Annotated in this window: 73 protein-coding genes and 1 other annotated feature (1 of these 74 only partly in view); of the genes, 70 read left to right on the top strand and 3 right to left on the bottom strand. The window is 44.6% G+C overall.

The features are described from left to right. From clpC to pssA, 4 genes are all read left to right on the top strand, one after another. Positions 1–542, top strand: partial view of an ATP-dependent protease ATP-binding subunit ClpC gene (clpC, locus tag GON05_RS38710; RefSeq protein ID WP_157326763.1) — the end only. The gene continues 1,900 nt to the left of window position 1, outside the view; the window shows 542 of its 2,442 coding nt (coding positions 1,901–2,442); its start codon lies beyond the left edge, outside the window; its stop codon occupies positions 540–542. A 156-nt stretch (positions 543–698) separates the two neighbouring features. Further along, entirely contained in the window at positions 699–2,066 is a 1,368-nt protein-coding gene (radA, locus tag GON05_RS38705) for a DNA repair protein RadA (RefSeq protein WP_157326762.1), read from the top strand. A 40-nt stretch (positions 2,067–2,106) separates the two neighbouring features. Then, positions 2,107–3,186 (top strand): DNA integrity scanning diadenylate cyclase DisA, encoded by a 1,080-nt coding sequence (gene disA / locus GON05_RS38700; RefSeq protein WP_127457563.1) that lies wholly within the window; start codon positions 2,107–2,109, stop codon positions 3,184–3,186. A gap of 86 nt (positions 3,187–3,272) precedes the next feature. Beyond that, on the top strand, positions 3,273–4,022 hold the full coding sequence (gene pssA / locus GON05_RS38695) for a CDP-diacylglycerol--serine O-phosphatidyltransferase (RefSeq protein WP_127457562.1): 750 nt from the start codon (positions 3,273–3,275) through the stop codon (positions 4,020–4,022). Positions 4,023–4,101: 79 nt separating this feature from the next. Here the strand turns inward: pssA and GON05_RS38690 are convergent, their stop codons facing one another. Next, a complete protein-coding gene (locus GON05_RS38690; RefSeq protein ID WP_127457569.1) occupies positions 4,102–4,497 on the bottom strand; it encodes a DUF1573 domain-containing protein in 396 nt (131 codons plus the stop codon). Between the two features lie 156 nt (positions 4,498–4,653). Here GON05_RS38690 and GON05_RS38685 point away from each other — a divergent pair, with 156 nt between their 5' ends. The 63 genes from GON05_RS38685 to GON05_RS38375 all read left to right on the top strand — a co-directional run bounded on the left by GON05_RS38685 (position 4,654) and on the right by GON05_RS38375 (position 51,739). Beyond that, a complete protein-coding gene (locus tag GON05_RS38685; protein WP_127457561.1) occupies positions 4,654–5,721 on the top strand; it encodes a PIN/TRAM domain-containing protein in 1,068 nt (355 codons plus the stop codon). Positions 5,722–5,818: 97 nt separating this feature from the next. Beyond that, complete coding sequence (ispD, locus tag GON05_RS38680; RefSeq protein ID WP_157326761.1) at positions 5,819–6,523, top strand: 2-C-methyl-D-erythritol 4-phosphate cytidylyltransferase; 705 nt, start codon at positions 5,819–5,821, stop codon at positions 6,521–6,523. After that, positions 6,520–7,005 (top strand): 2-C-methyl-D-erythritol 2,4-cyclodiphosphate synthase, encoded by a 486-nt coding sequence (gene ispF / locus GON05_RS38675; RefSeq protein ID WP_157326760.1) that lies wholly within the window; start codon positions 6,520–6,522, stop codon positions 7,003–7,005. Before ispD ends, ispF begins: the two co-directional genes overlap by 4 nt. A gap of 30 nt (positions 7,006–7,035) precedes the next feature. Beyond that, on the top strand, positions 7,036–8,490 hold the full coding sequence (gene gltX, locus GON05_RS38670; protein ID WP_157326759.1) for a glutamate--tRNA ligase: 1,455 nt from the start codon (positions 7,036–7,038) through the stop codon (positions 8,488–8,490). Positions 8,491–8,836: 346 nt separating this feature from the next. Beyond that, positions 8,837–9,508, top strand: a complete 672-nt coding sequence (gene cysE / locus GON05_RS38665; protein ID WP_157326758.1) for a serine O-acetyltransferase — start codon at positions 8,837–8,839, stop codon at positions 9,506–9,508. Further along, on the top strand, positions 9,489–10,889 hold the full coding sequence (gene cysS, locus GON05_RS38660) for a cysteine--tRNA ligase (RefSeq protein WP_157326757.1): 1,401 nt from the start codon (positions 9,489–9,491) through the stop codon (positions 10,887–10,889). The genes cysE and cysS overlap by 20 nt, the downstream gene beginning before the upstream one ends. Then, the gene (locus GON05_RS38655) at positions 10,886–11,311 is read left to right on the top strand and encodes a Mini-ribonuclease 3 (protein ID WP_157326756.1); all 426 of its coding nucleotides are present in this window, start codon (positions 10,886–10,888) and stop codon (positions 11,309–11,311) included. The genes cysS and GON05_RS38655 overlap by 4 nt, the downstream gene beginning before the upstream one ends. Positions 11,312–11,371: 60 nt before the next feature. Continuing rightward, complete coding sequence (gene rlmB / locus GON05_RS38650) at positions 11,372–12,112, top strand: 23S rRNA (guanosine(2251)-2'-O)-methyltransferase RlmB (protein ID WP_127457554.1); 741 nt, start codon at positions 11,372–11,374, stop codon at positions 12,110–12,112. A 5-nt stretch (positions 12,113–12,117) separates the two neighbouring features. Then, entirely contained in the window at positions 12,118–12,630 is a 513-nt protein-coding gene (locus tag GON05_RS38645) for an NYN domain-containing protein (protein ID WP_157326755.1), read from the top strand. Positions 12,631–12,748: 118 nt separating this feature from the next. Beyond that, positions 12,749–13,393, top strand: coding sequence for an RNA polymerase sporulation sigma factor SigH (gene sigH / locus GON05_RS38640; protein ID WP_028557511.1), 645 nt, complete (start codon positions 12,749–12,751; stop codon positions 13,391–13,393). Between the two features lie 232 nt (positions 13,394–13,625). Further along, a complete protein-coding gene (rpmG, locus tag GON05_RS38635) occupies positions 13,626–13,775 on the top strand; it encodes a 50S ribosomal protein L33 (protein WP_079418041.1) in 150 nt (49 codons plus the stop codon). Between the two features lie 19 nt (positions 13,776–13,794). Continuing rightward, complete coding sequence (gene secE, locus GON05_RS38630) at positions 13,795–14,007, top strand: preprotein translocase subunit SecE (protein WP_127457552.1); 213 nt, start codon at positions 13,795–13,797, stop codon at positions 14,005–14,007. Between the two features lie 24 nt (positions 14,008–14,031). Next, positions 14,032–14,565: a transcription termination/antitermination protein NusG gene (gene nusG / locus GON05_RS38625; RefSeq protein WP_126144113.1), complete on the top strand. Its 534-nt coding sequence runs from the start codon at positions 14,032–14,034 to the stop codon at positions 14,563–14,565. Between the two features lie 89 nt (positions 14,566–14,654). Further along, positions 14,655–15,080, top strand: coding sequence for a 50S ribosomal protein L11 (rplK, locus tag GON05_RS38620; RefSeq protein WP_029196472.1), 426 nt, complete (start codon positions 14,655–14,657; stop codon positions 15,078–15,080). Positions 15,081–15,195: 115 nt separating this feature from the next. Beyond that, the gene (gene rplA / locus GON05_RS38615) at positions 15,196–15,888 is read left to right on the top strand and encodes a 50S ribosomal protein L1 (protein WP_127457551.1); all 693 of its coding nucleotides are present in this window, start codon (positions 15,196–15,198) and stop codon (positions 15,886–15,888) included. A gap of 54 nt (positions 15,889–15,942) precedes the next feature. Beyond that, positions 15,943–16,096, top strand: a sequence feature (ribosomal protein L10 leader region). Positions 16,097–16,161: 65 nt separating this feature from the next. Next, positions 16,162–16,668, top strand: a complete 507-nt coding sequence (gene rplJ, locus GON05_RS38610) for a 50S ribosomal protein L10 (protein WP_145669473.1) — start codon at positions 16,162–16,164, stop codon at positions 16,666–16,668. Positions 16,669–16,731: 63 nt separating this feature from the next. After that, positions 16,732–17,097, top strand: a complete 366-nt coding sequence (rplL, locus tag GON05_RS38605) for a 50S ribosomal protein L7/L12 (RefSeq protein WP_145669474.1) — start codon at positions 16,732–16,734, stop codon at positions 17,095–17,097. A 134-nt stretch (positions 17,098–17,231) separates the two neighbouring features. Then, complete coding sequence (locus GON05_RS38600; protein ID WP_181646412.1) at positions 17,232–17,828, top strand: class I SAM-dependent methyltransferase; 597 nt, start codon at positions 17,232–17,234, stop codon at positions 17,826–17,828. A 379-nt stretch (positions 17,829–18,207) separates the two neighbouring features. After that, on the top strand, positions 18,208–21,747 hold the full coding sequence (gene rpoB / locus GON05_RS38595; protein ID WP_157326754.1) for a DNA-directed RNA polymerase subunit beta: 3,540 nt from the start codon (positions 18,208–18,210) through the stop codon (positions 21,745–21,747). 69 nt (positions 21,748–21,816) lie between these two features. Then, complete coding sequence (gene rpoC, locus GON05_RS38590; RefSeq protein WP_157326753.1) at positions 21,817–25,437, top strand: DNA-directed RNA polymerase subunit beta'; 3,621 nt, start codon at positions 21,817–21,819, stop codon at positions 25,435–25,437. A gap of 174 nt (positions 25,438–25,611) precedes the next feature. After that, positions 25,612–25,863, top strand: coding sequence for a ribosomal L7Ae/L30e/S12e/Gadd45 family protein (locus GON05_RS38585; RefSeq protein ID WP_145669483.1), 252 nt, complete (start codon positions 25,612–25,614; stop codon positions 25,861–25,863). Positions 25,864–26,025: 162 nt separating this feature from the next. Next, positions 26,026–26,445: a 30S ribosomal protein S12 gene (gene rpsL / locus GON05_RS38580; RefSeq protein WP_028557500.1), complete on the top strand. Its 420-nt coding sequence runs from the start codon at positions 26,026–26,028 to the stop codon at positions 26,443–26,445. A gap of 44 nt (positions 26,446–26,489) precedes the next feature. Beyond that, positions 26,490–26,960: a 30S ribosomal protein S7 gene (gene rpsG, locus GON05_RS38575; RefSeq protein ID WP_127457544.1), complete on the top strand. Its 471-nt coding sequence runs from the start codon at positions 26,490–26,492 to the stop codon at positions 26,958–26,960. Positions 26,961–26,999: 39 nt separating this feature from the next. After that, positions 27,000–29,075: an elongation factor G gene (gene fusA / locus GON05_RS38570; RefSeq protein ID WP_157326752.1), complete on the top strand. Its 2,076-nt coding sequence runs from the start codon at positions 27,000–27,002 to the stop codon at positions 29,073–29,075. Between the two features lie 39 nt (positions 29,076–29,114). After that, on the top strand, positions 29,115–30,305 hold the full coding sequence (gene tuf, locus GON05_RS38565; RefSeq protein ID WP_145669490.1) for an elongation factor Tu: 1,191 nt from the start codon (positions 29,115–29,117) through the stop codon (positions 30,303–30,305). Positions 30,306–30,544: 239 nt separating this feature from the next. Continuing rightward, positions 30,545–30,853 (top strand): 30S ribosomal protein S10, encoded by a 309-nt coding sequence (gene rpsJ, locus GON05_RS38560; protein WP_028557496.1) that lies wholly within the window; start codon positions 30,545–30,547, stop codon positions 30,851–30,853. 45 nt (positions 30,854–30,898) lie between these two features. Continuing rightward, positions 30,899–31,522: a 50S ribosomal protein L3 gene (gene rplC, locus GON05_RS38555; protein WP_029196463.1), complete on the top strand. Its 624-nt coding sequence runs from the start codon at positions 30,899–30,901 to the stop codon at positions 31,520–31,522. 16 nt (positions 31,523–31,538) lie between these two features. Then, positions 31,539–32,165, top strand: coding sequence for a 50S ribosomal protein L4 (rplD, locus tag GON05_RS38550; protein WP_127457541.1), 627 nt, complete (start codon positions 31,539–31,541; stop codon positions 32,163–32,165). After that, the gene (rplW, locus tag GON05_RS38545) at positions 32,162–32,452 is read left to right on the top strand and encodes a 50S ribosomal protein L23 (protein ID WP_127457540.1); all 291 of its coding nucleotides are present in this window, start codon (positions 32,162–32,164) and stop codon (positions 32,450–32,452) included. Before rplD ends, rplW begins: the two co-directional genes overlap by 4 nt. A 30-nt stretch (positions 32,453–32,482) precedes the next feature. Next, a complete protein-coding gene (gene rplB / locus GON05_RS38540) occupies positions 32,483–33,313 on the top strand; it encodes a 50S ribosomal protein L2 (RefSeq protein WP_181646411.1) in 831 nt (276 codons plus the stop codon). A 48-nt stretch (positions 33,314–33,361) separates the two neighbouring features. Next, positions 33,362–33,640 (top strand): 30S ribosomal protein S19, encoded by a 279-nt coding sequence (gene rpsS, locus GON05_RS38535; protein WP_029196461.1) that lies wholly within the window; start codon positions 33,362–33,364, stop codon positions 33,638–33,640. Positions 33,641–33,671: 31 nt separating this feature from the next. Then, on the top strand, positions 33,672–34,004 hold the full coding sequence (rplV, locus tag GON05_RS38530) for a 50S ribosomal protein L22 (RefSeq protein ID WP_028557490.1): 333 nt from the start codon (positions 33,672–33,674) through the stop codon (positions 34,002–34,004). 13 nt (positions 34,005–34,017) lie between these two features. Continuing rightward, positions 34,018–34,680 carry a 30S ribosomal protein S3 gene (rpsC, locus tag GON05_RS38525; RefSeq protein WP_167067701.1) on the top strand — a complete coding sequence of 221 codons (663 nt, stop codon included), beginning with the start codon at positions 34,018–34,020 and terminating at the stop codon, positions 34,678–34,680. 3 nt (positions 34,681–34,683) lie between these two features. Further along, the gene (gene rplP, locus GON05_RS38520; RefSeq protein WP_157326751.1) at positions 34,684–35,118 is read left to right on the top strand and encodes a 50S ribosomal protein L16; all 435 of its coding nucleotides are present in this window, start codon (positions 34,684–34,686) and stop codon (positions 35,116–35,118) included. After that, entirely contained in the window at positions 35,108–35,305 is a 198-nt protein-coding gene (gene rpmC / locus GON05_RS38515; RefSeq protein WP_028557487.1) for a 50S ribosomal protein L29, read from the top strand. The genes rplP and rpmC overlap by 11 nt, the downstream gene beginning before the upstream one ends. 27 nt (positions 35,306–35,332) lie before the next feature. After that, positions 35,333–35,596: a 30S ribosomal protein S17 gene (gene rpsQ / locus GON05_RS38510; RefSeq protein WP_157326750.1), complete on the top strand. Its 264-nt coding sequence runs from the start codon at positions 35,333–35,335 to the stop codon at positions 35,594–35,596. 35 nt (positions 35,597–35,631) lie between these two features. Then, positions 35,632–36,000, top strand: a complete 369-nt coding sequence (rplN, locus tag GON05_RS38505) for a 50S ribosomal protein L14 (protein WP_028557485.1) — start codon at positions 35,632–35,634, stop codon at positions 35,998–36,000. A 51-nt stretch (positions 36,001–36,051) separates the two neighbouring features. Then, complete coding sequence (gene rplX, locus GON05_RS38500; protein ID WP_209856245.1) at positions 36,052–36,405, top strand: 50S ribosomal protein L24; 354 nt, start codon at positions 36,052–36,054, stop codon at positions 36,403–36,405. 33 nt (positions 36,406–36,438) lie between these two features. Next, positions 36,439–36,981, top strand: coding sequence for a 50S ribosomal protein L5 (gene rplE, locus GON05_RS38495; RefSeq protein ID WP_157326749.1), 543 nt, complete (start codon positions 36,439–36,441; stop codon positions 36,979–36,981). Between the two features lie 36 nt (positions 36,982–37,017). After that, entirely contained in the window at positions 37,018–37,203 is a 186-nt protein-coding gene (locus GON05_RS38490) for a type Z 30S ribosomal protein S14 (RefSeq protein ID WP_029196455.1), read from the top strand. A gap of 32 nt (positions 37,204–37,235) precedes the next feature. Next, positions 37,236–37,634, top strand: coding sequence for a 30S ribosomal protein S8 (gene rpsH / locus GON05_RS38485; RefSeq protein ID WP_029196454.1), 399 nt, complete (start codon positions 37,236–37,238; stop codon positions 37,632–37,634). A gap of 29 nt (positions 37,635–37,663) precedes the next feature. Next, positions 37,664–38,206 (top strand): 50S ribosomal protein L6, encoded by a 543-nt coding sequence (gene rplF, locus GON05_RS38480; RefSeq protein ID WP_157326748.1) that lies wholly within the window; start codon positions 37,664–37,666, stop codon positions 38,204–38,206. A gap of 100 nt (positions 38,207–38,306) precedes the next feature. Then, complete coding sequence (rplR, locus tag GON05_RS38475; protein WP_157326747.1) at positions 38,307–38,675, top strand: 50S ribosomal protein L18; 369 nt, start codon at positions 38,307–38,309, stop codon at positions 38,673–38,675. A 28-nt stretch (positions 38,676–38,703) separates the two neighbouring features. Further along, positions 38,704–39,201, top strand: coding sequence for a 30S ribosomal protein S5 (gene rpsE, locus GON05_RS38470; protein WP_029196451.1), 498 nt, complete (start codon positions 38,704–38,706; stop codon positions 39,199–39,201). A gap of 11 nt (positions 39,202–39,212) precedes the next feature. Next, the gene (gene rpmD / locus GON05_RS38465; RefSeq protein WP_079417994.1) at positions 39,213–39,401 is read left to right on the top strand and encodes a 50S ribosomal protein L30; all 189 of its coding nucleotides are present in this window, start codon (positions 39,213–39,215) and stop codon (positions 39,399–39,401) included. A 36-nt stretch (positions 39,402–39,437) separates the two neighbouring features. Further along, positions 39,438–39,878 carry a 50S ribosomal protein L15 gene (gene rplO / locus GON05_RS38460; RefSeq protein ID WP_127457532.1) on the top strand — a complete coding sequence of 147 codons (441 nt, stop codon included), beginning with the start codon at positions 39,438–39,440 and terminating at the stop codon, positions 39,876–39,878. Then, positions 39,878–41,182, top strand: a complete 1,305-nt coding sequence (gene secY, locus GON05_RS38455; RefSeq protein ID WP_157326746.1) for a preprotein translocase subunit SecY — start codon at positions 39,878–39,880, stop codon at positions 41,180–41,182. Before rplO ends, secY begins: the two co-directional genes overlap by 1 nt. Before the next feature lie 85 nt (positions 41,183–41,267). After that, the gene (locus GON05_RS38450; RefSeq protein WP_127457530.1) at positions 41,268–41,918 is read left to right on the top strand and encodes an adenylate kinase; all 651 of its coding nucleotides are present in this window, start codon (positions 41,268–41,270) and stop codon (positions 41,916–41,918) included. Beyond that, positions 41,918–42,670, top strand: coding sequence for a type I methionyl aminopeptidase (gene map / locus GON05_RS38445; protein WP_157326745.1), 753 nt, complete (start codon positions 41,918–41,920; stop codon positions 42,668–42,670). Before GON05_RS38450 ends, map begins: the two co-directional genes overlap by 1 nt. Positions 42,671–42,680: 10 nt before the next feature. Beyond that, positions 42,681–42,986 carry a KOW domain-containing RNA-binding protein gene (locus GON05_RS38440; protein ID WP_157326744.1) on the top strand — a complete coding sequence of 102 codons (306 nt, stop codon included), beginning with the start codon at positions 42,681–42,683 and terminating at the stop codon, positions 42,984–42,986. Between the two features lie 2 nt (positions 42,987–42,988). Continuing rightward, positions 42,989–43,207 (top strand): translation initiation factor IF-1, encoded by a 219-nt coding sequence (infA, locus tag GON05_RS38435; RefSeq protein ID WP_009676800.1) that lies wholly within the window; start codon positions 42,989–42,991, stop codon positions 43,205–43,207. A 107-nt stretch (positions 43,208–43,314) separates the two neighbouring features. Beyond that, the gene (gene rpmJ / locus GON05_RS38430) at positions 43,315–43,428 is read left to right on the top strand and encodes a 50S ribosomal protein L36 (protein WP_029196444.1); all 114 of its coding nucleotides are present in this window, start codon (positions 43,315–43,317) and stop codon (positions 43,426–43,428) included. Positions 43,429–43,447: 19 nt separating this feature from the next. After that, the gene (gene rpsM / locus GON05_RS38425) at positions 43,448–43,816 is read left to right on the top strand and encodes a 30S ribosomal protein S13 (RefSeq protein ID WP_145669519.1); all 369 of its coding nucleotides are present in this window, start codon (positions 43,448–43,450) and stop codon (positions 43,814–43,816) included. An 18-nt stretch (positions 43,817–43,834) separates the two neighbouring features. Further along, on the top strand, positions 43,835–44,230 hold the full coding sequence (rpsK, locus tag GON05_RS38420) for a 30S ribosomal protein S11 (protein WP_028557470.1): 396 nt from the start codon (positions 43,835–43,837) through the stop codon (positions 44,228–44,230). 126 nt (positions 44,231–44,356) lie between these two features. Then, positions 44,357–45,301, top strand: a complete 945-nt coding sequence (locus tag GON05_RS38415) for a DNA-directed RNA polymerase subunit alpha (RefSeq protein ID WP_029196443.1) — start codon at positions 44,357–44,359, stop codon at positions 45,299–45,301. Between the two features lie 24 nt (positions 45,302–45,325). Then, positions 45,326–45,691 (top strand): 50S ribosomal protein L17, encoded by a 366-nt coding sequence (gene rplQ / locus GON05_RS38410; RefSeq protein WP_057304263.1) that lies wholly within the window; start codon positions 45,326–45,328, stop codon positions 45,689–45,691. Between the two features lie 108 nt (positions 45,692–45,799). Continuing rightward, a complete protein-coding gene (gene truA, locus GON05_RS38405; protein ID WP_157326743.1) occupies positions 45,800–46,561 on the top strand; it encodes a tRNA pseudouridine(38-40) synthase TruA in 762 nt (253 codons plus the stop codon). Positions 46,562–46,733: 172 nt separating this feature from the next. Next, positions 46,734–47,171, top strand: coding sequence for a 50S ribosomal protein L13 (gene rplM / locus GON05_RS38400; RefSeq protein ID WP_127457525.1), 438 nt, complete (start codon positions 46,734–46,736; stop codon positions 47,169–47,171). An 18-nt stretch (positions 47,172–47,189) separates the two neighbouring features. Beyond that, positions 47,190–47,582, top strand: coding sequence for a 30S ribosomal protein S9 (gene rpsI / locus GON05_RS38395; RefSeq protein ID WP_090826682.1), 393 nt, complete (start codon positions 47,190–47,192; stop codon positions 47,580–47,582). 264 nt (positions 47,583–47,846) lie between these two features. Then, on the top strand, positions 47,847–48,539 hold the full coding sequence (locus GON05_RS38390) for a phosphoadenylyl-sulfate reductase (RefSeq protein WP_127457524.1): 693 nt from the start codon (positions 47,847–47,849) through the stop codon (positions 48,537–48,539). A 30-nt stretch (positions 48,540–48,569) separates the two neighbouring features. Beyond that, a complete protein-coding gene (gene sat / locus GON05_RS38385) occupies positions 48,570–49,742 on the top strand; it encodes a sulfate adenylyltransferase (protein ID WP_157326742.1) in 1,173 nt (390 codons plus the stop codon). 71 nt (positions 49,743–49,813) lie between these two features. Continuing rightward, entirely contained in the window at positions 49,814–50,575 is a 762-nt protein-coding gene (gene cwlD, locus GON05_RS38380) for an N-acetylmuramoyl-L-alanine amidase CwlD (RefSeq protein ID WP_157326741.1), read from the top strand. 57 nt (positions 50,576–50,632) lie between these two features. Beyond that, positions 50,633–51,739, top strand: coding sequence for an Mrp/NBP35 family ATP-binding protein (locus GON05_RS38375; RefSeq protein WP_157326740.1), 1,107 nt, complete (start codon positions 50,633–50,635; stop codon positions 51,737–51,739). Positions 51,740–51,786: 47 nt separating this feature from the next. Here the strand turns inward: GON05_RS38375 and gerD are convergent, their stop codons facing one another. Continuing rightward, positions 51,787–52,536: a spore germination lipoprotein GerD gene (gene gerD / locus GON05_RS38370; protein WP_157326739.1), complete on the bottom strand. Its 750-nt coding sequence runs from the start codon at positions 52,534–52,536 to the stop codon at positions 51,787–51,789. Between the two features lie 159 nt (positions 52,537–52,695). Between gerD and GON05_RS38365 the strand changes: the two genes are divergently transcribed. Continuing rightward, positions 52,696–53,292: a KinB-signaling pathway activation protein gene (locus tag GON05_RS38365; protein ID WP_181646410.1), complete on the top strand. Its 597-nt coding sequence runs from the start codon at positions 52,696–52,698 to the stop codon at positions 53,290–53,292. A 26-nt stretch (positions 53,293–53,318) separates the two neighbouring features. On the opposite strand, the gene pdaB is transcribed toward GON05_RS38365, so the two are convergent. Then, on the bottom strand, positions 53,319–54,101 hold the full coding sequence (gene pdaB / locus GON05_RS38360) for a polysaccharide deacetylase family sporulation protein PdaB (RefSeq protein WP_157326738.1): 783 nt from the start codon (positions 54,099–54,101) through the stop codon (positions 53,319–53,321). A 111-nt stretch (positions 54,102–54,212) separates the two neighbouring features. Here pdaB and GON05_RS38355 point away from each other — a divergent pair, with 111 nt between their 5' ends. Together GON05_RS38355 and GON05_RS38350 are read left to right on the top strand one after the other, a co-directional pair. After that, a complete protein-coding gene (locus tag GON05_RS38355; RefSeq protein ID WP_157326737.1) occupies positions 54,213–54,824 on the top strand; it encodes a stage II sporulation protein M in 612 nt (203 codons plus the stop codon). Positions 54,825–54,980: 156 nt separating this feature from the next. Then, on the top strand, positions 54,981–55,211 hold the full coding sequence (locus GON05_RS38350; RefSeq protein ID WP_090826664.1) for a hypothetical protein: 231 nt from the start codon (positions 54,981–54,983) through the stop codon (positions 55,209–55,211). Positions 55,212–55,503: the final 292 nt, after the last annotated feature.

Genomic DNA, 55,503 nt, shown 5'->3' with positions numbered 1-55,503 from the left:
TGGAAGACGGTCGTCTGACGGATTCCAAAGGACGTACAGTAGATTTCCGCAATACACTGATCATCATGACGTCCAACGTAGGCGCAGATATGATTAAGAAAAACTCTTCACTTGGCTTTACTGCTGCTCTTGATGCTGGTAAAGATTATAGCAACATGAAAGATAAAGTGATGGGCGAGCTTAAGAAAAGTTTCCGTCCTGAGTTCCTTAACCGGATCGACGAAATCATCGTCTTCCACTCCTTGGATGAGAAACATATCGCTGAAATCGTTTCTCTGATGGCGGATGATCTTCGCAAACGCCTGAAAGAACAAGAGGTGGACTTCTTGTTGACAGACAAAGCCAAAGCCTTCCTGGCCAAAGAAGGATACGATCCGACTTACGGCGCAAGACCGCTTCGCAGAGCCATCCAGAAGCATATTGAGGACCGTCTGTCCGAGGAGCTTCTCAGAGGCAATATCGCGAAGGGCGACTCCTTAACGATTGATGAGAGTGAAGGCGAGCTGGTTGTCCGGAAGGGCGAAGGCGTAGCAGCTAAATAAAAGCAAGCAAAGAAGCATTTTGCTGCATCCGTTCCTGGGTGTGGCAAAATGCTTTTTATTTTCAGATGACCTTTCATGGACTTCGTAAAAATGGTAAACTTTATTGGTAAGGATAGCCAAATAATGAATTTAAAGATCTAAGGAGTCACTTACGTCATGAGTAAACAGAAGACGAAATTTTGCTGTCAAGAATGCGGGTATGAATCGCCAAAATGGATGGGCAAATGCCCAGGTTGTCAATCTTGGAATACGATGGTGGAAGAAGTTGAAACGGTCGTACGTACAAAGGGGATGAATTCTTCTGCCCCTCGCACGAAAGAAAAACCTACCCCCATCATACATATAGAAAGTAGCCCAGAGCCTAGGGTTGTGACCAGCAACAAGGAATTGAATCGCGTCTTAGGCGGAGGTATTGTGCCTGGATCTTTAATTCTCGTAGGTGGGGATCCGGGAATCGGGAAATCAACGTTACTGCTCCAAACTTCTTTCGAGCTGACGCAAGCACATCAGAAGGTGCTCTATATATCGGGGGAAGAGTCCGTTAAACAGACGAAGCTTCGTGCGGATCGCTTGAATGCCTCATCTCCGCTGCTGTATGTTCTTTGTGAAACGAACCTTGAGCTTATTGAAGAAGCCATTCAAGAAATTGAACCCGATTTCCTGGTGATTGACTCTATTCAGACTGTTTTCCATCCTGCCATCACATCGGCCCCGGGCACCGTTTCGCAAGTTCGGGAATGCACGGGTCACTTTATGAGAATAGCTAAGGGGAAAGGGATTGCAACGGTCCTTGTCGGCCATGTGACGAAGGAAGGCGCCATTGCGGGACCTAGGATGCTGGAGCACATGGTTGATTGTGTTCTTTACTTCGAAGGAGAGCGGCATCACTCCTACCGCGTGCTCCGAGCAGTCAAGAATCGATTTGGGTCTACGAATGAGATCGGAATTTTTGAGATGCAGGAAGTAGGACTTGTCGAAGTGAGCAACCCCTCTGAACTGTTCCTGTCCGAGAGACCGCTCGGTGTTGCCGGTTCTACCGTGGTTGCGAGTATGGAAGGAACGCGTCCGGTATTGGTTGAGATTCAGGCGTTGGTTTCTTCGACGAATTTCCCATCTCCAAGAAGGATGGCGACTGGTGTCGATCATAACCGACTTTCTTTGATCATCGCCGTTTTAGAGAAACGCATGGGCATGTTCTTGCAGAATCAGGATGCTTATCTGAACGTGGCTGGCGGCGTCAAGCTTGATGAGCCTGCCGTTGATTTAGCCATTGCGATTAGTATCGCATCCAGTTTCCGGGATCATGCAACGAGGCCTTTTGATGTCGTGTTCGGTGAGATCGGGTTGACCGGTGAAGTCCGTGGTGTGTCGCGGATTGATCAGCGGGTGAAGGAAGCGGAGAAATTAGGATTCCGCAGAGTCATTATGCCAGAGAAAAGTTTGAAGGGGTGGACGCATCCGCCCGGTATGGAGATTATTGGGGTGAACACCGTGTCGGAAGCATTGAAAGCGGCACTGGATTAGCTCTTGAATCATTCAACCTGCAAGCCTTCAGGAGGAAACTATGAGTAAAGAAGAGATAAAGCGAGACGTCATGAGCCAATTGCTGCAAATGGTAGCCCCTGGCACATCGTTCCGCGACGGTTTGGAGAATGTATTACGCGCCAAAACGGGCGGACTTATTGTTGTTGGATATAGCGCGGAAGTAAGAGAAATTGTCGACGGCGGCTTTTCGATCGATTGTGATTTTTCACCCAATTATTTATATGAGCTTGCCAAAATGGATGGAGCGATCATCCTCAGCGAAGATATCAAACGTATTCTATATGCAAATACGCAATTAATTCCGGATTCCTCCATTTCCTCGTCGGAGACTGGAATCCGCCATCGCACAGCTGAACGTGTTGCGAAGCAAACCAATAAGCTGGTTGTTTCGATCTCGCAACGACGCAATGTCATCACCCTTTATCAAGGAAACTTGCGCTATGCGCTCAAAGATATAGGCGTTATCCTAACGAAAGCTAATCAAGCCATCCAAACGTTGGAGCGGTACAAAGTGGTTTTGGATCAGTCGCTGACGAACCTGAGTGCGTCGGAGTTTGAAGAGCTGGTTACGCTGCACGATGTCACCAATGTCATTGCCCGATTTGAAATGGTGCTGCGCATCAAAGCGGAAATCAATCGTTATATTAACGAGTTGGGGAATGAAGGCCGTTTAATTAGCATGCAATTGGAAGAACTTGTTGGCAATGCGGAACTTGAAGCGCGTTTGCTCGTAAAAGATTATGTAAGGGAATTATCCGAAGAACGGGTCAAAGAAATGCAAGCCGGTTTGAAACGGTTATCTTCGGATGAGTTGCTGGAACCGCACCAAATCATTCGATTACTCGGCTATCCGCATACGAATTCAATAGTTGAAGAGCCGGTTTCCCCGCGTGGATTCAGGGTTCTTGGGAAAATACCGCGGCTTCCCTCGATCATTATTGCGAATCTTGTAGAGAAGTTTGGCTACCTGCCGCACATGATGATGGCAACGATTGAAGAACTGGATGAAGTTGATGGAATCGGAGAAGTGAGGGCGCGCGCTATTAAAGAAGGCCTCAAAAGAATTCAAGAACAAGTGTTCATTGACAGACATATTTAAAGTGGATACAATCATAAAGTATCTAATGTTGAGGTTTTATAAAGTCAAGTTTAGGGCATAGTAAATCCAGAGGTGGACAAAAACATATGTTAACGAAATCAATTCCCAGTCTTTTTACAGTAGGGAACTTATTCCTAGGTGTTCTGTCGATTATTCTTGCTTTCAGTGGAGAGCATGGAGTCGCAGCTGTACTTGTCATCGTTGCCATGCTGCTTGATGGTCTTGACGGCCGTGTAGCAAGGGCATTGAATGCACAAAGTGAATTTGGTAAAGAGCTAGACTCGCTGTCCGACGTTATTTCTTTCGGTGTAGCACCAGCCTTTATCATGTATGTAGTCGCTTTTAATGATCCGAGTGTGATCAGTCCGGCATTTGCCTGGATCGTCACGGCGATCTTCCCCATTTGTGGAGCGCTTCGTTTGGCTCGTTTCAACGTTGTTGCTGGTACACCTGGTTATTTCATCGGTTTGCCGATTCCGGCTGCTGGCGGTGTGCTTTGTACATTAGCGTTGTTCGTTAATGAAATTAACGTCTACGTGCTTTTGGTAAGTACGATCATGTTGTCATACTTAATGGTAAGTACTGTGAAGTACCCGAACTTCAAGAAAGCGGGTATTCCTAAAGCGGCAATCTGGATTACACCCGTTATCGTTGCCGTAGCTGTCCTGATTGCAATCAAATGGCCTGAGTCCATTTCCAAAATGATCTTCGTACCGCTCCTGTTGTACGCGCTTTATGGCTTAAAAAAAAACGTTGATGGCTTTTTCATCCGAATCCGCAGAAAGAACAAACGACGCGGTGTAGACGATTCAAATTCCGTTAAGTCCGACGTTTAATCGGCAAAATAAAAAGCATTTATTTTCTTCTGATCATCTCAGAGAAAATAAATGCTTTTTTGTTTGTTCATCTTCATGTTCATGACATGTTGAAGAGTCCTAGTGTTGTGCATTTCTTGGATTCATTCTCAACGACTTGTTCCAGGTTAACATCAAGAATGTTGCTGAGTGCGGACATATAGAACAAGTTCCTGCCCAGTTCACTACTAACAACCTCGATGCATTGTTCACACAGGTGACCGGATACATGAGTGCCCAGCACATCCTTAGCCTCATTCAAAGTCATCTCTGGATGGTACTCTTGCTTCGCTGCGTTGACCTGAATACATCCACATTCTGTAATGGATTTCACCACGGAACGGTTAGCAGCTGCACCGGACTGTTGAAATTTGGATAAGACATCAAGCAGACTTCGGTGACGGAGCAACAATTCGGATACTTGATCTTGAAACTGCTTTAAAGTCAAGGAGCTCATTCCATCCACCTCGGGTGTGTTGGTAACTTCCAATTTCATTATAATGGAAGGCCCTTAATATTTCAATTTTACATCTGAAGAAGTGATTAACGATGGATAAATTGGAACATAATTGTAATGTAGCTTTATTAATATGTTGATGCAGGGGGTGAATCTATGATGAGGAAATGGGTACAGTTCATTTTGGCCATCATGGGTGCTAGTTTAGGATTTGGCTGGAGTGATGCCATCCTTCGAACGACAGGTTTCATGAATGAGTCAGGAAAAGCAATAGTCATCAATAGTTTATGCGCGGTAGTTATGTTCATTCTTTCAGCATGGGTTGCAGGCAAGGGGATGAAGCTGCTTGTCAAAGGGGAAAGAAACGTTGCGGACATTCCTGTGTCCGATCTGCTTTCAGGTACATTAGGACTAGTTATTGGACTGCTTATATCGGTATTGGTGTTCCCTGTACTCGATCAGGTGAAGTGGGCAAGCCCTATTTTACCCTTCGTCGTTTCGGGGGTTCTAGCAGTTATGGGGTTTCGCATCGGTTACAGCAAGCGGGAAGAGCTGGTTCAGATTATTGCGATGAGCCGGGTAGTCGCTCCAGAGAAGCAGACACACCGTCCTTACGAGGAACATAAGATTCTCGATACAAGTGTTATTATTGACGGACGTATTGCGGATATTTGCAAAACAGGTTTCATCGAAGGGACCCTCGTTATACCGGAGTTTGTACTTGAAGAGCTGCAGCATATTGCGGACTCATCGGACTTGCTCAAGCGGAATCGCGGGCGGCGGGGACTTGATATTTTGAACAAAATTCAAAAGGAACTCGAAGTGAAAGTGCTGATTTATGAAGGCGATTTCGAAGAGATCTCCGAAGTAGACAGCAAGTTGGTTCGTCTGGCGAAGGTGCTGCAAGGCAAAGTGATTACGAACGATTTTAACCTGAATAAAGTTTGTGAATTACAAGGTGTTTCCGTGCTAAATATCAACGATTTGGCGAATGCCGTGAAGCCTGTTGTTCTGCCGGGTGAAGAAATTATTGTTCAAGTCATTAAAGATGGCAAAGAACATGGACAAGGTGTCGCTTATCTGGACGATGGCACGATGATTGTCGTGGAAGGCGGTCGCGAATTCATTGGCATGACGCTCGAAGTGATGGTGACCAGTGTGCTGCAAACATCGGCGGGTCGCATGATTTTCGCAAAACCGAAATTATTGGAAAAAGCGCAATAAAACCAGTATGATAGGGAGATGTAACATAACACTTACTAGTTGCTAGGAAAGCTTTCGAATAGAAAGCGCTCAGGTGGAGTTGGAGGGCTTAGGACTTATGGGGAAGCTAGGGGTTATCCTCGTGGCAGCGGGCAAGGGCTCGCGCATGGGAACGGCGGAAAGCAAACAATATTTACAACTGGGACAGAAGCCAATTCTGGTACATACGTTGCAATTATTTCAAAACATACATGAAGTGAATGAAATCATTTTAGTTGTAGGCGGAAATGACGTAGAGCGCTGTACAGGCTATGTGCAGAGCTATGCGCTTTCCAAGGTCACTCATGTGCTGGCAGGCGGGGCGGAGCGTCAGGACTCCGTCAGAAGGGGCCTAGAAGCCCTGGAGCAGGATACCGCTTGGGTGCTCGTACATGACGGTGTTCGTCCTTTCGTCAAAAAAGAACATGTGTTCGATTGTCTGTCAAAGGCGAAAGAACAGGACGCAGCTGTGCTGGCGGTACCCGTGAAGGATACGATCAAAGTCGTAGATTCCGAAAAGCGAATACAATCTACACCGGATAGACGAAGCTTGTGGGCCATCCAAACCCCGCAAGCTTTTCGGCTTTCTCTTTTACAGGAGGCGCACCAGCGTGCACTTCAGGAAGGCTTCCTGGGGACAGACGATGCTATGCTGGTAGAGCGTATAGGAACAACGGTGCATGTTGTTGAAGGGGACTATTACAATATCAAGATAACGACACCGGAAGATTTGCCATGGGCAGAATGGATACTACAGAACGTAAGGGGAGAGGAACAACAATGATTCGTGTAGGACAAGGATTTGATGTTCATCAGTTGGTGGAAGGCCGTAAATGCATTATTGGAGGCGTAACGATTCCTTATGAAAAGGGGCTGCTCGGCCATTCCGATGCGGATGTGCTCTTGCACGCGGTTAGCGATGCGATTCTAGGCGCTCTGGGCTTAGGAGATATCGGGAAACACTTCCCGGATACGGCGGCGGAATTCAAGGATGCGGACAGTCTGGTCCTTTTGAAACACGTGTGGCAGCTTGCCAAAGATAGAGGATATCGTCTGGGGAACACAGATTCCACGATTATTGCCCAGAAGCCGAAGATGGCACCGTATATCCCGCAAATGGTTGAAATTATTGCCGATGCCCTAGAAGCGAAACCGGAGCAAGTCAATGTGAAAGCTACTACGACGGAGCAGCTAGGCTTCACGGGCCGAGGCGAAGGGATTGCGGCGCAATCGGTTGTTTGTTTAATTCGAGATGTGCTAGAATAGCAGGTATTATTGGGGAGAGAGGGTATAGTCATGAACCAACCTTTACGTGTGCGCTATGCACCAAGTCCAACGGGACATTTACATATAGGCGGTGCTCGTACAGCACTTTTTGATTATTTATTGGCGCGTCGACATGGCGGAGCTTTCGTTGTGCGTTTTGAAGATACGGATCAAACCCGCCATAAAGAATCCGGCATCGAGGATCAATTGAATGGGCTAAGATGGCTTGGATTAGAGTGGGATGAGAGCGTGGATATCGGGGGTCCATACGGTCCTTATCGTCAGATGGAAAGACTTGATATTTATCAAACCCACCTTAACCAGCTTCTTCAAAGTGGCCATGCGTATCCTTGCTACTGTTCGGAAGCCGATCTGGAGCAGGAGCGGGCAGAGCAGGAAGCACGCGGCGAGATGGGTGGATACTCCGGGAAATGCCGTCACTTGACGCCTGAGCAAATTGCCGCTTTTGAAGCGGAAGGCCGCAAGCCTTCGACTCGATTCCTTGTGCCGGCAGATCGCATCATCGGCTTCGAAGACAAGGTTCGCGAGCATGTTGAGTTTGAATCCAATGGCATCGGCGATTTTATTATCGCGCGTCCTGACGGGATTCCGACGTATAACTTTGCTGTTATCGTGGATGACCACATGATGAAAATCAATTTGGTTATTCGCGGGGAAGAGCATCTGTCCAATACGCCTAGACAAATTCTGATGTACGAAGCTCTCGGTATGCCTGTTCCGGAATTTGCGCACTTGGCGCTGATTCTTAACCAGGACCGGAAGAAAATGAGCAAACGGGATGAGTCCATTATCCAGTTCATTGAGCAGTACCGGGAGTTAGGTTATTTACCGGAAGCTGTTGTGAACTTTATCGCTCTGCTGGGATGGTCTCCTGGCGGCGAAGAAGAAATGTTTACGAAGGAAGAATTGATCGCCCAGTTTGACCTCGACCGTGTGTCGAAGAGTCCGGCTGTGTTTGATATGGATAAATTGAACTGGATGAACAACGCTTATTTGAAAAAAGCTCCGCTCTCGCGTGTTGTTGACCTGTGTGTCCCTCACCTGCAAAAGGCCGGATACATCGAGCCGCAATTGGATGAAGCGGGCCAGGCGTGGGTGACGGCTCTAGTCGGCCTCAATCAAGAGAGAATGCGCTTCGCGGCGGAAATTGTCGAACTGTCGGGCATCTTCTTCAAGGAAGAGCTTGTTATCGACGAGGAAGCGGCAGCAGTTTTGAAAGAAGAGCATGTGCCTGCTGTATTGACCAGCTTCTTGGGGCAAGTCGAGCAAGCTGAGTCATTCACGGTAGAGGCGATCCCTGCTTTGTTGAAGCAAGTTCAGAAGGATACGGGCTATAAAGGGAAGCAATTGTTTATGTCGATCCGTTCTGCGCTGACAGGACAAGTGCATGGACCTGACCTCAATGTGTCGCTTTACCTGCTTGGAAAAGAAAAAGTCGCTTCGCGTCTACGGAACTTGTTGTAATACAGGGTTCTTTTCGCTATACTTAGTTCAATAAGGAATGCAATGATCAGGAGAGTACGATTATTTAGGGATTTATCAGAGAGGATAATCGAAGCCGTCAGGCTTTGGCTGTGAGTTATCCATTCCCTCTAACCGGAAATGCACCTGGGAGCTGCCGCGCCGAATACTCGGATTCAGAGTAAGGTAGGCGCAGCCGAAATGCCCACGTTACGGGTTTTTGAGTTGGGAGACTTCCGAGTCACCAAGCAGAGTGGAACCGCGATTAATCACGCCTCTGCAGCCATATGGCTGCGGGGGCTTTTTATTATACGCAGGAGTATGATTTCCTACAAAAGAAGGTGAGAGCATGTGGCGAACGATCAAATCTGATATTTCCGCCGTATTCGATAACGACCCGGCTGCACGCAGCTGGTTTGAGGTTGTGTTTACTTACTCTGGCCTTCACGCCATATGGGCACATCGAGTCGGTCATTGGTTTTATAAAAGGAAGATGTTCACGATTGCCCGTGTTGTTTCCCAGTGGAGCCGTTTCATGACAGGCATCGAGATTCATCCAGGTGCTACGATTGGGCAAAGATTGTTTATTGACCATGGGATGGGTGTCGTCATTGGGGAAACCTGTGAGATTGGCGACGATGTTATCTTGTATCAAGGGGTCACACTGGGGGGAACAGGGAAAGAGAAAGGTAAGAGACACCCAACTATTGGCAATAATGTAGTTATTGGTTCGGGTGCCAAGATTTTGGGCTCCTTCCTTGTTGGCGAGAATTCACGGATTGGCTCCAATGCGGTGGTTATCCAAGAGGTTCCTTCGAACAGTACCGTTGTAACGATGCCAGCTAAGCTTGTGAAGCGGGATGGTGTGCGTGTGAACCGGTTGGACCATGGCAATTTGCCGGATCCGATTATTGATATATTCCAGGAAATGCAGCAGCAAATTAATGAATTGCGAAGACAGCTAGAACTAGAACGGGTTAAGAATGGAGGAGCGAGAGAACATGACGCTCAGAATGTATAATACGTTAACACGCAAGAAGGAAGAGTTTGTACCTTTAGAACCAGGTAAGGTAAAGATGTATGTGTGCGGTCCGACCGTATACAATTATATCCATATTGGAAATGGCAGACCGGTTATTTTCTTTGATGTCGTACGCCGCTTTTTAGAGTCTCAGAACTATGAAGTTACTTATATTACAAACTTTACCGATGTGGATGATAAAATGATTCGTAAAGCCGAGGAAATGGCTGTTACCGTTCCGGAGCTGGCTGAAACTTTTATTGCCGCCTTCTTGGAGGATATCCAAACGCTTGGTGTGCATGAAGCCACAATGAATCCCCGTGTAACAGACAATATTCAGGAAATCATTGAATTCATCGCTGCTTTGGTTGAAAAAGGCTACGCCTATGAAGCCCGCGGCGATGTCTATTACCGGACGACGAAATTCGCCGAATACGGCAAGCTTTCTCATCAAAATCTGGAAGAACTCCAATACGGCATTCGCATTGAAGTGGATGACCGCAAAGAGAATCCGCAGGATTTTGTTCTTTGGAAAGCGGCCAAACCGGGAGAGATTTATTGGGATAGCCCTTGGGGCCAAGGCCGTCCAGGCTGGCATATCGAATGCTCCGCTATGGTGCGCAAATATTTAGGTGAAACGATTGATATTCACGGCGGCGGTCAAGACTTGACGTTCCCGCATCATGAGTGCGAAATCGCGCAAACCGAAGCGGTGACTGGCCATCCAATGGCCAATTACTGGTTGCACAATGCTTTCCTTAACATTGATAATGAAAAAATGTCCAAATCGCTGGGGAATGGCATTCTCATCCGCGATCTTGTGAAACAAATTAAACCGGAAGTTTTCCGTTTCTTTATGTTATCCGCTCACTACCGCAATCCGTTGAACTTCAGCGATGAGAGCCTCAAGCAAGCGGCCAATGCGTTGGAGCGCATTCAAAATGCAAATGATAACCTGAAGCATCGTCTGGCCACAGCCTCAGCAACAGGTGAGATCGAAGCCGCTCATACGGAGCGTGTAGCGGCGATCGCCGCTCAGTTCGTCGAGAAGATGAACGACGACTTCAATACCCCGGATGCGATCACGGCGGTGTTCGATCTCGTTGCAGAAGCGAACCTGTACTTGCAGCAGGAGCGGGTGAATGCTGCCGCTTTGCAAATGTTCCTGGATCAGCTGCAGGTGTTTGATCAAACGTTGGGCATTTTGTCGAAACAGGCTGACGAATTGTTGGACGAAGAGATTGAGCAGCTGATTGTCGACCGCACGGAAGCGAGGAAGTCGAAGAACTGGGTGCGTGCGGACGAAATCCGCGATCTGCTCACAGAGAAAGGAATATTCCTTGAGGATACACCACAAGGAATTCGTTGGCGCCGCAAATGAGTGAGACTTTTACTGAAGCTGCGAATCTGTTCGTTTTTCCGCCGTCCAAGAGTCCTCATTTGCTGAATCCTCTCGTGCTCGCCTATATTGGCGATGCGGTCTATGAGGTCTATATTCGGCAATATGTGATTTCTGGCGGAAACCATCGGCCCAATCATTTGCACAAAGCAGCTACTGGCTATGTTTCGGCTAAGGCGCAATCCAAGGTGTTGGATGCGCTGATGCCGATGCTGACGGAAGAAGAGATTGACATGGTGAAGCGCGGACGCAATGCCAAATCAGGAACGACAGCCAAGAACGCGGATGTGCTTGAATACCGGCACAGCACCGCGTTTGAGTGCTTAATTGGATATTTGTATTACAAGCAATCTTTTGAGCGATTGAAGGAAATATTGGATTTTGTTCTGGATCACAAGAATTAAGCTTAGTCCATTGCGGATGTAAGTTATGTTAAACGAGGAATTTTTAGGAGGAAGCAAGAGATGGATGAGGAATATATTGGCGGGAAGCACTCCGTAATGGAGGCGATCCGTGCTGGTCGAACAATCAACAAAATTTGGATTGCTGAGAATGCACAGAAGCAATTCGCTGGCCCGATTGTAGCGGAAGCCAAAAATTTAGGGATTCTTGTGCAATTTACAGACAAACGTAAGCTTGATCAAATGGTAGAAGGGCTTCAGCACCAAGGGGTTATAGCGCAGGTAGCAGCCTATGAATACGTAGAAGTAGAGGATATTCTTGCTAAAGCTAAGGCGCTTGGCCAGGATCCCTTTATCCTCATTCTTGATGAGATTGAAGACCCGCACAACCTGGGTTCGATCCTGCGAACAGCGGATTGCACGGGAGTTCACGGTGTCATTATTCCCAAAAGACGCTCCGTAGGGCTAACAGCAACGGTTTCTAAGACATCTGCGGGTGCGGTAGAGTATGTTCCTGTTGCTCGAGTAACGAATATCTCGCAGACCATCGAACAGCTCAAAGAGCAAGGAGTTTGGGTCGCGGGAACGGATGTGACAGCAGCGCAAGATGTATATAAAGCGAATTTCAGTATGCCCATAGCTCTTGTCATCGGCAATGAAGGTAAAGGTGTTGGAAGGCTGATTAAAGAGAGATGTGACTTCCTAGTTAAACTGCCGATGGCGGGACACGTGAACTCTCTGAATGCCTCTGTAGCCGCGGGTGTATTGATGTATGAAGTGGTTCGCCAACGAACTAAGAGTTAAAGCAGATGGAAGAGTTTCTAATCGTAGACGGCTACAATATCATAGGGGCATGGCCTGAACTGAATAAGCTGAAGGATACCGACTTGGAAGGGGCCCGGGATAAGTTAATTCATATGCTGGCTGAATACCAATCGTACTCAGGTATGAAGGTATACCTGGTTTTTGACGCTTACATGGTACCTGGACTTGGGAAGAAGTATGTACAGAGCAAATTGAACGTCCTCTACACCAAAGAGAAGGAAACCGCGGATGAACGGATCGAACGATTGGTTACGAATCTGATGGGAAGACGTAAGCAAATCTATGTGGCCACCTCCGATATGATTGAGCAGCATGTTATTTTCGGTAAAGGAGCTCTTCGATTGCCGGCTGGTGAACTTCTCATCAAAATCAAACAGAATCGCAAAGAAGTTCGAGACCGTATTCAACCGGAGACGACAGCGAAACGCAATCCGTTTGAAGGCAAATTGAGCAATGAGTTAAAGGCGCAGTTCGAACGCTGGCGAAGAGGGGAGTAATCCTCCAAATGCTAGAAATGGTGGGGGTCCCCGTTGACGGTGTGAGATTTCATCATGTATACTTAACCTAAACTTTTAATGTGAATCTGGGTAGTCCTGCAGGCCGGAGGGATTGTTGGTGAGTGTCGACCTCAAAGAACTGAGAATGTATGATTATGACCTCAAGCCAGATGAAGACATTGTCGAGGCAGTCCGTGAAGGCAGTAGCGAAGCGTTGGAATATCTTATCAATAAATATAAGAATTTCGTGCGTGCCAAAGCACGTTCTTATTTTTTGATAGGTGCAGACCGAGAAGATATTGTGCAGGAAGGAATGATAGGTTTATATAAATCTATCCGCGACTTCCGAGGAGACAAGCTTGCTTCTTTTAAAGCCTTTGCTGAACTGTGCATTACTCGACAGATCATCACGGCGATTAAGACAGCAACACGTCAGAAACACATTCCTCTTAATTCCTACGTGTCACTGGACAAGCCTATCTATGATGAAGATTCTGATCGTACGCTGCTTGACGTCATCAGCGGTTCCAGGGTCACAGATCCTGAGGAGCTTGTGATTAATCAAGAAGAATTTACGGGACTTGAAGATAAAATGGGAGAGATATTGAGTGATTTGGAGCGTAGGGTTCTTATGCTCTATCTCGATGGGAGATCCTACCAAGAGATTGCGGTGGACCTTGATCGTCATGTCAAGTCGATTGACAATGCTCTTCAACGTGTGAAACGCAAGCTTGAACGCTATTTGGAAGTTAGAGATTTGTAGAATGTGCCCGCGCTGCCTTGCTTGGTCTTGGCAGCGCGGGCCTTTTATTTGTACGAGGTTTATTATCATACCGGAGCGTCTATACTGATATTACTCTTGCAATTGTGAGACTTCTGCCTTGACACTCTGTAACTGGTTGTGATAAAGTATTTCAGGTAGCCCTAAAAGTCGCTTTCTTTTTGACGCGCTTCGAAGGGCTTTAATTAGAACGTGTCTGTAGGAGGTGTACATCATGCGGGTCATCATCACATTAGCGTGCACAAATTGCAAACAAAGAAACTATGCATCCACTAAAAATAAGCGCAACAATCCCGACCGTATTGAGTTGAAGAAATATTGCAAATTTTGCAATGAACATACTGCTCATCGCGAGACTAGGTAGTTCTTTGGAGGTGTAGTTTGTGGGGTTCTTGGCTAGAATGAGACAAAGCTTCGGATCCACTTTTTCCTTCTTCACCGACAGTTGGACAGAACTCAAAAAGGTCAAGTGGCCAAGTCGCAAAGAGATGATTACCTATACGCTTGTTGTGTTGGGTACTGTAGCTTTTGTTGCTATTTATTTTTTTGTGCTGGATCTTGGAATTTCTGAGTTGCTGCGCCTTGTTTTTAAATAAACAGGACTATAGGTGAATTTATTCATGGAAAAAAGATGGTACGTCGTACATACCTATTCAGGGTATGAGAACAAAGTGAAAGCCAACCTGGAGAAACGTGTTGAATCCATGGAAATGACGGACAAGATCTTCCGTGTGCTTGTGCCTATGGAAGAGGAACTGGTGAATAAAGACGGCAAGAAAAAAGTCGTCATGCGTAAAGTTTATCCAGGGTATGTTCTCGTAGAAATGATTCAGACGGACGATTCTTGGTACGTAGTTCGTAATACGCCAGGAGTTACCGGATTCGTAGGCTCTACGGGATCCGGCTCTAAACCGACTGCATTATTACCTGAGGAAGTTGAATCTATTTTGAAGCATATGGGAATGGAAGAGCCGAAGGCGAAGATCGACTTCGAACTCAAAGAGACCGTACGCGTCAAGGTGGGACCTTTCGCAAACTTTGTCGGATCTGTTGAGGAAATTGTGGCTGACAAGGGTAAACTTAAGGTGCATGTCAACATGTTTGGTAGGGAAACCCCGCTTGAGCTCGATTTCGACCAAGTGGAAAAGCTATAACACAAGACAACCAAGGGTTTCTACCAGGTCTATTCCTCGGGATAGACCTTCGTTAGTGGGATCTATATTATAAACAGGAGGTGTCTATCATGGCAAAAAAGGTTATTAAAATCGTGAAGCTTCAAGTTCAAGCTGCGAAAGCAAATCCAGCACCACCGATCGGTCCAGCATTGGGTCAAGCAGGTGTGAACATCATGGCTTTCTGTAAAGAGTTTAACGCTCGTACTGCTGATCAAGTAGGCCTTATCATTCCGGTTGAGATCACAGTATTCGAGGATCGTTCCTTTACATTCATCACTAAAACGCCTCCGGCTGCAGTTCTTCTTCGCGTCGTTGCTGGTATCGAAAAAGGATCCGGTGAACCAAACAAAAAGAAAGTTGCAACTGTGAAACGTGCAAAAGTTCGTGAAATCGCAGAACAAAAAATGCCTGACCTGAATGCTGCATCCGTTGAGGCTGCTATGCGTATGGTTGAAGGTACAGCTCGCAGCATGGGAATCACTATCGAAGATTAATTCCGCAAGGAATGCGGCTGTGTAAACCGCGGTTTGCGTAGAAGTTTTCTTGGAAAACTTTGAGGTCGCTCGGTGGGAGGATTATCCGCTAATACCACTAAGGAGGATATACATTATGCCTAAACACGGTAAGAAATACCGCGAAGTATCTCAGCTTGTTAATGCTGAAACTTTGTACGATCCGTCAGAAGCAATCGAGCTTGTTAAGAAAACAGCTCCTGCTAAATTTGATGAAACTGTAGATGTTGCAGTTCGTCTGGGTGTAGACCCAAGAAAACAAGATCAGGCTGTTCGTGGTGTTGTAGTACTTCCACACGGTACTGGTAAAACGAAACGTGTACTTGTATTTGCTAAAGGCGAGAAAGCGAAAGAAGCTGAAGCAGCTGGTGCAGATTTTGTTGGTGATGCTGACATGATCAACAAAATTCAACAAGGTTGGTTCGAGTTCGACGTTTGCGTAGCTACTCCAGACATGATGAGCGAAGTTGGTAAACTGGGTCGTATCCTCGGGGGTAAAGGTTTAATGCCAAACCCTAAAGCAGGAACAGTTACTTTCGACGTTACCAAAGCTGTTCAGGAGATCAAAGCTGGTAAAATCGAGTACCGTCTTGACAAAGCAGGACAAATCCATGCTCCACTTGGTAAAGTATCTTTCGATGCAGACAAGTTGAACGAAAACTTCAAAGCATTGGTTGATGCGCTTGTAAGAGCGAAACCAGCAGCGGCTAAAGGTGTTTACCTGAAAAACATTGCTGTATCCTCCACAATGGGACCAAGTGTTCGAGTAAACGTAAGCTCCTTCAGATAAGTAATAGCTTCCAGTTGACTTCGGTTGCTGGGCGTGATACTCTATCAAAGGTCATAAAAATGAATATGCAAACCGTAGACAGTAGGTGCCTTGTGCTTAATTTCCTACCGAGGTGTTATGATATATATAGCGATTTCTTTGTACATCAGGGAAAAAGTGAACACATCATGCCTTCGTAGCGTCTACGAAGGCATTTCTTATTGTTATAAGGAATGCTGATGCTCCTACTGTTTGTGATATTGAAACATAAATGCATAAGAAGTGAGGTGTACTATGGCAAACGCGAAAATTCTTGCAGCAAAAGAACAGGCAGTAGCTGAAGTAACTGAAAAGTTCAAAGCTAGTGCTTCTACAATCATCGCTGACTACCGCGGTTTGAACGTAGCTCAAGTAACACAACTACGTAAAACTTTGCGCGAAGCTGGTATTGAATTCGTAGTTCTCAAGAACTCGTTGGCTAGACGCGCATCGGCAAATGCTGAACTAGGATTGGATGAGTACCTAACAGGTCCAACCGCTATTGCTTTCAGCAAAGACGATCTAGTTGCTCCGGCGAAAATTTTGACTGAATTTGCGAAAAAGAATGATCAATTGAGCGTAAAAGGTGGCGTGGTCGAAGGCCGCGTAGTTGGATACGATCAAATTAAAGCACTTGCTGAACTTCCATCCAGAGATGGTTTGCTCTCCATGTTGCTTAGCGTTCTTCAAGCTCCAGTTCGTAACTTTGCACTTGCTGTTAAAGCAGTTGCTGAGAAAAAAGAAGCTGAAGGTCAAGCTTAATTTCAGTGTACGAATCAATTTACAACAACAAACTAATTTATTAATGATAATGGAGGTTTAACCATGAGCACAAATGCAACGATCCTAGAAGCAATCAAAGGCATGACAATCTTGGAATTGAACGACCTGGTTAAAGCAATTGAAGAAGAGTTTGGCGTAACAGCAGCAGCTCCAGTAGCAGCTGGCGGTGGCGCAGCAGTAGCAGTTGAAGAAGCTCAAACTGAGTTTGATGTTATCTTGACTAGCGCTGGTGCTTCCAAAATCAACGTAATTAAAGTAGTTCGCGAAATCACAGGTCTTGGCCTGAAAGAAGCGAAAGACCTAGTTGACGGAGCTCCAAAACCAGTTAAAGAAAAAGTTAGCGCAGAAGAAGCAGAAGCTGTTAAAGCTAAGCTTACAGAAGCTGGCGCATCTGTAGAAGTTAAGTAATTTCTTTTCAGGAAACCTCTTGAAGCTTGCCTTCAAGAGGTTTTTTTACCTAAGCTTTTACCCTTAGGAAAGCCTTAGGAACGCTCGCAGTTATATGATTTTCCTATTGGTAAAAATGAGGAGGGAATCTTAACGTGTCAGAGCATTATTATACGCAGCGTCCTACAGTTAAGCATGATGTCAATGTAGCGCAAGAGGAACTGCGTGGCAGAAAGTACACATTCCTGACGGATGCTGGCGTCTTTTCGAAAAAAGGTGTGGATTATGGAAGTAAGCACTTGATTGAAACGATGCAGTTGAAAGAGGATGCCAAGGTGCTTGATGTCGGTTGCGGTTATGGTCCGATTGGTTTATCAGCAGCGGCGATGTGCCCGAAGGGTCATGTGACAATGGTCGACATTAATGAGCGGGCTATTGAGCTAAGTACTGAAAATGCGCGTCGCAATGGAATTACTAATGTGTCGATTCTACAGAGCGATCTTCTGGAGCAGGTGAAAGAGCAGCGTTATGACGTTGTCCTCACCAATCCTCCGATTCGCGCCGGCAAGGAAGTTGTGCATCGTATTTTTACAGATGCCTATGATTGTTTGGTTGACGGTGGAGCAATATGGGTTGTCATTCAGAAAAAACAAGGCGCGCCTTCAGCGATGAAGAAACTTGAGTCTATCTACAGCGAAGTTGTTGAAGTATCCAAGGACAAAGGGTACAAAATACTCAAGGCCACAAAGTAAGGCTCCAGTAATTTGTAAGTGGAAGTCTTATCTGACAATCGTGGAAATTAGTTTGACTTGATATTTCATATGTGGTATTATTAAAAAATGTCAGTATTAAGATGGGACACATGTCTTTAGTTAACAAAAATGTCAAGTCTTTTTTTCCTCCAGGATGAATAAAATTTGAACTTGTAACGTATAATGTTTGAATTTTAGGAAATTCTAACAGGATGGGAAGAAATATTTGGAAAGTCTTATTGATTACAGGGAAAAATCTTCATCCATACAGTCGCTTAATTCGGACGGGCTCCAATAACGGAGGCGTCCTGAGTGTACGTCGGTAGAAGTTTTTCTTCTTCTTTTTATTTATTGAGTAGAGTTGAGGGGTGAATGAAAGTTGGCGGGACATCTTGTTCAATTTGGACGACGTAAACGCAGGACTTATGCACGAATTAATGAGGTGCTGGGCATTCCAAACCTGATTGAAATCCAGCAAAAATCGTATGAGTGGTTTTTGGAAGAGGGATTACGTGAGATGTTTCAGGATATCTCTCCGATTCAAGATTTCACAGGTAACCTAGTACTGGAGTTTATTGACTATAGCTTAGGCGATCCTAAGTATTCGGTTGATGAATCCAAAGAACGCGACGTAACCTATGCGGCGCCGTTAAGAGTCAAAGTCCGTTTGATTAATAAGGAAACCGGCGAGGTCAAGGAACAGGAAGTGTTCATGGGGGATTTCCCTATTATGACCGATACGGGAACGTTCATTATTAACGGTGCGGAGCGTGTAATCGTCTCCCAGCTCGTTCGTTCCCCCAGTGTTTATTATAGCACGAAAGTGGATAAAAACGGCAAAAAAACTTACACGGCAACGGTTATTCCGAACCGTGGGGCTTGGTTGGAGCTTGAGACGGATGCGAAGGACATTATCTATGTTCGTATCGATCGCACGCGCAAAATTCCAGTTACGGTATTGCTTCGTTCTTTAGGATTTGGCACAGATGCAGAGATTTTGGATTTGCTCGGTGACAATGAATATATCCGTAATACGCTCGATAAAGATAACACGGATTCTACGGAAAAAGCGTTAATCGAAATCTATGAGCGTCTTCGTCCGGGTGAGCCGCCTACGCTTGATAATGCAAGAAGCTTAATCGTTGCTCGTTTCTTTGATCCGAAGCGTTATGATTTGGCTAACGTAGGTCGTTACAAAATCAACAAGAAATTACACATCAAAAATAGATTGTTCAATCAACGTCTGGCTGAAACTTTGGTAGATTCCGAAACGGGAGAAATCATCGCTGAAGCAGGACAATTGCTGGATCGTCGTGTATTAGACGAAATCCTTCCTTTTATCGAAAAAGGAGCAGGCTACAAAGAGTTCTCCATTCCAAAAGGTGTAACTGGTGCGGATACAATCCCTGTTCAGTGCATTAATGTGTACTCACCTACAGAAGAAGGCAAGGTTGTTAAAGTAATCTCTAACGGGGTTATCGACAAACAAGTTAAAAACATCACGCCTGCCGATATCATTTCATCCATTAACTATTTCATCAACTTGCTGCATGGCATCGGGAATACGGATGATATTGACCACTTAGGTAACCGTAGACTTCGTTCCGTTGGTGAATTGCTGCAGAACCAATTCCGTATCGGTTTATCCCGTATGGAACGTGTTGTTCGTGAACGTATGTCCATTCAAGATGCGAATGTTATTACGCCACAAGCATTAATCAACATTCGACCAGTTATTGCGTCGATTAAAGAGTTCTTCGGTAGTTCTCAGCTTTCTCAATTTATGGACCAAACGAACCCGCTTGCTGAGCTGACGCACAAAAGACGTCTATCTGCACTCGGACCGGGCGGTTTGACGAGAGAGCGCGCAGGGATGGAAGTTCGTGACGTGCATCACTCTCACTATGGCCGTATGTGTCCAATTGAGACTCCAGAGGGACCGAACATTGGTTTGATCAACTCCTTGTCTACATTTGCCCGCATTAATGAGTATGGCTTCATTGAAGCTCCGTACCGTTGGGTAGATCCGAAGACGGGAACTGTTACTGACCAAATCGCTTACCTGACTGCGGATGAAGAAGATAACTACGTTATCGCGCAAGCGAACGCGCAGTTGACGGAAGAAAACAAATTTGTTGATTCCGCGATTATCGTACGTTACAAGGATGATAACTTAACGCTGCCGGTTGAACGTGTCGACTATATGGACGTTTCTCCGAAGCAAGTTGTATCCGTTGCGACTGCGTTAATTCCGTTCCTTGAAAACGATGACTCCAACCGCGCGTTGATGGGTTCCAACATGCAGCGTCAAGCGGTACCGCTTTTGATTCCAAAAGCACCTCTTGTAGGTACAGGGATGGAGCACAAAGTCGCTAAGGACTCGGGAGTATGTATTGTCTCCAAATTTGATGGAATTATTGAGAAAGCTGCTGCAAATGAAATTTGGCTGCGCCGCCAGGAAATGGTAGACGACAAATTGGTCAGCGGCAACATCGTCAAATATAAGCTTCACAAATTCATGCGTTCCAACCAAGGTACGTGCATTAATCAACGCCCGATCGTGAAGAAGGGTCAATTGATTAAAGCTGGAGATATTCTTGCTGATGGACCATCGACTGAGCAAGGCGAATTGGCTTTGGGTCGTAACGTTGTCGTTGCCTTCATGACTTGGGAAGGTTACAACTACGAGGATGCGATCTTGTTAAGCCAAAAGCTTGTGAAAGAAGATGTCTACACATCCATTCACATTGAGGAATATGAGTCAGAAGCACGTGATACGAAGCTTGGACCTGAAGAGATTACTCGCGATATCCCGAACGTTGGGGAAGACGCACTCAAGAATCTTGACGAGCGCGGAATTATCCGTGTCGGTGCCGAGATCGGCGCAGGCGATATCCTGGTTGGTAAAGTAACACCTAAGGGTGTGACTGAACTTACTGCAGAAGAAAGATTGCTGCATGCGATCTTCGGAGAGAAAGCTCGTGAAGTTCGTGATACATCCCTTCGCGTACCGCATGGTACAGATGGTATCGTTGTTGATGTGAAAGTATTTACTCGTGAGAATGGCGATGAGCTGCCTCCAGGAGTTAACCAACTCGTACGTGTCTACATTGCGCAAAAACGGAAAATTTCCGAAGGCGACAAAATGGCGGGACGTCATGGTAACAAAGGGGTAGTAGCACGTATTCTCCCTGAAGAAGATATGCCTTTCCTTCCGGATGGTACGCCGGTTGAAGTTGTACTGAATCCACTAGGGGTTCCTTCTCGGATGAACATCGGTCAAGTGCTTGAAGTTCACTTGGGTATGGCTTCCAAGTACCTTGGTATCCACGCAGCTACGCCTGTATTTGACGGAGCGCGTGAGTATGACGTATTTGATGCAATGGAAGAAGCCGGCATGCAACGTAGCGGTAAAACGATTCTGTACGATGGTCGTACAGGGGAATCGTTCGAACGCGAAGTTACGGTTGGCGTCATGTACATGATCAAATTGGCACACATGGTTGATGATAAAATCCATGCCCGTTCCACAGGACCTTACTCCCTTGTTACTCAGCAGCCGCTGGGTGGTAAAGCGCAGTTTGGTGGACAACGTTTCGGGGAGATGGAGGTATGGGCGCTTGAAGCATACGGTGCTGCCTATACACTGCAAGAAATTCTTACTGTGAAGTCCGATGACGTCGTAGGCCGTGTGAAAACATACGAGTCCATTGTCAAAGGCGAGAACGTTCCAGAACCGGGTGTTCCGGAATCATTCAAAGTTTTGATCAAAGAGCTTCAAAGCTTGGGTATGGATGTCAAAATCCTTTCCGGCGACGAAGAAGAGATCGAAATGCGAGAAGCCGATGATGACGATGAAGTCACTAGCGATAAATTAAACCTAAATTTAGAGGGCTCTGAATTAGGAGTCAACGAATAAAGAACGCCACAATAGATCGAGATCGATTCACTGCATAGTGGGTTTAAATTCTTAAAGGAGGGTTGCTCCTTGATGGACGTTAACAACTTCGAGTTTATGAAAATCGGTTTGGCATCACCCGATAAAATTCGCTCTTGGTCCCGTGGGGAAGTAAAGAAGCCGGAAACCATTAACTACAGAACTTTAAAGCCTGAGAAAGAAGGTCTTTTCTGTGAAAAGATCTTCGGGCCAACCAAAGATTGGGAATGTCACTGCGGTAAATACAAACGCGTCCGTTACAAGGGCGTCGTTTGTGACCGTTGTGGTGTTGAAGTAACCCGCCAAAAAGTGCGCCGCGAGCGCATGGGACACATCGAGCTTGCTGCTCCTGTATCCCATATCTGGTACTTCAAAGGTATCCCGAGCCGCATGGGTCTTGCGTTGGATATGTCTCCAAGATCCTTGGAGGAAATCATCTACTTCGCTTCCTATGTGGTAACTGATCCTGGGGATACACCTTTGGAGAAAAAGCAGCTGCTTTCCGAAAAAGAGTATCGCAGCTACCGTGAGAAGTATGGCTACGCGTTCCAAGCTGGTATGGGTGCTGAAGCTGTTAAAAAGCTTCTGATCGATATCGACATCGAACGTGAAGTAGATACACTCAAAGAAGAATTGAAAACAGCGCAAGGTCAACGCCGTAATCGTGCGATCAAGCGCTTGGAAGTTATGGAAGCTTTCCGTAACTCGAAGAACCTTCCAGGTTGGATGATTCTAGATGTACTTCCTGTCATCCCGCCGGAGCTTCGTCCGATGGTACAGCTTGACGGAGGACGCTTCGCGACATCCGACTTGAATGATCTCTATCGCCGAGTTATCAACCGTAATAACCGTCTCAAAAGATTGCTCGACCTAGGGGCACCGGACATCATCGTTCAAAATGAGAAGCGCATGCTGCAAGAAGCGGTAGATGCTCTTATCGACAACGGTCGTCGCGGCCGTCCGGTAACAGGTCCTGGTAACCGTCCGTTGAAATCCCTCAGTCACATGCTGAAAGGTAAACAAGGACGTTTCCGTCAAAACTTGCTCGGTAAACGTGTTGACTATTCCGGTCGTTCCGTTATCGTAGTAGGTCCTAACCTGAAGATGTACCAATGTGGTCTTCCGAAGGAAATGGCGCTTGAATTGTTCAAGCCTTTCGTAATGAAAGAGCTTGTGAATAAAGGTTTGGCCCACAACATTAAGAGTGCGAAACGTAAAGTCGAGCGCGTAAGTCCAGATGTTTGGGATGTTCTAGAAGAAGTCATTAAGGAGCACCCGGTTCTTCTGAACCGTGCCCCCACATTGCATAGACTCGGGATTCAGGCGTTCGAGCCGATTCTCGTTGAAGGTCGTGCCATCAAGCTGCATCCGCTCGTATGTACAGCGTATAACGCTGACTTCGACGGTGACCAAATGGCGGTCCACGTACCTTTATCATCTGAAGCTCAAGCTGAAGCTCGTTTGCTGATGCTGGCGTCAGGTAACATTTTGAACCCGAAAGACGGTAAACCGGTTGTTACGCCTTCACAGGATATGGTTCTTGGAAGCTTCTACTTAACAACGGATAACAAGTTTGCTAAAGGTGCTGGTTCTATCATTAGAACTGTACATGAAGCAATCTCGTCCTACCAATCGGGTAAAATGGCATTGCATGCACGTGTTGCAATTCCGGCCAAAGCGTTGAACAAAGTTAGCTTTACTGAAAAACAACAAAATGCGATGTTGATTACGACTATCGGTAAAATCATTATGAACGAAATCTATCCAAGTGATTTCCCGTTCATCAATGAGCCTACCAAAACGAACTTGCTGAATGGTATTCCGGATTCTCACTTTGTGTTCGATAAAGGTGCTGATCTAAGAGCCATCATGCTTGAGCGTCCTGAGAATAAAGCGGTTGGTAAGGAATACCTTGGCTCCATTATTGCTGAGTGCTTCCGTAAATACCACACGACGCAAACATCGATGATCCTTGATAAAATTAAAGAGCTTGGATTTACGTATTCCACTAAAGCGGGTATTACCGTAGCTGTCTCTGACGTTGTTGTTCCGACTGAAAAAGAAGGAATTCTTAAAGAGTGCGAAGAGAAAGTACGCGTAGTAACGAATCAATACCGCCGCGGTTTGATTACGGATGAAGAGCGTTATGACCGTGTTATCGCGATCTGGAGTAAAGCGAAGGATGAAATCACAGATATTCTGATGAAATCCCTTGATAAATATAACTCCATCTCGATGATGGTTGAGTCCAAAGCGCGGGGTAACAAATCTCAGATTACACAGCTTGGCGGTATGCGTGGTTTGATGGCGAATCCATCCGGTAAAATTATGGAGTTGCCGATTAAATCCAACTTCCGTGAAGGTCTGACAATCTTAGAGTACTTTATCTCCACGCACGGTGCGCGTAAAGGTCTTGCCGATACAGCGCTTCGTACAGCTGACTCCGGATACTTGACTCGTCGTCTCGTTGACGTAGCACAGGACGTTATCGTTCGTGAGGATGATTGCGGTACGGATAAAGGTTTCATGGTTAGCAAAATCCAAGACGGTAAAGAGGTTATTGAGGATCTCTATGACCGTATTGAAGGGCGCTATGCATTTGAAACTGTTCGTCATCCACAAACAGGCGAAGTTATCGTTCAACGCAATGAATTGATCGAGTCCGAAATTGCGGATGCGATTATCGATGCCGGCATTGAAAGACTTCAAATTCGTTCCGTTCTTAGCTGCCGTACGAACCACGGCGTTTGTAAGAAATGTTATGGACGTAACTTGGCGACTGGCCAATTCGTTGAGATCGGTGAGGCTGTAGGTATTATTGCCGCTCAATCCATCGGTGAGCCAGGAACACAATTGACAATGCGTACGTTCCATACCGGTGGTGTTGCCGGAGACGATATTACGCAAGGTTTGCCGCGTATTCAAGAGCTTTTCGAAGCTCGGAATCCGAAAGGTCAAGCGATCATTTCCGAGATCGACGGTGTCGTCAAAGAAATACGCGAAGCTAAAGATCGTCGTGAAATTGAAGTCCAAGGTGAAGCGGAATCCAAGGTATATGCAGTTCCTTACGGTTCCCGCGTACGTGTATCTCTGAATCAACAAGTTGAGGCCGGAGACGAGCTGACAGACGGATCTATCGATCCGAAAGAAATGCTTCGCATCAAAGGTATCCGCGGCGTGCAGAACTACATTCTGCAAGAGGTTCAACGTGTTTACCGTAACCAAGGGGTAGAAATTAACGATAAGCATATTGAAGTTATGGTTCGTCAAATGTTGCGTAAAATCCGTATCGTTGACGCTGGAGACACAACTCTGCTTCCAGGTTCCTTCGTAGACATTCATGAATATGAAGCAGCCAACAAAGTAGCTTTGTTCGCCGGCAATGAGCCAGCCGTGGCTAGACCTATCTTGCTCGGTATCACTAAGGCGTCTCTAGAGACTGATTCCTTCCTGTCTGCGGCTTCCTTCCAAGAGACAACACGTGTCTTGACGGATGCAGCAATCAAAGGTAAGGTCGACCAATTGCTTGGTCTGAAAGAGAACGTTATTATCGGTAAACTCATTCCTGCAGGAACGGGTATGCCTCGTTACCGGAACATCCGTATTACGGATCCTAACGAAGTGCTCGTGCAAGATGAGGATCTCGAAAAAGAAACAGTAGCCGTTGAATAACGACTATTTATCTAAGAGGGATGGCCACATGCGCCGTCCCTCTTGGTTTTTCTTGCGAATCTATGATTATGCCAAAAGATAAGAAGTTCTTCCTTGACACTGGAACACCAAAATGCTAATATATCGTAGTGTGCCTAAGTTGATATTCTTTCCTTTCTCTGGAGGGGGTGCCTTATGTCTTATGATAAAGTCAAACAGGCGAAGAATATAAGTGTAGGGACGAAGAAAGTCACTAAGACGGTCGAGCAAGACAGGGCTGTTGAAGTTTTTGTTTCTAAAGATGCAGATCCGCGATTGACGATAAAGCTGGTAGCTCTCTGTAATCAAAAGGGTGTGCCAATAACCTACGTAGATTCTATGAAGATGCTAGGTAAAGCATGTGGAATTGAAGTTGGAGCTGCGGTAGCAGCTGTTGTAAATGAATAAACGCTCAAGACGTTTTTGTTAGTGGGATGGCGTACATAAGTTTTCGTAACTTTTTGCTGCTGCCCTTGGCAAAGACTTTCTCTTTGCTCATTTATGACTCGCCTGGATCTGTGGGCTTGCAAGAAATTTATCATGTTATGAATGTAGGGAGGAGGTGGCGATATGCCAACAATTAACCAACTAGTACGTAAAGGTCGTCAAGCGAAGGTGGATAAGTCTAAATCACCAGCTTTGCAAAAAGGTTTTAACGCTTTGAAAAGAGAAGCAACGGATTTGAGTGCACCTCAAAAACGTGGTGTCTGCACGCGTGTAGGTACTATGACTCCTAAGAAGCCTAACTCCGCACTTCGTAAATATGCTCGTGTTCGTTTAACGAACCGTGTAGAGGTGACAGCATACATTCCAGGTATCGGTCACAACCTGCAAGAGCACAGCGTTGTATTGATCCGTGGAGGTAGAATTAAAGATCTTCCAGGGGTACGTTATCACATCGTGCGTGGCGCGCTGGATACTTCCGGTGTTAACAACCGTAAGCAATCCCGTTCCAAATACGGTACTAAACGTCCGAAAGTTAAAAAATAAGAAATAATAATCAGGGATGATTCTTATAAGAAAGGGGGATAACTATGCCTCGTAAAGGTCCAGTTACTCGCAGAGACGTATTGCCAGATCCGATTTATAATAGCAAACTTGTTACTCGTCTTATCAATCGTATTATGATCGATGGAAAAAGAGGGGTAGCACAGTCCATTCTATATAACGCTTTTAACCTCGTGAAAGATCGTACAGGTAAAGAGCCGATGGAAGTGTTCGAAGCTGCTATCAAAAACATCATGCCAGTTCTTGAAGTTAAAGCTCGCCGTGTAGGTGGAGCGAACTATCAAGTGCCGATCGAAGTTAAGCCAGAGCGTCGTACGACACTTGGTTTGCGTTGGTTGGTCAACTATTCCCGTCTTCGCGGTGAGAAGACGATGGAAGAAAGATTGGCTTATGAAATTATCGATGCTAGCAATAGCACAGGTTCTTCCGTTAAGAAACGTGAAGATACACACAAGATGGCTGAAGCTAACAAAGCGTTCGCTCACTATCGTTGGTAGAATAATAAAACAGATTATAGAAAGGAGACATAACGACCTATGGCTAGAGAGTTCTCCTTAGCAAACACGCGTAATATCGGGATCATGGCTCATATTGATGCTGGTAAGACTACTACTACAGAGCGCATTCTGTACTACACTGGTAAAGTTCACAAAATCGGAGAGGTGCACGAAGGTGCTGCTACGATGGACTGGATGGAGCAAGAACAAGAACGTGGAATCACGATTACTTCCGCCGCTACAACTGCGCAATGGGAAGGTCACCGCATCAATATTATCGATACCCCGGGGCACGTTGACTTTACCGTTGAGGTAGAGCGTTCCCTTCGTGTGTTAGATGGAGCAGTTGGTGTATTTAGTGCGAAAGAGGGCGTTGAGCCTCAATCGGAAACAGTTTGGAGACAAGCTGATAAATACAACGTTCCTCGTATTGCTTACGTAAACAAAATGGATATCATCGGTGCAGACTTCCTGCAAGTAGTTGATTCCATGCGTCAAAAACTTGGTGCAAATGCTGTTGCTATTCAACTTCCAATCGGTGCTGAAAGTGATTTCAAAGGTATCATCGATTTGGTTGAAGAAGTGGCGTATATGTACAAAGACGATCTTGGCAAGGATATCGAGAAAGTTGAAATTCCTGCTGAGTTCAAAGATCAAGTTGCAGAACTTCGTTTGGAACTAATCGAGAAAGTTGCTGAGCTTGATGAAGAGCTTACAATGAAATATCTCGAAGGTGAAGAACTAACAATCGACGAGATCAAAGCAGCTCTACGCAAAGGTGTCTGTGAAGTGAAAATCTTCCCAGTTATCGTAGGGTCTTCTTACAGAAACAAGGGTGTTCAATTGATGTTGGATGCAGTTATTAACTACCTGCCATCCCCACTTGATGTACCTGACATTAAAGGTGTACTTGACGATGGTACTGAAGTGACTCGTAAGTCTGCTGACGATCAACCGTTCTCAGCGCTTGCTTTCAAAATCATGACAGATCCTTTCGTTGGTCGTCTTACATTCTTCCGTGTGTACTCTGGTACCTTGAACTCCGGTTCCTATGTCGTTAACGCGACTAAAGGCAAACGTGAGCGCGTTGGTCGTATCCTGCAAATGCATGCGAACAGCCGTCAAGAGATCAGCATTGTATACGCTGGTGACATCGCCGCGGCCGTTGGATTGAAAGATACAACGACTGGTGATACACTATGTGATGAGAAAAACCCAGTTATTCTTGAGAAAATGGTCTTCCCTGAACCGGTTATCCAACTTGCTGTTGAACCGAAGACGAAAGCCGACCAAGATAAAATGGGTATCGCATTGCAAAAGCTTGCTGAAGAAGATCCGACTTTCCGTGCTTCCACAGACGAAGAAACAGGACAAACGATCATCGCAGGTATGGGTGAGCTTCACCTTGAGATCCTCGTTGACCGTATGCTTCGCGAGTTCAAAGTAGAAACCAACGTAGGTAAACCACAAGTTGCTTATCGTGAAACATTCCGCGCTGCGGCTAAAGTTGAAGGTAAATTCGTTCGTCAATCCGGTGGTCGTGGTCAATACGGACATTGTTGGGTTGAGTTCGAACCTCAAGAAGCGGGTGCAGGTTTCATTTTCGAAAGCAAAGTAGTGGGCGGATCTATTCCAAGAGAATACATCGCACCTATTCAAGCTGGTATCGAAGAGTCCATGAAAAACGGTGTAATCGCAGGATTCCCGCTTGTGGACATCAAAGCTACAGTTGTTGATGGATCTTACCATGATGTTGACTCCAATGAAATGGCGTTCAAAATTGCGGGTTCCATGGCACTTAAAGCTGCGAAAGAAAAATGTAAACCGGTTCTTCTTGAACCAATCATGAAGGTTGAAGTTACTGTGCCAGAAGAGTACATGGGCGATGTTATGGGTGACCTTAACTCACGTCGTGGACGTATTGAAGGTATGGATAACCGTCATGGCGCTCAAATCATCCGTGCTAAGGTACCTCTTTCCGAAATGTTTGGATATTCCACAACACTTCGTTCGAGAACACAAGGCCGTGGTGTTTACTCCATGGAACTTTCACATTATGAAGAAGTACCTAAGTCCATTGCAGAAGAAATTATTGCAAAAGGCAAAGGCGCTTAATATAAAACTAATAGTTACTCTAAGGAGGAATCGTTTAAAATGGCAAAGGCTAAATTTGAACGTAATAAACCGCATGTTAACATCGGTACTATCGGTCACGTTGACCATGGTAAAACAACTTTGACAGCTGCTATCACAACTGTATTGTCCAAAAGATACGGTGGAGCTGCAGTAGCTTTCGACCAAATCGATAAAGCACCAGAAGAGCGCGAGCGCGGTATCACAATTTCCACAGCTCACGTTGAGTACGAAACTCCTAACCGTCACTACGCACACGTTGACTGCCCAGGACATGCTGACTATGTTAAAAACATGATCACTGGTGCTGCTCAAATGGACGGAGCGATCTTGGTTGTATCCGCAGCTGACGGCCCTATGCCGCAAACTCGTGAGCACATCCTTCTTTCCCGTCAAGTAGGCGTACCTTACATCGTAGTATTCCTTAACAAATGTGACATGGTTGAAGACGAAGAGTTGCTTGAATTGGTTGAGATGGAAGTTCGCGACCTTCTTAACGAATACGAGTTCCCAGGCGATGATACTCCAATCATCCGCGGTGCTGCTCGTGAAGCTCTTCAAAACCCAGATGGCGCATGGGCTGATAAAATTGTTGAGTTGTTTGAACAAGTTGACACTTACATCCCAACTCCTGAGCGTCAAACTGACAAACCGTTCCTTATGCCTGTTGAGGATGTATTCTCCATCACTGGTCGTGGAACAGTTGCTACTGGCCGTGTTGAGCGTGGAACTGTTAAAGTTCAAGAAGAAGTTGAAATCGTTGGTATCGCTGAAGAAACTCGCAAATGCGTAGTAACAGGCGTAGAGATGTTCCGTAAATTGCTTGACTCCGCTCAAGCTGGTGACAACATCGGTGCCCTTCTTCGTGGTGTTGACCGTAAAGATATCGAGCGTGGACAAGTACTTGCTAAACCAGGTTCTGTTAAACCACACACGAACTTCACAGCTCAAATCTACGTACTAACTAAAGAAGAGGGTGGCCGTCACAAGCCTTTCTTCACTGGTTACCGTCCACAGTTCTACTTCCGTACAACTGACGTAACAGGTATCATCAACCTTCCAGAAGGTACTGAAATGGTTATGCCAGGTGATAACATCACAGTTACAGTTGAACTGATCAACCCAATCGCTATCGAAGAAGGAACTCGTTTCGCGATTCGTGAAGGCGGACGTACTGTTGGTGCGGGCGCGGTTGCTACAATTCAAAAGTAATCCCTTTATATAGAAGAAACACTCATCGTTTAGGCGATGAGTGTTTTTTTATGCGAATGCCTAAAGTTTTACTTGCATTTAGTTTTTAAATTTTATATAATATTAAACGTTGGTCTGTGACGTTGCGATGATGCGAAAGGTTGCCGACACACCCGGACCCTTTGCCATGGGAAAGGTTGTTGGAGAATTTTCGCGGAGTATGTCCGATACTAAATTGGGCGATAGAAGGAGGGACTTATATGGCAAAGCAAAAAATTCGTATCCGTTTGAAAGCTTATGATCACAGAATCATTGATCAATCAGCTGAGAAAATCGTGGAAACTGCCAAGCGTTCCGGTGCAGGTGTATCCGGTCCGATTCCGCTTCCGACAGAGAAGCAAATCATCACGATTCTTCGTGCGGTGCACAAGTACAAGGATTCGCGTGAGCAATTCGAAATGCGTACGCATAAGCGTCTAATCGATATTGTGAATCCAACACCACAAACAGTTGATGCTCTAATGCGTTTGGACTTACCGTCTGGCGTAGACATTGAGATCAAACTGTAAAACAACTATAGAATGAACGTTTAGGAAGGAAAAGAGGTGTCAACGATGAAAGGTATCTTAGGAAAAAAACTAGGGATGACTCAGTTGTTTACTCCGGAGGGTAACGTAGTTCCGGTAACTGTCATTCAAGCGGGACCATGTGTGGTTCTTCAAAAGAAAGATGTGGATAACGACGGTTATGAGTCAATCCAAATCGGTTTTGATGATGTAAAAGCTAGCCGTATCATTAAACCAGAGCTTGGCCATGCGAAAAAAGCAGGGGCAACGCCTAAGCGCTACGTTAAAGAAATTCGCGGCATTCAATTGGGTGACTATGAAGTTGGCCAGGAATTGAAAGCAGATCTGTTCACAGAGGGCGAATTCGTTGATGTAACGGGTACTTCCAAAGGTAAAGGTTTCCAAGGTAATATCAAAAGACATAACCAGTCAACAGGCCCTATGGCTCACGGCTCCCGTTACCACCGCGGACCAGGTTCGATGGGTTCCATTCAAGCGAACCGCGTTCCAAAAGGTAAAAAGTTGCCAGGACACATGGGTAACGAGACTGTAACTTTACAAAATCTTCAAATCATCAAAGTAGATGCTGAACGTAATGTATTGCTAGTTAAGGGTTCCATTCCGGGTCCTAAAAACAGCTACGTTAGCGTGAAGTCTGCTGTTAAAAAGTAAGAAAGGAGGAAGACAGATGCCAAAAGTAGCTTTATATAATGTAACAGGTGCTCAGGTAGGAGAAGTTGAACTGTCTGACGTTGTTTTCGGAATTGAGCCTCACGTTCACGCGATTCACGAAGCTGTTCTTTTGCAACAAGCAGCTGTGCGTCAAGGAACTCACAAAACAAAAGGTCGTTCGGAAGTTCGCGGCGGTGGTCGTAAACCTTGGAAACAAAAAGGAACAGGCCGTGCTCGTCAAGGTAGTATCCGCGCTCCACAGTGGAAAGGCGGCGGTACCGTATTCGGACCAACTCCTCGTAGCTATGGTTTCAAATTGCCAAGAAAAGTTCGTCGTTTAGCGATCAAATCCGCTTTGTCCTCGAAAGTTCTTGATAACAACTTGATCGTATTGGATCAACTTCAATTGAATGCTCCTAAGACGAAAGAATTTGTAGCAATCTTGAACAACCTGAAAGTTGATCGCAAAGTATTGGTTGTAGGCGTAGATAACGACTCCAACGTTGCTTTGTCTGCTCGTAACATCCCAGGTGTGAAATTCGTTGCTGCTAATGGCGTAAATGTTCGTGATGTCATGTTGTATGACAAATTGATCATTACGCAAGAAGCTGTACAGAAAGTTGAGGAGGTGCTTGCACAATGAAAAATCCACGCGACATTATCAAGCGCCCGATCATCACTGAGCGTACAAGCGACCTAATGGCTAACAAAAAGTATGTTTTCGAAGTGGATCTTCGCGCTAACAAAACAGAAATTAAACAAGCCATCGAAGCAATCTTCAAAGTGAAGGTTACAAATGTAAACACACTTAGAATGCCAGCTAAGCCAAAACGTTATGGTCGTCACTCTGGTTACACTTCCATCTGGAAGAAAGCTATCGTGTCCCTAAGCGCAGAAAGCAAAGAATTGGAATTCTTTGAATCGGTATAAACCATTTCTTAAAGTAAGGAGGAAATCAGAGTGCCAATTAAAAAATATAAACCAACCTCACCAGCTCGTCGTGCGATGTCGGTTTCTACTTTTGAAGAAATCACAACATCAACACCGGAGAAATCATTGCTTGCTCCTTTGTTCAAGCATGCTGGTCGTAATAACCAAGGTAAAATTACAGTTCGTCACCATGGCGGCGGACACAAACGTAAATACCGTATTATCGATTTCAAACGTACTAAAGATGGAATACCAGGACGCGTTGCTACAATTGAGTACGATCCTAACCGTTCCGCAAACATCGCATTGATCCACTATGCTGATGGTGAGAAAAGATACATCATCGCTCCTAAAGGTCTTAAAGTGGACGATCGTATCGTATCCGGACCACAATCCGATATCAAAATCGGTAACACTCTTCCTTTGGAAAACATTCCAGTAGGTACAGTTATCCACAACATCGAGTTGAAACCTGGTAAAGGTGCACAACTAGTGCGCGCTGCTGGTACGGAAGCTCAACTTCTTGGTAAAGAAGAAACTTATGTAACAATTCGCCTATCCTCTGGTGAAGTTCGTAAAGTTCTTAAAGTTTGCCGCGCAACTGTAGGTTCTGTTGGTAACGAAGATCACGAACTCGTGAAAATCGGTAAAGCAGGACGTAATCGTTGGAAAGGCAATCGTCCTCAAGTTCGTGGGGTTGTAATGAACCCGAATGATCACCCACACGGTGGTGGTGAAGGACGCGCACCAATCGGACGTAAATCACCTATGTCTCCATGGGGTAAACCGACGCTTGGTTACAAAACTCGTAAAAAAGGTAAAGCATCCGATAAATACATTGTACGTCGTCGTACGAAGTAATCTAGGATATATGAATTTTCTTGAGGTTCAAGGAAGGGAGGAACACCCATGGGTCGCAGCTTAAAGAAAGGTCCATTTATCGATGGATACTTACTGAAAAAAGTAGAAGACTTGAACACATCCAGCAAAAAGTTGGTTATCAAAACGTGGTCCCGTCGTTCTACGATTTACCCGCAATTCGTTGGTCACACTTTCGGAGTGTACGATGGAAGAAAACACGTGCCTGTATACGTAACAGAAGATATGGTTGGACATAAGCTTGGTGAATTTGCTCCAACACGTACTTACAAAGGTCACGATGACGATAAGAAAACCGGTAAACGTTAATTTCAATTTTTAACCGAGAGGAGGTACTACCATGCAAGCTAAAGCAATATTGAACCACGCTCGGATTGCTCCTCGTAAAGCAAAGCTAGTTGTTGACTTGATTCGGGGAAAAGCGGTAGGTGAAGCGATCGCGATTCTGCGTCATACGCCTAAAGCAGCTTCTCCAATCCTGGAGAAACTTCTAAACTCCGCAATTGCCAATGCAGAGCATAACTACTCATTAGATCCTAATAAGCTAGTGGTTTCTGAGACGTTTGTTAACCAAGGACCAACAATGAAAAGGTTCCAACAACGTGCAATGGGCCGCGCTAGCGCGATCAAAAAACGTACCAGCCACATTACAATCGTGGTATCTGAGAAATAAGGAGGGATAACGTGTGGGTCAGAAAGTCAACCCGGTAGGCCTAAGAATTGGTATTATTCGTGATTGGGAGTCCAAATGGTTTGCAGAGAAAGATTTCGGAACTCTGTTGCTTGAAGACGTCAAAATCCGCGAATACTTAAAAAATAAACTTAAAGATTCTGCAGTTTCCCATATCGACATCGAGCGCGCGGCTAACCGTGTGAACGTAACGATTCATACTGCAAAACCAGGAATGGTTATTGGTAAAGGCGGAGCTGAAGTTGAAGTTATTCGCAACTACATCGCTGGCTTGTCCAATAAAAAAGTTCACATCAACATTTCTGAAATCAAAAGCCCTGACCTTGATGCTATCCTAGTAGCTGAAGCAGTTGCACTTCAATTGGAACGTCGTGTTTCTTTCCGTCGTGCAATGAAACAAGCTATGCAAAGAACAATGAGATCCGGAGCAAAAGGTATCAAAGTAGCAACTAGCGGACGTCTTGGCGGCGCTGAGATCGCTCGTACGGAAGGATATAGCGAAGGAACTGTTCCACTTCATACGCTTCGTGCTGATATCGACTACGGTACTGCAGAAGCGCACACTACTTACGGACGTATTGGTGTAAAAGTATGGATCTATCGTGGAGAAGTGCTTCCGACAGCTAAGAAAAAGGCTCAGCCGGAAGGAGGAAATTAAATCATGTTAGTACCTAAACGTGTAAAACACCGTAAAGAACACCGCGGTAGCATGAAAGGTCGCGCTAAAGGCGGAACGGAAGTAGCTTTTGGCGAATATGGTCTGCAAGCAGTTGAACCGGCTTGGGTAACCAACCGTCAAATCGAAGCAGCTCGTATTGCCATGACACGTTATATCAAACGTGGCGGTAAAGTTTGGATTAAAATTTTCCCAGCTAAACCAGTTACACAAAAACCGCTTGAAGTTCGTATGGGTAGCGGTAAAGGTAACGTGGAGAAATGGGTTTCCGTAGTAAAACCGGGCAAAATTTTGTTTGAACTTGCTGGTGTTAGTGAAGAGGTCGCTCGCGAAGCGATGCGTCTTGCTGCTCACAAGCTTCCAATCAAAACGAAGTTCGTGAAAAGAGAAGAAGTAGGCGGTGAAGCAAATGAAGGGTAGTGAATTCCGGAACTTAACCACTGCTGAAATCGAGCAAAAAGTTAATGGTTTTAAAGAAGAACTCTTTAACCTCCGTTTTCAACTAGCTACTGGTCAATTGGACAATCCGACTCAAATTCGTGATTTGCGTAAAGAGATCGCTCGTGCCAAGACTATTTTGCGTGAAAGAGAATTGGGTATTGGGTAACCAAATCTAGAAGGGAGGCTTCCTTAGATGGCTGAACGTAACGATCGTAAAGTTCTGATCGGTAAAGTTGTCAGCGATAAAATGGATAAAACCATTGTTGTTGCTGTTGAAACTTACAAAAAACATGATCTCTACCACAAGAGAATCAAATATACGAAGAAATTCAAAGCTCATGATGAAAACAATCAAGCTAAAATCGGTGACACTGTGAAAATTTCCGAAACTAGACCATTGTCCAAAGATAAATCTTGGAGACTTGTTGAAGTTCTTGAAGTTGCAGTTGTTATCTAATAATCTAGATATGAACCCCGAAAGGAGGGAATACGATGATTCAACCATTTACTCGTTTGGCTGTCGCTGACAACTCCGGTGCTAAGCAATTGATGTGTATCCGTGTTTTGGGTGGTACTGGTCGTCGCGTTGGTCACATTGGTGATTTGATCGTATGTTCAGTAAAAGAAGCAACACCTGGTGGCGTTGTCAAAAAAGGTGACGTTGTTAAAGCAGTTATCGTTCGTACGAAGAGCGGTGCTCGCCGTAAAGACGGATCATATATCTCATTTGATGAGAATGCGGCTGTTATCGTGAAAGAAGATAAAAGTCCACGTGGTACACGTATCTTTGGACCAGTTGCACGCGAACTTCGTGACAGAGACTTCATGAAGATCGTATCCTTGGCTCCAGAAGTTATCTAAGAACAGTTAGTCTGTTTTCCTTACGGGAAACCTCAGGAGGTGTAGAAGCTAATGCCAAGAACTAAAAAGAGATTAGAATCTCATAACAATAAACTGCACGTGAAAAAAGACGATACGGTTTTTGTAATCACTGGTAAAGACAAAGGTAAGAAGGGCCGTGTAATCGCTGCTTATCCTCGTCAAAACCGTGTATTGGTTGAAGGTGTAAACATGGTTAAGAAACATGCGAAACCATCCCAACAAAACCCACAAGGCGGTATCTTGAATCAAGAAGCTGCGATCCACGTTTCTAACGTGATGCTGATTGATCCTAAGAGCGGCAAACCTACTCGCGTAGGATACAAAGTATTGGATAACGGAACGAAAGTTCGTATCGCGAAAAAATCCGGCGAAGTTATCGACTAATACAAACAAGCATGGAAAGGAGGCAATTGAGTCATGGCAGTAAGAATGAAAGATCGTTATTTGAACGAAATTACTCCAGCGTTAATTCAAAAGTTTAACTACTCAACAGTTATGCAAGTTCCTAAAATCGAGAAAATCGTTATCAACATGGGTGTTGGTGAGGCTGTATCGAATTCCAAAGTGCTTGATACTGCAGTAGAAGATCTTCAAAAAATCGCTGGTCAAAAACCAGTTGTAACTAAATCCAAAAAAGCAATCGCGGGTTTCAAACTTCGTGAGAACATGCCAATCGGTGTGAAGGTTACACTTCGCGGCGAGCGCATGTATCATTTCTTGGATAAACTTTTCAACGTATCACTTCCACGTGTACGTGACTTCCGCGGTATTTCCAACAAGGCTTTTGATGGCCGTGGGAACTACACGCTTGGTTTGAAAGAACAACTCATTTTCCCTGAAATTGAGTATGATAAGGTTGATAAAGTTCGTGGTATGGATATCGTTATCGTAACAACGGCTAAGTCCGACGAGGAAGCTCGCGAGCTTTTAACACAACTCGGAGCGCCTTTCGTTAAATAGGTTCCAGGTCGTACCTATCAGGAGGTGTTATATTAAGTGGCAAAAACTTCGATGAAAGTCAAACAACAACGTACCCCGAAGTTTAAAGTGCAAGCATACACACGTTGTGAGCGCTGCGGACGTCCGCATTCAGTGCTTCGCAAGTTCAAAATTTGTCGGATTTGTTTCCGCGAATTAGCACACAAAGGTCAGATTCCAGGCGTGAAAAAAGCAAGCTGGTAATCACCCTATTTTCGGGAAGGAGGTTTACACAAATGGTCATGTCAGATCCAATTGCAGATATGCTAACTCGCATTCGTAATGCGAATATCGTACGTCATGAAACAGTTGAAATCCCTGCATCTAAAGTGAAAAGGGAAATCGCTGAAATCCTTAAAAAAGAAGGATTTATCCGTGATGCTGAGTACGTTGAAGATAGCAAACAAGGTATCATTCGTTTGTTCCTGAAATACGGTTCAAACAATGAGCGTGTTATCTCCGGTTTGAAGAGAATCTCCAAACCAGGACTACGCGTTTACACAAAATCACAAGAAATCCCTCGTGTATTGGGCGGATTAGGGATTGCCATCATCTCCACATCTAAAGGAGTTATGACGGATAAAGATGCTCGTCAATCCAAAGCTGGCGGAGAGGTTATCTGCTACGTTTGGTAATACAATTGTAATTGAATGGAGGTGCAAACATGTCTCGTATTGGTCGCAAACCAATCACCATTCCAAGTGGTGTAAATGTAACACTAGAGAATACTCAAATCACGGTTAAAGGCCCTAAAGGTTCTTTGTCCCGTGAACTTCATAAAGATATGAAAGTAAGTGTTCTAGAAAACGAGATTTCCGTTGAGCGCCCTTCCGACAATAAGCTCCACCGTGCTTTGCATGGTACAACACGTAGTGTTGTTGCCAACATGGTAAGTGGTGTAACGGAAGGCTTCGCGAAATCTTTGGATCTAGTAGGCGTAGGTTACCGTGCTAACAAAAGCGGTGACAAACTGGTTCTTAACGTAGGGTATTCTCACCCAGTTGAAATCACTCCAGAGGGCGGTATTGAGTTCGAAGTTCCTTCGAACACTAAAATTATCGTTCGCGGAATTGATAAAGAACGCGTTGGTGCTATGGCAGCTAAAGTTCGTGCAGTACGTGAGCCTGAGCCGTATAAAGGTAAAGGTATCAAGTATGAAGGCGAGCGTATTCTTCGTAAAGAAGGTAAAGCTGGTAAGAAGAAATAAGATCGTTAGATCGCGGGTAATAGCTAAGAGCTTTCGTGAGAAAGCTTGCTATCTAAGCATAAGCCTCGCATCATAAGTGATGAAAGGAGTGTAAGTATAGATGATTACTAAAGGCGATAAAAACAAAGCACGTTTGAAAAGACACCTTCGCGTTCGTAAGAAAATTGAAGGTACTACTGCTCGCCCACGTTTGAACATTTTCCGTTCTTCCAAACACATGTATGCACAACTGATTGATGACACTACTGGTGTTACAATTGCTGCAGCATCCACTCAAGATAAAGATCTGAAAAGTGATATCGGTAACGGTGGTAACGTAGAAGCTGCTCGTAAAGTTGGCGCATTGATCGCAGCACGTGCGAAAGAAAAAGGTGTAAACCAAGTGGTTTTTGACCGCGGTGGATACCTTTATCATGGACGTGTGCAAGCATTGGCTGATGCAGCTCGTGAAGCTGGACTAGAATTCTAGGAAATAGATATATAAGGAGGTAAAAGACTTGCGTGTAGATCCTAATACTTTAGAGCTAACAGAAAAAGTTGTTAATATTAATCGCGTAGCTAAAGTAGTAAAAGGCGGACGTCGTTTCAGCTTCAGCGCACTTGTTGTCGTTGGCGATGGCAATGGCTGGGTTGGCGCAGGAATCGGTAAAGCTTCCGAAGTTCCTGATGCAATCCGCAAAGGAATTGAAGATGCGAAAAAGAACTTGATTCATGTTCCAATCGTAGGCACTTCTATTCCTCACCTTGTAACTGGTAAGTTTGGAGCAGGACGCGTTCTGCTTAAACCAGCTTCCCAAGGTACAGGAGTTATCGCAGGCGGACCAGTTCGTGCAGTACTTGAACTAGCTGGTATCGGCGATATTTTGACAAAATCCCTGGGTTCATCGAACTCTATGAACATGGTTAACGCAACGCTTGAAGGCTTAAGCCGTTTGAAAAAAGCGGAAGAAGTTGCAAAGCTTCGTGGTAAAACTGTTCAAGAGTTACTAGGTTAGGAGGGGTAAACATGGCGAAACAACTACAAATTACCCTAAAACGCAGCCTGATTGGCCGCCCTGAAACGCAACGTGTTACTGTGAAAACTCTTGGTCTGCGCAAGCTGCACCAAACTGTTCTTCACCAAGACAACGCAGCAATCAGAGGTATGGTTAATCAAGTGAGCCATTTGGTAGAAGTTAAAGAAATCGAAGCATAATTGCACGATATTAAGATCTAGAGGAGGTGTACAACGATGAAGTTACATGAACTAAGTTCTGCTACAGGGGCTCGTCAAACTCGCAAACGTGTTGGACGTGGAACAAGTAGTGGTATGGGTAAAACATCAACTCGCGGACACAAAGGTCAAAACGCACGTTCCGGTGGTGGCGTTCGTCCTGGATTCGAGGGTGGACAAAATCCATTATACCGTCGTTTACCTAAACGTGGTTTCACGAACCGTTTCCGTACGGAGTACGCAATCGTGAACCTTGAAGATTTGAACAATTTCGCAGCTGGTACCGAAGTTACTCCAGAAGTTTTGATGGAGTCTGGTATTGTTAAAGCTCCTAAAGACGGCATCAAGATTTTAGGAAACGGTGAAATCACAGTAAAATTAACCGTTAAAGCGAATAAGTTCTCTCAATCAGCGATTGAGAAAATCCAAGCTGCCGGCGGTCAAACCGAGGTGATTTAATGTTCAGTACCATAGCCAACATCTTCAAGGTAGAGGATTTGCGTAGAAGGATTGTATTTACACTCATCTTGTTAATCGTCTACCGTTTAGGTGCTTTCATTCCGGTACCTAACATAAATACAGATGTTCTTAAACTTCAAGACCAAGCGAATCAGAGCGATGTCTTTGGTTTGCTTAACACGTTTTCCGGCGGTGCGCTCTTCCAATTCTCCATCTTCGCGATGGGAATTATGCCTTACATCACAGCTTCTATCATCGTTCAGCTTTTGTCCATGGATGTAGTCCCGCGCTTTGCGCAATGGGCGAAAGAAGGCGATGTTGGAAGAAAGAAGATGACGCAAGTTACTCGCTACGGTACAATCATCCTAGGTATTGTGCAAGCATTCGGTCTTTCAATCGGGTTCAACCGCTTATATAGCGGGCTCGTTATTGATCCAGGTTTCGCAACTTTTGCATTGATTGCTATCGTACTGACTGCTGGTACAGCTTTCTTGATGTGGCTCGGGGAGCAAATCACTGAATTTGGGATTGGCAACGGTATTTCCATTATCATCTTTGCAGGTATCGTCGCGGCGATTCCTACAAGCATACAGCAAATCTACAAGTCACTGTTTGCGACCGAAGGAGCTTTGTTCCTGAATATCGTAAAACTGATCATTATTGCTATCGTTGTTGTGCTGATTATTGCTGGTGTCATCTTTGTACAACAAGGGGTTCGTAAGATTCCTGTACAATATGCTAAGCGTGTAGTTGGTCGTAAAATGTATGGTGGTCAAACTACGCACATTCCACTTAAAGTGAATGCTGCTGGTGTAATCCCAGTTATCTTCGCACTTTCGTTATTAATGTTCCCTCCAACCATTGCAAGTTACTGGAGAGGTAATGTTGTTGCAGAATGGATTATTAACAACTTGAGTATTAACCAGACTGCTCCGTTAGCGATTGTTCTGTATGTACTGTTGATTATCGGTTTCACATACTTCTACACTTTCGTACAAATTAATCCAGTTCAAATGGCTGATCAGATGAAGAAAAATGGCGGCTACATACCGGGGATCAGACCTGGTAAAACAACTTCTGTTTATCTGACTCGTGTAATGACTAGAATTACTCTTTCTGGAGCTCTGTTTCTCTCAGCAATCTCGATTCTCCCTATGCTTTTTGGAGGTCTTGCAGGTTTGCCAAGTTCGGTTCGGATTGGTGGTACTTCTTTACTTATCGTAGTAGGCGTTGGTCTTGAAACGATGAAACAAATCGAGAGCCAATTGATTAAACGGCATTACAAAGGGTTTATCAATAAATAGCAAATAGGTTCTGATGGGGCAAATTATGCGACATCGGCACCTATTGTGCTGTTCGTAATGCCGAGTGCGATGGGAGGATTTAAAGTTGAACGTAATTTTTATGGGGCCTCCTGGTGCAGGCAAAGGTACGCAAGCTGAAAAGATCGTAAGTGAATTTCAAATTCCTCATATCTCAACTGGAGATGCGTTTCGCTTGGCGATGAGCCAAGGAACACCACTTGGTGTTGAAGCCAAGGGTTATGTGGATAAGGGGCTTCTTGTTCCTGATGAAATCACGAACGGTATTGTAAGAGAGCGTCTTGCTCAACCGGACTGCGATAAAGGTTTCCTGCTTGACGGGTTCCCGAGAACTGTTGCTCAGGCAGATGCTTTGGCTGAAATTGTAGATTCCTTAGGCAAGAAGATTGAATTAGTAATCAATCTTTCCGTTGATCGCAGCTTTTTGCTCGCACGACTAACCGGCCGAAGAATTTGTAAATCCTGTGGTGCTACGTATCATGTAATCTTCAACCCACCAAAGCAAGATGGCGTATGCGATAAGTGTTCAGGTGAGTTGTACCAACGATCTGATGATACGGAAGAGAAAGTCGGAACGCGTTTGGATGAGTACATCAACAAAACCGCTCCGCTGCTGGATTACTACCAAAAGAGGGAATTATTGCGTGAGGTTAACGGGGAACAAGACATTCATGCGGTAACCGAACAAATTAGTTCACTGCTACGAGGTCTAGCGTAATGATCATTTGTAAGTCCGAGGTTGAACTAGACCTTATGCGAGAAGCAGGTCGTATCGTAGCAGATACGCACCGCTTATTGGCAAGGGCAATTCGTCCGAACATTACAACGAAAGAACTTGATCAGATCGCAGAGGATTACATTCGCAGTCAGGGAGCAATTCCATCTTTCAAAGGCTATAACGGTTTTCCTGGAAGCATTTGTGCTTCAGTCAACGAAGAATTAGTTCATGGTATTCCTGGTCCAAGAAAGCTGGTTGAGGGCGATATTATCTCTATTGATATTGGCGCTCAGTATAAAGGTTATCATGGAGATTCTGCTTGGACGTATCCTGTCGGTGAGATATCTGAAACAGCCAAACGTTTGTTAGCCGTGACAGAAGAATCACTGTATCGAGGCATAGCAGAAGCTAAACCGGATGCTAGACTCTACACGTTGTCGCATGCAATCCAAACTTGTATTGAAGACGCAGGCTTCTCCGTGGTTATAGAGTATGTCGGTCACGGTATCGGAACGGATCTTCACGAAGAACCACAAATTCCGAATTACGGTGTACCTGACAAAGGTCCCCGTCTCAAACCAGGCATGGTCCTAGCCATTGAACCCATGGTGGTCGTTGGCGAAAGATTCGTCCAAACACTCGAAGACGATTGGACCGTTGTCACCGCGGATCGTACATTATGCGCTCATTTTGAACATACGGTTGCTATAACGGCTTCTGGTTACGAAATATTAACCTTGCCTAGATCGTAGGTGATGATGAATGGATAGGTTGATGCCGAAGGTGGGTCAAATCGTAAAGGTGCTTCGCGGTAGAGACCCCGGAGAATATGCGGTCGTGATTGGCATTGTCGATGATCGCTTTGTCTGGCTTGCAGACGGCGTACATCGGAAATTCGATCAGCCGAAGAAGAAGAACCTGAATCATCTTCAAATACAAGAAACGATTAGTAGTGAAGTGGAGTCAAGCATTAGGGAAACAGGTCGTGTTACTAATGGAAAGTTGCGCTTCGCAATTGCCAAATTCGTTGAACTCAAGCAAGTTGAAGCACAAGAGAAAGGAGAATGACTGTGGCCAAAGAAGATGTAATTGAAGTAGAAGGTACAGTGATTGAACCTCTTCCGAATGCAATGTTTAAGGTTGAATTGGAAAATGGTCATAAAATCCTAGCCCATGTATCTGGTAAAATCAGAATGCACTTTATCCGCATTTTACCTGGAGACAAGGTTACCGTAGAATTATCGCCTTATGATTTAACGAGAGGCCGTATAACCTACCGCTTTAAATAAATGTTCGGCTTACATGTAAGTTACTCTCTCAAGGCGTATGCTTACGAAGCAAGTTTTCTAACAGAAAACGCAACATGGTTGCTTACGATGATAAGGAGGGCTTAGAAATGAAAGTTAGACCATCGGTTAAACCGATTTGCGAGAAATGCAAAGTTATTCGCCGTAAAGGTAACATTATGGTAATTTGCGAAAATCCAAAGCACAAACAAAAACAAGGTTAAAAGGAGGTGCAATCTGTAGATGGCACGTTTAGCTGGAGTTGACTTACCTCGTGACAAACGAGTAGTAATCGCGTTGACTTACATTTTCGGTATCGGCACTACAACTGCTCAGAAAATCATCGCTTCAACAGGTATTGACGGCAGCACTCGCGTTCGCGACCTGACGGAAGATGAAGTGAGCAAAATCCGTGATGTAATTGACAAAACCCTTAAAGTAGAAGGCGACCTTCGCCGTGAGATTTCCCTGAACATCAAACGTCTAATCGAAATCGGATCCTACCGTGGTCTTCGTCACCGCCGTGGTCTTCCTGTTCGTGGTCAACGTACTAAAACTAATGCTCGTACACGTAAAGGTCCTCGTCGTACAGTAGCTAATAAGAAGAAATAATAAAGGGGGTTAGAGCTAATGGCAAAACCTAAAAAAGTAGTCCGTACGAAACGTCGTGACCGTAAAAATATTGAGTCCGGAGTTGCACACATCCGTTCAACATTTAACAATACGATCGTAACGATCACGGATCCTCATGGCAACGCAATTTCCTGGGCATCTTCAGGAAACCTTGGATTCAAAGGTTCCCGTAAAAGTACACCTTTTGCGGCACAAATGGCAGCTGAAAAAGCAGCTAAAGCAGCTATGGAGCACGGCTTGAAAACTGTTGAAGTTATGGTTAAAGGTCCAGGCGCTGGCCGCGAAGCAGCAATCCGCTCTTTGCAAGCAGCAGGTCTTGAAGTAAACCTGATTAAAGACGTGACTCCGGTTCCTCACAATGGCTGCCGTCCTCCAAAACGTCGTCGCGTATAATTCAGGATTACTTTGTAGTATAATTATCTTAAAAACGTGAATAATGGTTTGAAGGATAGGCATACTATGAAATTTTGAAGCGAAGTATCCAGAGGGAAACGACGTATTGAATGGAGGGTACATTTCATGATCGAAATCGAAAAGCCAAAAATCGAAACTGTAGCATTGAGTGAAGACGGCGCTTATGGAAGATTTATCATAGAGCCTTTGGAGCGTGGCTATGGTACAACATTAGGTAACTCACTACGTCGTATCTTACTGTCCTCTTTACCCGGGGCTGCAGTAACCTCTGTCCAAATCGATGGCGTTTTGCATGAGTTTTCAACGATTCCTGGCGTGCTTGAGGATGTAACGGAAATTATCCTTAATCTTAAAGGACTTTCGTTGAAAATTCACTCCGATGAGGAGAAAGTGCTTGAAATTGATGCAGAAGGAGAAGGTAATATTACTGCGGCAGATATTCGCGGTGATAGCGATGTGGAGATTCTTAACCCGGATCTGCATATTGCAACCTTATCTCCGGATGCGCGTCTTCACATGAGGATTCATGCGGGCAGAGGACGCGGTTACGTCCAATCGGATAAAAATAAGCATGAAGAGCAACCAATTGGTGTGATTCCGATTGATTCGATCTACACGCCTATTACCCGAGTAAATTACAGTATCGAGAATACTCGCGTCGGCCAAGTGACGAACTATGATAAGTTGACCCTCGAAGTGTGGACCGATGGAAGTATTAGACCAGAAGAAGCAGTAAGCTTGGGCGCCAAAATCTTAACTGAACATCTGAACTTGTTCGTCGGTTTGACGGACGAAGCCAAAGATGCTGAGATTATGGTGGAGAAAGAAGAAGATAAGAAAGAGAAAGTTCTGGAGATGACTATTGAAGAGCTGGATCTATCTGTTCGTTCTTACAACTGCCTCAAGCGTGCAGGGATTAACACCGTACAAGAGCTAATTACCAAAACAGAAGAAGACATGATGAAAGTTCGGAACTTAGGTCGCAAATCGCTTGAAGAAGTTCAAGAAAAGCTCGAAGAGCTTGGTTTGGGTCTTCGTACCGAGGAATAGTCTTGTCAGAAGGAGGTTAATTCAATGAACTACAGGAAGTTGAACCGCGATTCCAGTAATCGTAAAGCATTGTTCCGTGATCTGGTTACAGATTTGTTCATACATGAACGCATTCAAACTACAGAAGCAAAAGCAAAAGAAATTCGTTCCATCGCTGAGAAGTTAATCACTCTTGCGAAACGCGGAGATCTTCATGCACGCCGTCAGGTTGCTGCTTTTGTTCGTAGAGAGGCTGCAAACGAAAACCAAGATGCGATTCAAAAACTTTTCTCCGATTTGGCTACTCGTTACTCCGAGCGTCCAGGTGGATACACGCGTATCCTTAAACTGGGACCACGCCGCGGTGACGCAGCACCAATGGTATACCTAGAGCTAGTAGATCGCGCATAAGACGGATGGGAAAGGGTGGACGGAATCATAGATTCTGGTGAAGCCCTTTTTTTGCAGTCTTTTACCTGACCTATACGGTAGGAAGGATGACTCATGGAGGAACAAGCCTTGAGAAATCTACGGTTTACCATAAGTTATGATGGCACAGCATACTCAGGCTTTCAGATTCAACCCAATGCGGATACCATCCAGCAGCGGTTAGAACAGGCTGTTTATCTGTTGACTGGTGAGCAAGTGAAAGTGGCCTCCTCGGGGCGCACTGATGCGGGTGTTCACGCCAAAGCGCAAGTTATTAATTTTACCACGAATTCCAAGATACCTGTGGAACGTTGGTGTTTAGCTCTAAACGCTAGACTACCCAAGGACATCGTCGCTCATACGGCGGAGGAGGTCCCCCCATCTTTTCACTCCCGCAAAGCCGCGAAACGCAAAACTTACTGTTACACGATTCGTTCGGTGCGCTTCCCTGATGTCTTTCACCGCAATTATGAATACCATCACCCTACGCATTTAAACGTGGAAGCCATGAGTGAGGCGCTCCCTTGTTTGCTAGGAGAGCATGATTTCACTTCGTTTTGCACGGTGAGAACGGATAAGGAAGTAAAGGTGAGAACCCTCTACGAGGCTCGTATGGTGCTTGAAACCGACGAGTTTACCGGTGGGGGTCAGGTTGAAAGGATTCGGATCATTGTGACGGGGAACGGCTTCCTTTATAACATGGTTAGGATCATTGTAGGAACGTTAATTCAGATTGGCGAAGGTAAGAGACCTAGCAGCGATATGCAGCGCATTCTTGAGGCCAGAAACCGGGCTGAAGCAGGGCCTACTGCCGAAGCGATGGGGTTAATGTTGTGGAAAGTAGAGTATTAAAAAACTTGAAACTTTTCTTGCTTCTTCACTAGGTTTCGTGTAGAATATAACTTGGCGTTTCGTGATCGGCTATCCCACAGCCCCTGATCCGCAGCTGCCACAACCATCCATCGATTATGTAAGTTAACTATAATAAATATGTATTTGAGATATATTTTTAGGAGGATTCAGCATGCGCACGACATATATGGCGAAGCCAAATGAAGTAGAGCGTAAATGGTACATTGTTGACGCTGCAGGCCAAACACTTGGCCGTCTTGCAAGTGAAGTTGCTAGCATTATCCGCGGTAAGCACAAACCGGAGTTCACTCCACACGTAGATACTGGTGATTTCGTAGTTGTTATCAATGCTTCCCAAATTAAGCTTACTGGTAAAAAAATGCAAAACAAAATGTACTACCGTCACTCTTTATACCAAGGTGGTTTGAAAGTGACTTCCGCTCAGGACTTGCTTAACAGCAAACCTGACCGTATGATCGAATTCGCTGTACACGGTATGCTTCCTAAAAACCGTCTTGGCGACAGCTTGAAAACAAAGCTTAAAGTATACGGTGGAGCAGAACACCCACATCTAGCACAACAACCAGAAGTTTGGAATCTTCGCGGTTAATATAAGGAGGAACGTTTCGTGGCACAAGTTCAATATTATGGAACGGGTCGTCGTAAACATTCGGTAGCGCGTGTGCGCCTAGTACCGGGTGAAGGACGCATCATTATCAACAAACGTGATCTAGATGAGTATTTCGGTCTAGAAACTTTGAAACTTATCGTTAAACAACCTTTGGCATTGACAGAAACTGTCGGTAAATACGACGTTTTGGTTCTTGCTAATGGTGGTGGAATCAGCGGACAAGCTGGAGCAATCCGTCACGGTATCTCCCGTGCTTTGTTGAAAGCTGATCCTGAATACCGTGGATCCTTGAAAAAAGCTGGATTCCTAACACGTGATTCCCGTATGAAAGAGCGTAAAAAATATGGATTGAAAGCCGCTCGTCGCGCTCCTCAATTCTCCAAACGTTAAGATCTTGCGCTTCGGCGCTCGAAAGAAACCTTCCTGGCAGCTTGCTGGGGAGGTTTTTTTGTCATTACGTAGGTTTTTATCTTTTTCGTTGAAAAGTATTCTCAATACGCGCCATTTTTACCGTTTTGAATATATATAAGTGTGTAAATAAGGTAAAGTTAATACCAAAATGATGATAAGTCATTGACAGGAAGAATAACTCAGCTATAATTAAATATAAATCATACAATATAACTCGGAATTAAAAATGGAGGTAACGTACCAATGAATCTTTTCGAAAAAGAAGCCTTTGTTACTAAAGCCGCTGAAGAATTTGAAAATCAGCCCGCTGAAGCTGTTTTGAGATTAGCTGTCGAAAAATTCCCTAGTTTAACACTTGCATGTAGCTTTGGAGCGGAAGATGTTGTGCTTGTTGATATGCTTCAAAAGATTAATCCGAACGTAGATATCTTCTACTTGGATACGAATGTTCATTTTCCAGAAACTTATGAAACTAGGGATCGTCTTGAGCAGCATTACGGAACGAAATTCGTTCAAGTACTGCCGAAATTAACGCTTGAAGAGCAAGCTGAGAAATTTGGCGACGAGCTTTGGAAAAGCGATGCAAATCAGTGCTGCAACATTCGTAAGGTCGATCCGCTTACAGATATTCTAAAAAACTACGATGCATGGATTACGGGAATCCGCCGCGATCAAGCTCCAACTCGTGCAAATGCAAAAAAAGTAGAATATGATGTGAAATTTGGTTTGATTAAATTCAATCCGTTGGCTAACTGGACGTCGGAAGATGTATGGAATTACATTCGTGAGAATAATGTAATTTATAACCCGCTGCATGATCGTAACTATCCCAGCATTGGCTGCACGCATTGCACACGTCAAGTAGCAGAAGGAGAAGATCCACGCGCAGGCCGTTGGGCGAATACGGAGAAAACGGAATGCGGTCTCCATAAATAAGAATGGCGGGATGATGGGGGGACTACGTCAATGACGAGGATCAAACCACATGGTGGCGAATTAATCAACCGCTTGGTACCGGCAGAGCATAGAGAAGAATTTCTCAAAGTCGCGGCTTCCTTGAAACAAATTCGTGTAAACTCATGGACCATTTCTGACCTTGATCTTATTGCAGTAGGTGCGTTCTCCCCTCTAATCGGTTTTCTTGATGAAGCAAATTACAATACGGTTGTAGAAACTATGCGTTTAACAGATGGGACGGTTTGGAGTATTCCAATTACATTGTCCATTCCTCCTGACATTGCTGCTACCATCTCTATTGGTGAGCAGGTTGCGCTTGTCGGCGAGGAAGATGGTGTACCATATGCTATCTTAGACACGACTAGTATCTACAAAGTCGACCAAATGAATGAAGCTGTTAAAGTTTTTAAAACCGTTGATATGGCACATCCAGGAGTAGATAAGCTCTTTTCTAGATCCTCTACCAATATCGGTGGACCGATCCAGATGCTGAATCGTCCTAAGCCGAAGAAGTTTGAAGAGTTCTACTATGATCCATCGGAGACGCGTCGTATTTTTGCGGAAAAGGGCTGGAAAACCGTTGTTGGTTTCCAAACGCGTAATCCGGTCCATCGTGCGCATGAATACATTCAGAAATCTGCGATGGAGATCGTGGATGCTTTATTTCTCAACCCGCTTGTTGGTGAAACGAAGTCTGATGACATTTCTGCTGATGTTCGGATGAAAAGCTATCTAGTTCTCCTCGAGAACTATTATCCAAAGAATCGTACGCATCTTGGCGTTTATCCGGCCGCTATGCGCTATGCAGGGCCCCGTGAGGCGATTCTGCACGCTATAGTGCGTAGAAACTATGGTTGCACTCATTTTATCGTTGGACGCGACCACGCGGGCGTAGGCGACTACTACGGTACGTATGAGGCGCAAGAGATTTTCAGCGGGTTTACGACAGATGAATTGGGGATCACTCCTCTATTCTTTGAGCACAGCTTCTTCTGCACCAAATGCGGTAACATGGCGTCCAGTAAAACCTGTCCACATGATAAGTCATACCACATGCACCTCTCGGGTACGAAGGTACGCGGCCTTCTTAGAGATGGACAGTGCCCACCGCCGGAGTTTACTCGTCAAGAGGTTGCTCAAGTTTTAATTGAAGGGCTTCGCGACCCTGATTATCACGTGTAAGCAAGGTATATTTGTCCACCCTGTCCCATATAGATGATACAGAGTCTATGGGGAACAGAGGTGGATTTTTTATGCGTAAAAGGAAGAAGCGGTTGGTTGTCTGGCTGACTTTTCACAGCAGCCTCAAGCTAGCACTTTCGACTTTACTGGTAGCGCTTGTGGTTTTTATCTATGCCTATGAGCTTCCGGCGACGAAAACCTGGTCAGACTGGACATTACCGTTATCGGGTAAAACCATCGCGCTGGATGCCGGGCATGGTGGGCCGGACGGCGGTGCTTCGAGCAAAGAAGGTGTGATTGAGAAAGATATCAATCTAGCCATTACTTTGCAATTGCGTGATTATTTACAGCAAGCAGGGGCGCTCGTTGTAATGACCAGAGAAACGGATACAGATCTAGCAGACCCAGGTACCAAAGGGTACAGTAAACGAAAAACAGAAGATCTCCACAATCGAGCGGATATGATAAATGAGAAAAATGCCGATATGTTCCTCAGCGTTCATTTGAACAGTATTCCTTCACCTAAGTGGAAAGGCGCACAAACGTTCTACTATACGAATAACCCTAATAACTCCAACCTTGCTGCGCTAATTCAACTCGAATTAAAAAGAAATTTGGAAAATACTGATCGTGTCGCCAAGCCTGCAGACAAAACGGTGTATTTGCTAAAAACATTAAAAATTCCGAGTGCACTCGTAGAAGTAGGGTTCCTTTCTAATCCGGATGAAGCAAGACTTCTTGCTGATGAGAAATATCAGAAAATGGTTGCCGCAGCCATTTATCAGGGTGTTCTTAGATTTTATGCCGGTGAGAAAGTGGGTTCTGAATCATAATGTGTTATAATAAAGGCCACTAATATAATTACGATCTCTTAATAAAGGTGAGTGGCTATGATAAATAAAGAGCAGCTATTAGAAGCTTTAAAACCTCTGCAAGAGCCTCGATATAACCAAAGTGTTGTCGAGCTGAATTTGGTTCGGGATATTTTAATAAAAGAAGAAAGTGTCTCGCTAAGTTTGATCGTTGCAACGGAAGATGAAGCTTATAAAGACACGGCGAAGAACTTTATTCGTGAAGCTATAGAACAACTTGGAGCAGAGCAGGTTCATATTCGATTTAGATTGATGACGGACTATGAACGAAATCAGATTGAAGAGCTACATAAACCAACTTCAAGCGCTTCAGATAGCACTAAGGACACCAAACCCGTACAACCTCCTATCGATCAACCCATATTGGGTGAAGCGTCCAAGGTACAGTTTATTGCTGTGGCCAGTGGTAAAGGGGGCGTAGGTAAATCGACGGTAACGGTGAATCTAGCTGTTGCGTTAGCACGCCAAGGGAAAAAAGTAGGCATCATCGATGCAGATATTTACGGCTTTAGCATCCCGGATATGATGGGCATTGAAGAACAGCCTAAGCTCGTTGATAATGTCATCCTGCCAGTAGAGAAATTCGGTGTCAAAGTTATTTCTATGGGTTTCTTTGTTCAAGATAATGCACCCGTTATTTGGCGCGGGCCGATGCTGGGTAAGATGCTGCGGAACTTCTTTAACGAAGTGAACTGGGGGGATGTGGAGTATATCCTTCTAGATCTTCCTCCAGGCACAGGGGATGTTGCACTTGATGTGCATCAGCTAATTCCACAAAGTAAAGAAGTGATCGTGACTACACCGCATGCAACTGCAGCTTTCGTAGCGGCTAGAGCTGGCGCAATGGCGATTCAAACAAACCATGAAGTGTTAGGGATTGTTGAAAATATGTCCTACTATGAGTGCAAAGATTGCGGCAGCAAGGATTACGTATTTGGAAAAGGCGGCGGAGCTAGACTTGCGGATGACTTACATAGTGAATTATTAGCTCAGATTCCGCTTGGAGCTCCTGATAATCACATTTCAGAAATTGATTATTCACCGTCGGTGTATAAACAAGAGTCCAAAACAGGTCAAATCTATCTGGAAGTGGCCGCGAATATCATCGCTAAATTAGAAAAGTAATAGAAAAGGGCTGGCGGAGAACCTCTCCGTTAGCCCTTTTTCGTGTCCTATTGCGAATCGGATGAACCGGATTCTTTCTTCTTCTTCTCGGTATCTTCAGAGTCGCTTTTTTCATCCTTTTGTTTATCGTCTCCACTGCCTTTATCTTTACTATCCCCGCCACTTTCATCTTTCTTTTGAGCGGCTTTTGCCGTAGGCATTTGATCAGGCTTGCTCTGCTGAGCAATAGCGGATTTAAGCAAATCGACCATATGTGCGCGGAAAAGAGGGCTCTGAATCGACTCTTCCATCACGGTCATCATTTGCTGGCGATAAGCTGCGGTTTTCATGACATCGAGCATCATTTTCTCGTAGTCAGGGTTTTTCATCACATCAACAAGTGACTTTTGATATTCAGGATCTTTTAATAGTTCTTTAAACATTTGTTTTGTCTCTTTTTGAATGGCTTTTGCAAAATCTCCTGCAAATTTTGGATCCTTCATCATATCTGTGAGAAACATGTTATTTTCTTTTGCTGTTAAAACATCTTTGACAGCCATTTGTAGCTGCAATGATTCGTTGGCTGAGAGTAGTTTGATCTGAGACTGGCCAGCTACACCTGTCGCACCAACATCACCATTCATGATGCTGCGATTAGCCGCGCTAATTGCTTTTTTACCGTCTTCTGACTTTAGAATATCAAGAATCATGGTCTTTTGTTCTTTATACGTACCCGCTTGTGATTGACCCTGCGATGATTTGTCAGTCCCGCACGAAGAAAGAAGTAAAGCAATAGTAATGAGCGGCAGGACCATCATTGGGCTTAACCTTCTTATTATCATGAGAAAAAGCTCCCTTCCCTAGCTAAGTAATGTTAGTATGCGTGGTTAGGGATAGATTATAAGGGCAAATCATTGGCTTTTTATCTCAATCGTTGGTACAATTAACAATTAGAGTCTATGATGGAGGGAATGCACGTGACGCTTCGCAAATGGTTTCATTTATTTTGGACAACACTATTATTAGGAATGATTGTCTCTATAGGAATCGGGCTAATTTTACAATTTTCCGATAAAGAATTTTCTGTGATGGGGTTGTCGGCTGTAGGCTTCAATGTGGTAAATATGCTGCTTGGGGGAGCGACGATTAGCGTCCTAAGTCAAATGGGCTTTTTCGCTTATCTGATCGTCAGATTTATTGCCGCGGGGATTATTAAATCCAAGACGGTGTGGGATCTTTTACAACTAACGATTGTCATCGTCGTGCTGATTGACCTTGTGTATCTCAGAATGGCCAATTTTGAAGGAAATGATTCCGTATTAAGTTACTCTATATTGCCACTGATCATACTGATAATTTCTTTGGGAGTTGCTTACTGGAAAGTCAAAATGACGAATCGAAACGCCTTTATTCCGACCTTATTCTTTATGTGCGCTGTATCCGTGCTTGAAGCCGTTCCTGCGCTTAAATTAGACAATGCTGCTTCGAGCTTGTTTATGTTAGCTCCACTATTGGTTTGTAATGCATGGCAAATTCTAATTTTACATAAAATATTAGATAACAAAAAGAGCTAATTCAATTAGCTCTTTTTTTGCGGAAATTAATTGAGTTGTTTCATCGTTCTGTCTTCGACGGGGGTTGTTTGTACCTCAGTTTGTTTTATTAGTTCACTAACTGTAACGAATTCATAACCTTTGGATCTCAATTGATCAATAATAACGGGTAAGGCTTCATGGGTTTGTTGGGAAGAATCACTGGCATGCAGCAAAACAATGTCTCCTGGATGAGCCTTAGTAATAACGCGGTTTATAATCGTATCCACGCCTTTGTTGAGCCAGTCTTGCGAATCGGTATCCCATTGAATAACGGAATAACCTAGATCGTTAGCGATTCGTAGCACACGTTTGTCGAAATCCCCATTGGGCAATCGGATCAGATTGGGCTCTTTTCCGATTAATTCCGTCAATATACCATGAGCTGTCGTTATTTGTTTGCGTATTTCTTCATCGCTAAGTGTGCTGTAATTATCATGCTTATTACCGTGACTGCCGATTTCGAAGCCATCTTTCTTAATTTGTTCTACGATTTCTGGGTGAGTTTTACTCCAAGGCGAGGAGAGGAAGAAAGTTGCGTCCTTTACCCCTTTATCCTTAAGAATGTTCAGAATGGGCTCAGCTCGTTTCTCTCCCCAGGAAATATCGAAGGTTAATGCAATAACCTTTTTCTCTGTCTGTACACTATAAATCGCCGAAGGCTCAGCATTAGAAAAGACAGACACATTGCTTTGCTCCGAATAGACAATAGCTGCTGCGAATACGATGGCAAGAGCAATAAATACATATTGCTTGAATTTCCTGGCATTTAGTACAAAAAAATAGTTCATTTACAGCCTATACCTCCTCATGCCTTACAACGGGTAAGGCTTGTATACTCTTTGATAAATAATGTATGCTCGTACACAGTACTTATGCTTCCGAAATTGGAGGAAAGAGAAATGACATTTAAACCTTTATTGCAGCATTTTAAAGAAATGAAGCACTATTTCATCGTCGTTGTTTTAGTGTTTGGCGTCAGTTTCTATTTGGGCTGGGCAAACTCAGATCAATTTTCACACTTTTTAAAAGATCAGCTAGAAGGAATTAAGACGATAAGTCAATCGCTCAGTAAGAAAGACAATCCGCAAATATGGTTTTTCTTTATTATCTTCCTGAATAATGCCATCAAATCTGTGGCCATTATTTTTCTTGGGCTTCCTTTGGGTGTGCTGCCGCTCTTCATGTTGGTTGCAAACGGCATGATATTAGGGTATGTTCTATCGCTGCAAACACATGAGAGTACACTAGCTATTGTGCTCAAAGGGATTCTTCCGCATGGTATCATCGAAATCCCAGTTATACTTCTTGCCTGTGCTTATGGACTTAAAATAGGCATGTTGGTCTGGAAAAGCGCAGCGCAAATATTTATTCCTGCTGCCAATAGAACGGCTATTCCAGAACTTAAGAAAGTACTAACCTTAACCAAACCTCTTAGTGTTGTAATCGTTGTTCTTTTGTTGCTGGCGGCAATCATTGAAAGTACGCTCACCTACTGGTTGGTTCATCTGTAAAAATTTTTCAGGAAGCTTGTCATAAAAATGGCAAAATCTGAGCATAACAGTAAAGCAGTAGGGTGGCGGGCAAACGAGGGTTTTAGTTGGCCGCTTCTTTCGACTCTACTGTTAGTGCCATTAATCTCTACAGTCGAGAGGGGTTTGGGTGGATGTATGCTCGGATTTTTGTTCAATGATCGGGAATGCAGAGAGTTAGATTACGTATTACGTAAAGAGTTAGATGAAATGTTATTTGATTTGAACGACAAACGAATCGATCAAGAAATTAAAGGGGCCATAGAATCCAGATATAAAGTTATCTTCAGGATGTATGCTCGTTTAGCGACTCCCAAAGAAATTTCGAAATATGCAAGAAACCGCAACTACCAGGCTCAAAAAAAATAGGGGGTATGTTCTTGACTTACCCTCTCCTTATGTGGTACTTTATATCTCGCCCCTTGAAAAATAAGGACAAGCAAGCTGGCTTTAAATGACTCGAAAAGTTGTTTCAAAAAAAGACTTGCAATGTTTCGGGCGAATGTGGTATATTTAAAAAGTCGCCGCTAAACAGCGGTGGTGATAAACGGAAGAAATTGATCTTTGAAAACTGAACAACGAGTGAGTAAGCACAGTCGAGTAATCGACTATAAATGAGATTGTAAAATCTCGCTAGCAAGTCAATTGAGCTATTCAGCTT

It is taken from the genome of Paenibacillus anseongensis, from assembly GCF_009757995.1.
In the GTDB taxonomy this organism is placed as follows: domain Bacteria; phylum Bacillota; class Bacilli; order Paenibacillales; family NBRC-103111; genus Paenibacillus_E; species Paenibacillus_E chondroitinus.
This window is presented reverse-complemented; position numbering and strand designations above follow the sequence as displayed.

Excerpts from the sequence above, each read along its gene's own strand:
- radA (WP_157326762.1), top strand. The coding sequence starts at position 699 with ATGAGTAAACAGAAGACGAAATTTTGCTGTCAAGAATGCGGGTATGAA.
- disA (WP_127457563.1), top strand. The coding sequence starts at position 2,107 with ATGAGTAAAGAAGAGATAAAGCGAGACGTCATGAGCCAATTGCTGCAA.
- pssA (WP_127457562.1), top strand. The coding sequence starts at position 3,273 with ATGTTAACGAAATCAATTCCCAGTCTTTTTACAGTAGGGAACTTATTC.
- GON05_RS38690 (WP_127457569.1), bottom strand. The coding sequence starts at position 4,497 with ATGAGCTCCTTGACTTTAAAGCAGTTTCAAGATCAAGTATCCGAATTG.
- GON05_RS38685 (WP_127457561.1), top strand. The coding sequence starts at position 4,654 with ATGATGAGGAAATGGGTACAGTTCATTTTGGCCATCATGGGTGCTAGT.
- ispD (WP_157326761.1), top strand. The coding sequence starts at position 5,819 with ATGGGGAAGCTAGGGGTTATCCTCGTGGCAGCGGGCAAGGGCTCGCGC.
- ispF (WP_157326760.1), top strand. The coding sequence starts at position 6,520 with ATGATTCGTGTAGGACAAGGATTTGATGTTCATCAGTTGGTGGAAGGC.
- gltX (WP_157326759.1), top strand. The coding sequence starts at position 7,036 with ATGAACCAACCTTTACGTGTGCGCTATGCACCAAGTCCAACGGGACAT.
- cysE (WP_157326758.1), top strand. The coding sequence starts at position 8,837 with ATGTGGCGAACGATCAAATCTGATATTTCCGCCGTATTCGATAACGAC.
- cysS (WP_157326757.1), top strand. The coding sequence starts at position 9,489 with ATGACGCTCAGAATGTATAATACGTTAACACGCAAGAAGGAAGAGTTT.
- GON05_RS38655 (WP_157326756.1), top strand. The coding sequence starts at position 10,886 with ATGAGTGAGACTTTTACTGAAGCTGCGAATCTGTTCGTTTTTCCGCCG.
- rlmB (WP_127457554.1), top strand. The coding sequence starts at position 11,372 with ATGGATGAGGAATATATTGGCGGGAAGCACTCCGTAATGGAGGCGATC.
- GON05_RS38645 (WP_157326755.1), top strand. The coding sequence starts at position 12,118 with ATGGAAGAGTTTCTAATCGTAGACGGCTACAATATCATAGGGGCATGG.
- rpmG (WP_079418041.1), top strand. The coding sequence starts at position 13,626 with ATGCGGGTCATCATCACATTAGCGTGCACAAATTGCAAACAAAGAAAC.
- nusG (WP_126144113.1), top strand. The coding sequence starts at position 14,032 with ATGGAAAAAAGATGGTACGTCGTACATACCTATTCAGGGTATGAGAAC.
- rplK (WP_029196472.1), top strand. The coding sequence starts at position 14,655 with ATGGCAAAAAAGGTTATTAAAATCGTGAAGCTTCAAGTTCAAGCTGCG.
- rplA (WP_127457551.1), top strand. The coding sequence starts at position 15,196 with ATGCCTAAACACGGTAAGAAATACCGCGAAGTATCTCAGCTTGTTAAT.
- rplJ (WP_145669473.1), top strand. The coding sequence starts at position 16,162 with ATGGCAAACGCGAAAATTCTTGCAGCAAAAGAACAGGCAGTAGCTGAA.
- rplL (WP_145669474.1), top strand. The coding sequence starts at position 16,732 with ATGAGCACAAATGCAACGATCCTAGAAGCAATCAAAGGCATGACAATC.
- GON05_RS38585 (WP_145669483.1), top strand. The coding sequence starts at position 25,612 with ATGTCTTATGATAAAGTCAAACAGGCGAAGAATATAAGTGTAGGGACG.
- rpsL (WP_028557500.1), top strand. The coding sequence starts at position 26,026 with ATGCCAACAATTAACCAACTAGTACGTAAAGGTCGTCAAGCGAAGGTG.
- rpsG (WP_127457544.1), top strand. The coding sequence starts at position 26,490 with ATGCCTCGTAAAGGTCCAGTTACTCGCAGAGACGTATTGCCAGATCCG.
- fusA (WP_157326752.1), top strand. The coding sequence starts at position 27,000 with ATGGCTAGAGAGTTCTCCTTAGCAAACACGCGTAATATCGGGATCATG.
- tuf (WP_145669490.1), top strand. The coding sequence starts at position 29,115 with ATGGCAAAGGCTAAATTTGAACGTAATAAACCGCATGTTAACATCGGT.
- rpsJ (WP_028557496.1), top strand. The coding sequence starts at position 30,545 with ATGGCAAAGCAAAAAATTCGTATCCGTTTGAAAGCTTATGATCACAGA.
- rplC (WP_029196463.1), top strand. The coding sequence starts at position 30,899 with ATGAAAGGTATCTTAGGAAAAAAACTAGGGATGACTCAGTTGTTTACT.
- rplD (WP_127457541.1), top strand. The coding sequence starts at position 31,539 with ATGCCAAAAGTAGCTTTATATAATGTAACAGGTGCTCAGGTAGGAGAA.
- rplW (WP_127457540.1), top strand. The coding sequence starts at position 32,162 with ATGAAAAATCCACGCGACATTATCAAGCGCCCGATCATCACTGAGCGT.
- rpsS (WP_029196461.1), top strand. The coding sequence starts at position 33,362 with ATGGGTCGCAGCTTAAAGAAAGGTCCATTTATCGATGGATACTTACTG.
- rplV (WP_028557490.1), top strand. The coding sequence starts at position 33,672 with ATGCAAGCTAAAGCAATATTGAACCACGCTCGGATTGCTCCTCGTAAA.
- rplP (WP_157326751.1), top strand. The coding sequence starts at position 34,684 with ATGTTAGTACCTAAACGTGTAAAACACCGTAAAGAACACCGCGGTAGC.
- rpmC (WP_028557487.1), top strand. The coding sequence starts at position 35,108 with ATGAAGGGTAGTGAATTCCGGAACTTAACCACTGCTGAAATCGAGCAA.
- rpsQ (WP_157326750.1), top strand. The coding sequence starts at position 35,333 with ATGGCTGAACGTAACGATCGTAAAGTTCTGATCGGTAAAGTTGTCAGC.
- rplN (WP_028557485.1), top strand. The coding sequence starts at position 35,632 with ATGATTCAACCATTTACTCGTTTGGCTGTCGCTGACAACTCCGGTGCT.
- rplX (WP_209856245.1), top strand. The coding sequence starts at position 36,052 with ATGCCAAGAACTAAAAAGAGATTAGAATCTCATAACAATAAACTGCAC.
- rplE (WP_157326749.1), top strand. The coding sequence starts at position 36,439 with ATGGCAGTAAGAATGAAAGATCGTTATTTGAACGAAATTACTCCAGCG.
- rpsH (WP_029196454.1), top strand. The coding sequence starts at position 37,236 with ATGGTCATGTCAGATCCAATTGCAGATATGCTAACTCGCATTCGTAAT.
- rplF (WP_157326748.1), top strand. The coding sequence starts at position 37,664 with ATGTCTCGTATTGGTCGCAAACCAATCACCATTCCAAGTGGTGTAAAT.
- rplR (WP_157326747.1), top strand. The coding sequence starts at position 38,307 with ATGATTACTAAAGGCGATAAAAACAAAGCACGTTTGAAAAGACACCTT.
- rpmD (WP_079417994.1), top strand. The coding sequence starts at position 39,213 with ATGGCGAAACAACTACAAATTACCCTAAAACGCAGCCTGATTGGCCGC.
- rplO (WP_127457532.1), top strand. The coding sequence starts at position 39,438 with ATGAAGTTACATGAACTAAGTTCTGCTACAGGGGCTCGTCAAACTCGC.
- secY (WP_157326746.1), top strand. The coding sequence starts at position 39,878 with ATGTTCAGTACCATAGCCAACATCTTCAAGGTAGAGGATTTGCGTAGA.
- map (WP_157326745.1), top strand. The coding sequence starts at position 41,918 with ATGATCATTTGTAAGTCCGAGGTTGAACTAGACCTTATGCGAGAAGCA.
- GON05_RS38440 (WP_157326744.1), top strand. The coding sequence starts at position 42,681 with ATGGATAGGTTGATGCCGAAGGTGGGTCAAATCGTAAAGGTGCTTCGC.
- rpmJ (WP_029196444.1), top strand. The coding sequence starts at position 43,315 with ATGAAAGTTAGACCATCGGTTAAACCGATTTGCGAGAAATGCAAAGTT.
- rpsM (WP_145669519.1), top strand. The coding sequence starts at position 43,448 with ATGGCACGTTTAGCTGGAGTTGACTTACCTCGTGACAAACGAGTAGTA.
- rpsK (WP_028557470.1), top strand. The coding sequence starts at position 43,835 with ATGGCAAAACCTAAAAAAGTAGTCCGTACGAAACGTCGTGACCGTAAA.
- GON05_RS38415 (WP_029196443.1), top strand. The coding sequence starts at position 44,357 with ATGATCGAAATCGAAAAGCCAAAAATCGAAACTGTAGCATTGAGTGAA.
- rplQ (WP_057304263.1), top strand. The coding sequence starts at position 45,326 with ATGAACTACAGGAAGTTGAACCGCGATTCCAGTAATCGTAAAGCATTG.
- rplM (WP_127457525.1), top strand. The coding sequence starts at position 46,734 with ATGCGCACGACATATATGGCGAAGCCAAATGAAGTAGAGCGTAAATGG.
- GON05_RS38390 (WP_127457524.1), top strand. The coding sequence starts at position 47,847 with ATGAATCTTTTCGAAAAAGAAGCCTTTGTTACTAAAGCCGCTGAAGAA.
- sat (WP_157326742.1), top strand. The coding sequence starts at position 48,570 with ATGACGAGGATCAAACCACATGGTGGCGAATTAATCAACCGCTTGGTA.
- cwlD (WP_157326741.1), top strand. The coding sequence starts at position 49,814 with ATGCGTAAAAGGAAGAAGCGGTTGGTTGTCTGGCTGACTTTTCACAGC.
- GON05_RS38375 (WP_157326740.1), top strand. The coding sequence starts at position 50,633 with ATGATAAATAAAGAGCAGCTATTAGAAGCTTTAAAACCTCTGCAAGAG.
- gerD (WP_157326739.1), bottom strand. The coding sequence starts at position 52,536 with ATGATGGTCCTGCCGCTCATTACTATTGCTTTACTTCTTTCTTCGTGC.
- pdaB (WP_157326738.1), bottom strand. The coding sequence starts at position 54,101 with ATGAACTATTTTTTTGTACTAAATGCCAGGAAATTCAAGCAATATGTA.
- GON05_RS38355 (WP_157326737.1), top strand. The coding sequence starts at position 54,213 with ATGACATTTAAACCTTTATTGCAGCATTTTAAAGAAATGAAGCACTAT.
- GON05_RS38350 (WP_090826664.1), top strand. The coding sequence starts at position 54,981 with ATGCTCGGATTTTTGTTCAATGATCGGGAATGCAGAGAGTTAGATTAC.